Source organism: Elongatibacter sediminis, assembly GCF_037892215.1.
GTDB lineage: Bacteria > Pseudomonadota > Gammaproteobacteria > Xanthomonadales > SZUA-36 > Elongatibacter > Elongatibacter sediminis.
In genome coordinates this window covers 59567-116967 of sequence record NZ_JAZHOG010000013.1, presented here as the reverse complement: position 1 = coordinate 116967, position 57401 = coordinate 59567, and the positions used below count along the sequence as shown (strand labels likewise).

Genomic DNA, 57401 nt, shown 5'->3' with positions numbered 1-57401 from the left:
ATGAAGCCCCAAACGACTCATCCGCCTAACAAGGCGTTGCAGCAGACACTCGACCCGGCCGTTTCTTTTGCTGTCGCAAAAGGCTCGTCCGCCTCAAGTGCGCCTGAACTTAGGCGTTAGGTTGCATGACATGATTTCGATTTCCGATGCTCAGCGCGACATGCGGTTTGCGTACTTCAATGGTGCTACTGGAGCGGTCACCTCGGCTACAGCCTGGCTTATCGCTGCGTTTGTGGCGACTTTCATAAGCGCAACGGCGGGGATCGTGACGCTGATACTCGGTGGCATGTTGATTTTTCCAGCGTCCATACTACTCTGCAAAATCATCGGACGGCCCGGAAAACATAGCAAGAGCAATCCCTTAGCTCCGCTCGCGATCGAGGGCACGTTTTGGATGATGCTCTCTATACCCGTAGCCATTGCTGCCGCTCTCTATAAGGTTGAGTGGTTTTTTCCAGCAATGCTGCTGTTTATAGGTGGCCGATACTTCACATTCGCGACGCTTTACGGAATGAAGATCTACTGGGCCTTTGGCGCGACGCTGGCAGCGTCAGCCGTACCGTTGGTCGTATTTGAGGCGCCAGTAGTTTCTGGCGCATACACTGGGGCGTTTATTGAATACGTCTACGGCATCGCGATTTTTTCGGCTAAACCGAATGCAACCTGATAAGGCACTGCAACGGTCGCTTGACCCGGCCACATTTTTTGCTGCCGAGAAAACGCGTCCGCATCAAACGCCCCTGAGCTCAGGCGTCAGGCGCAGTGAATGGTGAGTCACCAAGCTCGAAACTCGAGTACAGAAAAATGGCAGGTCATTGCTGGCTGGTTCCTCACGCTATCGTATGTCATAGGGGCGCCTGTCTACGCGATCATTGAGGCTAATTCGGGCTTGTTTTCGGAGCGCTTCGATTATTCGCCGGGATTCCTCTATCTGGTTTCTATTGTGCAGTTTGCTTGTGCACTCGTGCTTTTCGTTCGCTCTCTGGCACCCTGGGCCAGCGCGATTTTGACAGCGTTGGCATTGGGAGCTGTGTATTCTCACGTCAGTATCGGATCACCCCTGACATCGTTGCCAGCTATCGCATACGTTTTCATTCAGATTTGGTATGGAATTCGTATATATCGCCAAAATCAGGAAAAGTCGACATGAGCGACTACAGATCATTCGTTGATTCTGGTGTTTCGGTTTTGAGTGATCATAGGTGCACGCAGCGCCTGGCAAATCACAAAAGGTGGGCACCGTAAACGGCACGGGCGACGGCGCATCGCTGGCGCTTCTTTCGATAAAGCCGAAAGCCGCACCAGCGCTGAAAGCCTGCCCTGCTTGATTCCAACGGCAGGCAGCGCCAAACCCGTCTGTCAGCTTACGTCCCTGGGCGCCACGATGACGCAAAACGCACCACCGATGAACCCGGCCAATCTTCTACTTCGTTTTCTGCTTGAAATCGCAGCACTCACGGGTTTGGCCATGGGCGGCTGGCACGTCGCTTTTGGCTGGCCGCGGCCGTTGATGGCAGTCGGATTGCCCGTGGTAGCTCTGGCAATTTGGGGCATCTTTCGTGTTCCCAACGACCCAAGCTCGAATGGACGCGCCTTGATTTCGATTGGTGGAGTCGGTCGGTTGATCATTGAAGCCGTCGTCTTTGCAAGTGGGGTGGCCGGTTTTTTCATGGCCGGCCAGAGCGCTATCGGGATTTCGGTAGGAGGGGCTGTTGCAATCCATTACTGTTTTTCTTACCGTCGCATTGGCTGGCTCTTGGCCGCCTCGAAATAGAGCATGGGTGCCCTGCCAAACAAGTCGCTCAAGCCGACTCGTCTTTGGCTCGTGGCTTAGCTTAGAGCCGTTATATGGCACCACACTTCGAAACATCATTCGGGAGGCAAGCGTGATGTGGAAAACCATTATCGTTTTTTTTGCGCTAGCAGCATCAAGCGATTTTGCGATTTCCGCAGAAGAGCTCGTGCCGGAGGGGGAACGCGAAGCTGTACTGGGAACTCTCGAGTCCTGGAATAAAGGTTGGAGGACGAAGGATGCTGCTTTAGCGGTTGCCGATTATGCAGAAGACACGGACTGGACAAATGCTTTTGGGGACCGATTCCAAAGCCGCGGAGAATTGCAAAAAGGCTTGGAAGTTATTTTTGGCCTTGACTTCGTAATGGCCGGGGAATCTGCGGGTAATAGCTATCAGGATGTAACCTTTATCACGCCTGAGGTTGCAACGGTCAGGAGCCAACTGGTTCGCTCAGGACAGCAGACGGATTCCGGTCAAACAATGCGCGACAGGCACATCAATCACCTGCGAGTACTTGAAAAACGCAATGGGCGCTGGGTAATCACCAGCCATCTCATCTCGCAGGCCAAGGAAAAAGGAAGTTTGTAGCCTGATGAACGTTGACCCAGCAAGAAATCTTGCCCTTGCTATGCCGTATAACAAACCATTCAAGATGGACGTCGTAAACGGCGCCGCTTGCTTCGTACATTAGGTGGACGAATGGATGCATTAACGATTGCCGAAGCCCTTGAGCTTATTCGAGTTAATGAAGAAGCTATGGTCACCCAGTTTGAAACTTGGCTCACAATTACATTTGCCACAATTGTCGCTGTGTTCGTCGGTAGAAACCTTTTATCCAGATTGATGCGATGGCTGGTTACCATTTTATATTTGCTCGCGTCCCTTTCAGTGATCGCGATGAGCATCTATTTCGCAGAGAGCAATGCGCAACTGACATTACTGCTTGAATCTCGCGGGGTAACGGTAGTAGCCCCGGTATTTGCGGCTTTGGTGTTCTTCTTGTTATTCGTGGCAGGTGTTTCAACGACCGTATACTTCATACATATGAAGCCTGACAGAGAGACAACCTGACATGAATTTGAAGGCGGACGTAGCTACCTGCCATCAAAATTGCCACGCAATATTGCCACCGCAACGACTACGCGACTTAACTTGGTGTTGGGTACCAGAGACAGGAAATCATCGAACGTGAAGCCTATTGCGAAGAAATCATATGCGTTGGCGCTTGCTTGCTGGGTGGTTGCATCAGCACTTATGCCGGCTCCCGCATTTGCTGCGGCAAAAGGCAAGGTGCTTTTTGTCGCATCGAATGTGCTCGATATGGGCGATCCTGAGAAGCACGATGCCCGCAACAACCTCTGGGAGTATGCACCGCCCTACCATATCTTCGTAATGCACGGTTACGAGGTTGATTTCTTGTCACCTCAAGGTGGCCGCGTCGAGTTCATGATGGACCCTTTGGGCATAAGCAGCTATGCCATCAAGTATGAGAACTTTTCAGGCAAGACCGAAAATACGCTGAAACCCGGTCAAATCGATGTCTCCCAATATCTTGCCGTGTATGTCGGTGGTGGCTACGGCACACTGTTCGACGTTGCATCAAACGAAGAGCTGATGAGCCTGATCGGGGAGGTTTACGAGCAAGGTGGTGTCGTGGGCGGCAGCGGGCATGGCCCGGGCGGCTTTGCCAATGCGAAGCTGAAGAAAGGGGGCTATATGGTGAAAGGCAAGCGTGTGGCCGGCTTCCCAAATTCGACGGAACATTCCAAATCCTGGGCCAAGCAAGGCAGCCTGCTGCCCTTTCTGGTTGAAGATCAACTCCGTAAGAACGGGGCACAGGTCGAAAATAAGGAAACATTGGCCGACAAGCACGCGGTCGTCGTCGACAAACGCATTGTTTCAACGATGTTTTTGCCGTCGGCAGCGTTAGTTGCTGAGGAAATGGTGCGGTTGCTTGAGCGGCGAGATCCATGATTCCGGGCCTGGGGCCGGAATTGCCACTGGAGGCCCGGCAGAGGACTATGCCGGCGAGTATCACGTTCGTCATTTCTACGATAGCGGCAAGTTTTCCGATGAATAATCCATGAACCGACCAACCGCCCCGGAATCCGCACTATTCTTCCCCGAACCGGCCGACTTCCGTGCCTGGCTGGACAAGCACCATGCCACCGCCGTCCACGTCTGGGTGGGCTACTTCAAGAAACACACAGGTAGGCCATCAGTGACCTGGGAAGACACCGTCAGCGAAGCGCTTTGCTACGGATGGATCGACGGTATTCGAAAGTCGCTGGACGACGAGAGCTATGTCATCCGCTTCACGCCCCGTAAACCCAAAAGTGTGTGGAGCCAGCGAAACATCGACCTCGTCGAACAATTGACGATGGAAGGCCGGATGAAGCCCGAAGGACTGGCAGCCTTTGAGCACAGGAACGCTCATCCGGACAGCGGATACCGCACGGCAAATCTGGCCGCAGACCTCACACCCGAGATGATTGGGCAGTTCAAGGCCAGGTCCGTTGCCTGGGCGTTCTACGAACAACAGCCACCTGGCTACAGGCGCCAGGCGGCGAGGTGGGTCATGGGCGCAAAGCGCGAGGACACCAGGAAACGCCGGTTGGCAACCCTCATTGACGACTCGGCCCAGAGCCTTCGAATCAAGCAGCTCCGCAAGTCGTAAGCCCAGGGGCAGCGCCATGAAAAGGGAAAGGACCTTGTACGTATCCCGGTTCCAGTTCAATTTCATCGCCGTGGTCAGTACGCTTTTGCTGGCTTCATGCACACTGGAAAATACCGACCAGCGGGCCAACGTTGCGACCGCCGAGACGGCGGAGCAGTTGTTCGCGGTAGAGATCAGGACCGACCCTGAATGGGACCCCTCGATGACGGCGAGGACATTCACGTATGAAGTACACGTGCTTAACGTCTTTTACCCCGGGTTGGTGCAGCCTTGACCAGGCGACGGGAGCACCGCCCGACAAACGGTGGCTGCGGATGGCCGACCCGCCACCTGACCTTCTGGCTGGAATATGAAACTTTCTGAAGCTTACCGTACCCGGGCCATTCGATTCCTTGAGTTGTGGGATATCGACGAATGGAAACTCAAGGTTTATGGGATCACCTATACCGATGACCCACTGGCACCATCCCTGGTGCATGCGGCACGTGAAGTTGCCTCAGCCCGAATCCGGGAAAACGCATCTCAGACCCATCATTATGGCGTTGGATTCGTCGGAATACACCAGGGCAAAACCGGAAACTTTGTTTTTGTAGATTGGTGGGCTGACGAAAATGAACTGCACCACCATGTGTATGTGTCTCCGTCTGCCCAGCCTTCTGAACTGGAGTACAAGACTCCGTCAGGATTGACCGCTTGTGCCTGGGACCTGTTTCTGATCGGACACGAACGAGATGCCTGGGTCGGTCACGTGCTCAGGCAACATGAATCGCCTGATTTGGAAGCTTACCTGGGCGCAAGATTGAATGGTGATGTGTAACCCAACCAGAATTTCTGGAGCCTTCTGCAGCATAATGGATCAGTCGATACCGGCGCCCCGTCCGCAGGTTCCGGTCAATTCAAACTTCCGGCGAGGAATTCCGGGGAGGACATGTCATGAGCACAAAGAGCAGATGGTTTCTGGGAGCGGCATGCGCAGCGATGTTCCTGGCGCTGGCTCCAACCCTTACGGGGATTGCCGTCGGAAAGAACATTACCGACTTTGCATTGGGCTTCGGAGTCGCTCTGATGTTCGGTGCGCTGGTGACCTGGAAAAATCATCGGATTGGATAGTACGCGCCGTCGCAAACGTCGCAGAGGTCATGCCGCAATCTGAGCTGCATGATGAGTTGTTCGCGGCGGCCACCAGAACATACGGCCCTTGATTCAATTTTGGCAGGAACTCAATGGATCAAGGGAAGCCCAGCTACGGCCCGAAACGGGCGATTGGCGTGTGCTACGCTGCGTGGAAGGTCCAGAGCCATTGGCGAGTTGATTTCTCGCCTCACGACAGGAGAGCACGTATGAATTTTGGCCTTTCCAACAGTCTTGCCATCGCGCTACTCTTGATTTTGGGCCAGGTGGGGGACGCGGTCGCCCAAATCACGGTCGGCGATCGCAGCGTTGGCTGCGCCGAGGATCCGGCGTGCATCAACCGCCTTCATCCCGAAATCCCGATGGTGGCCACGGCCAAACCCGGTGAGCGCATTGTGTTCATCGGCCGCGATGCTTTCGATCTGACCCTCGACCCGGACAAGAGCTCCAGCGTCAATGCCATGCCGCGCGAGGGAGCAGGCATCGTCCACGCGCTCACCGGGCCGGTATTCATCCAGGGCGCCGAAGCGGGAGATGTGTTGGCAGTCACCATCGAAGCGCTCGAACCGGACGACGTGGGCTGGACCGAAGCTGGTCCCTTCGGCTTCGCCGGCGATCAGTATGGCAGGGATGAGCGTTTTATCGTCTGGCGAATCAATGCCGAGTATGCGGTCAGTGATGCACTGCCGGGGGTGCGAATTCCGAATGCGAGTTTCCCCGGCGTGGTGACGACACTGCCTGGAGAACAATTGCTCCAAGACGTGCTGGCGCGAGAGACGCAACTGCTGGAATCAGGCGGCGCCGTGATGAACCCCGACCCGGTCGAGGCGGAGCCGGCGGAATTGTGCGGAGTGGAGGGTACAAAACCGTCGGAGTGCCTGCGAACCATCCCGCCACGGGAACACGGCGGCAATATGGACATCCGTTACATCACCACGGGCACCACCGTGTATCTACCGTGTTACATCGACGGCTGCGGGCTCGCCGTGGGCGACTTCCACTACGCGCAGGGCGACGGCGAGGTGGCGGGCACGGCCATCGAAATGGGCGGAAAAATGACGGTCACCGCCCGCGTTGTGGAGGATCCTCCGGATCTGTCGCGCGGCCCGCACTATTCGGGCCCGGCATCGGTGTTGAGGATCCCCTCGGAGCGATTCTATGCCGTGACCGGTTTTCCGCTCAAAGAAAAAGACAGCGTGCCAGCCGACCTCGCCTACCTGGACTCCCCGAAGATCGCGGGCTTGAGCAACCTGTCAGCCGACATCAATCTCGCCGCACGAAATGCGCTGGCAGCAATGATCGACTACATCGTCTCGGAATACGGATACGACCGGACGCAGGCATATATGATCGCGAGCATTGCGGTGGATTTCCGGATCGGTCAACTGGTCGATGTTCCGAACGTCGGTGTGACCGCGGTGCTTCCACTGGATATTTTTGTCGGGCGGAAGTAAAGACAAGACCAAATTGAAAGGACCATAACCATGACAAGAACCCCCAGCCTGTCCCATATCGCGTTCATGACACGTCGCTTCGAGGCCATGAAAGCCTGGTACATCGACGTATTCGATGCGCACGTCGTGCATGGGGATCCCGCCCTCGCCTTCCTGGCCTTCGATGATGAAAGCCACCGGTTCGCCATCGCCAACCTCGATGTGCTGAAGCCCGGTGAGCCTGCGGATTCCGGCGCCGGCGAGATTGGCGTCAACCACATCGCCTTCACCTACGCTTCAGCGGGTGACCTGCTCGAGACCTACGCCCGGCTCAGGGACAAGGGGTTCAGCCCCTACTGGCCCGTTCACCACGGCTTCACACTGTCGTTTTACTACCAGGATCCCGATGGCAACCGCATCGAGCTACAGGTTGAAACCTGTAATTCCCAGGCCGCCTTCGACTTCATGCGCAGCGATGTGTTCGCAGACAATCCGGTCGGGGTCGAAGTAGATCCCGAAGCGCTCCTGGCGAGCTACCGCGCCGGAGCCAGCGAAGCCGAGTTGAAGGCCCGCCCGGAAGGGCAGACATCCCCCATTCCCGCGGCCCATGGCATGGTCTGAATTCCACCGCGCATGACCGGTCTTCTGAACCGGAGAAACTGGCGATTAATTGATAGGAGTTCGTATTTCGTATCCGGGGCCGGTATATACAGAAAGTCTCTCTGAAACCGAGGAAAACACACCATGGCCAGAATAATGCTTGCAACACTGGTGGCGGTTGCCTGCCTGACCACGAGTTTCGTGCACATCGACGCGGCCGAGCCCGATGTCCCGAACCAGGACATCGCGCTGTCGCCGGAGGTATCGGATCTGCTCAGGGCCGAAATGCGCGAACTGTCCGCCGGTATGCAGGGTATTCCCGTGTCTCTGGCGAACGCGGATTGGGCTTCCATTCAAGCAACCAGCAGCAAAATGCACGCCAGTTACATCATGGCGCAGAAGCTGACTGCCGCCCAGGCACAAGAACTGGAACAGGTGCTGCCGGATGGTTTCAAGCAACTCGACGCGGATTTTCACCGCCGGGCGGAAAAGCTGGGGCGGGCCGCGGCGGCCCATGATGCCGAAGGGGTGGCTTTCCAATACGCACGCTTGATGGAAAGCTGCGCGCGGTGCCACTCCACCTATGCCAAATCGAGGTTTCCGGGGTTTGCTCCCGCAGCGCCGGAAGACCACGCTCACTAGCGCCACGTCGGTTCGGTTTATCGTGTGCATTCGCACACATGGCCCCTGTCCACCCCGCCGCGACGATTGAAGCACCAGTTCGGCCGCGCGGCGGTTCCCTGGCAGTGGGATGAAAAAGCATGCACCTGCAGACTGAAAAAACGTCGGTGTTTTTTTACGGTCTCTTCATGGATGAGGCCGTTCTGGCGTCCAGGGGTATCCGCCCATCCAGTGCGGTTGTCGGCTACCTCGAGAACTATGGCTTGCGCATCGGGGAGCGGGCGACCCTGGTGCCGGATGAGGGAAATCGGGCTTACGGTGTCTTGATGCAGGTTCCAGCCGATGATTTGGCGGACCTGTACTCGCAGGACAGTGTTGCCGACTACGCTCCGGAATCGATTTTCGTCACTTTGCCCGATGGCAGGCGCGAGCCGGCGGTGTGCTACAACCTCCCCGCGAGCAGGCTGACGGGGACGAATGCACGGTATGCGACAGATCTGATGGTCCTGGCGAACCGGTTGGGCTTGCCGGAATCGTACCTCCGCCAGATTGAAAAGTACCTGCGCTGAAATTCAGGAATTTGTCCGCACCAGGTATCCGAAAAGCCACCCACTCCGGAAGACCACAGCGAAACCGGAAGGAGAAACTGATGATTGGATACGTCATTCCCGGCACCAATGACCTTCCCCTCGTCGCGGCAATTTACGATGCCCTGTTGGCGGAAATGGGCGGCACCGACGAAGGCTTTTACGCCGCCTGCTTTCGGGATCCCGATGGCAACAAACTCGACGCGTTCAGCTATGGCTGATCGCCGGGGCGAGGAAATCCAGGCGCTGGCTTGAACTCAAGAGACAAAGGCCACGTTCTGACCATGGGTGAGTACGTGAAGAGACGCAACGGCGTGCCTGCCGGAGCGCCCGGAGGGCTCCGCAACATGCTCGAGCGTTCCCTCGGCGCAAAGTCGTTTGCCGTGTTCTGGCAGTACTGGAATCCGATCTTCGGCTATGCTCTTGGTCGCTACGTTTTCGCTCCTCTCAAACGTGCCCTGCCCCCGGCGGTCGCTCTCGTCATCACCTTCGTGGTGTGCGGGGCCGTACACGATCTGGTCACGGCTCTGGTTCGTGGTTCTCCGGCCTTTCTCTTCACGCCCTGGTTTTTTTTCCTCGGTCTCGGCGTGGTACTGGCGCGTCTCACGCGCATGGACCTGAGCCGCTTGCCGTGGGGCATACGGGCGAGCGTTAATCTCGCCTATGTCGCAAGCTGTCTCGGTCTGGCGCTCCTGGCCCTGCTGAACTGGGGAATCTGGATACCCTGACGGGTCGGGTTTACCGGGTACGACGCGGTGTGCCGCGTCAGACTGTTGCGCCATGCCCGGAACGCAAGCTGGAGTAGAGATTGAACACCGAATCGAATTTTCAGAGCATCTGGACCTACGAAATCGACGGCCGATACCGTACGGAATTTCTCGTCGCCTACGGCTCGACCGGTTCGTGGGTGGAGCTGTTTCGTCAATGCGCGGGTTACATCGGGACCGAATTGAAACAGGATACCGCCAATCCCGATCGATTCCTCACCATCGACCGTTGGCAGTCGCAGTCCACGTTTGCGGCGATGAAACAAACCATCGGCGATGCGTACCGTGAGTTGGATGCTCGGTGTGAGGCGTATACTTTGTCCGAGCACCATGTCGGCTTCTTCGCCGACTGCTGAAGGTTTGCGCCACCGGGCTTCCGTGCCGTTGCATTCGAAGCCGGACCATCCAGGCGGCGCACAGCACCGCATGGGAACGTGCCATGAGACATGCAGTCACAAAAGAGGACCAGGCCTTCAAGCACCAGGTTGAAGCCTGCGAATACCCGGTGGCGGAGTTTGACCACCGGGCGCACTTGCGACTGGCCTATGTATATCTCTGTGCCCACGGCACGGACAGGGCGATCCGGCGGATGCGGGATACGATACTCGGCCTGCTCAGACAGGCCGGCGTCGATCCGGAAGGAAAGTACCACCAGACGATGACCGAAGCTTGGATACTCGCGGTCCACCACTTCATGAACAAGACGAAGTGCTCCGAATCGGCCGACGATTTCATATCGCAGAACCCCATGATGCTGGACTCGAAAATCATGTTGACCCACTACTCCGCGGAATTGCTGTTTTCCGAAGAGGCCCGGCGGTCTTTCGTCGAGCCCAACCTGGACCCGATTCCCAGGCACCCATCGTGAGTTATCCAGCAGCCAGCGACCGCGCCGCAGGTGAACAGCGTTGACGGTTACCGTGCGCCATGAGCGCTCCGCTGATCACGCGGCCATCGCGCAGGTCATCGAGCGCGCGTTCGCTGCTGCACCGCATGCTTCCGGCGCCGAGGCCCGCATCGTCAATGATTTGCGCCAGGCGCAGGCACTGACGCTATCGCTGGTCGCAGAACGCGATGGCGCTGTCGTGGGATATGTCGCCCTCTCGCCAGTGAAGGTTTCCGACGGCACAACGCGGTGGTACGGGCTGGGACCGATCGCTGTCGATCCGGATTGCCAGCGCACGGGTATCGCATCGCGGTTGATGACGGCCGCGATCGAAGAACTGCGGATACTCGGCGCCGCCGGCTGCGTGCTGTTGGGCGACCCCGGGTTTTATGTCCGGTTCGGCTTCCGTTCCCTGCCCGGATTGACCCTGCCCGGCGTGCCGCCGGAGTACTTTCAGGCGCTGGCTTTCGGTACCTGTTGTCCTCAGGGTACGGTCAGCTACCACCCGGCGTTCGGCAGCGGGCGTTCGAACGGAGACCCTGCATCGGCATCGGAACCGGAACCTGCGCCGGCCTGAATCGGCCGATCACACGGACTTCCCGCAATTCATCAGGACGATTGAAATGAAGCTCCCCGAATCCCTGTTCGCCGTCATCAATCCGTGCATCATCTGGCTGTTGCGTTCGCCCGCACACGGCTTGCTGAGTTCGGGCGTGATGCTGATCACCTTCACCGGCCGCAACAGTGGTCGTACGTTTACCACTCCGGTGCGCTACATCCGTGACGGCGGGGTCATTCGCAGCTTTACGGCACGCAACAATCAGTGGTGGCGCAATATGCGCGAACCGGTCGAAGTCACCTTGCGCATCGCCGGCAAGGACGGCCGTTACTTGATGCAGGCCGTCACCGACGACCCGACTCGCATCCGGGCCAAGTTGCTTCGCCTGCTCGCGCTGTACCCGCAGGACGCGCCCTATTACGACATCGAACTAGGGCCGGACAAGTTACCGAAGCCCGGTCACCTCGATCGCGCGGTGGAAGCGACGGCCATGGTTGAAGCACGGGCGGTATGATAAGTGGCCGTTTGCGTGACTGAGGAGGCTGTAGATGAACATTCAGGCATCAGCGAAAGACATCGCCGCCGCCAGGGCCTACGAAGACCTGCATGTTCCGGCGCTGTTTCGCCAGTTCGCGCCCGAGGTGCTGACTGCAGCCGGGGTCGGATCGGGCCAGCGGGTTCTGGATGTGGCCTGCGGGACAGGTATCCTGGCCCGGGAAGCCGAGGAGCGCGTCGGAGATACGGGAGTCGTCGCCGGTCTTGATGCCACTCCGGGCATGCTCGCCGTGGCGCAACAACTGGCGCCCTCGATCGACTGGCGTCTGGCCAGCGCCGAGTCGCTGCCCTGGGCGGACGAGTCCTTCAATACGGTCGTCAGTCAGTTCGGCCTGATGTTTTTCCAGGATCGGGTGAATGCCATCGCGGAAATGTTGCGCGTTCTGGTTCCCGGTGGGCGCCTGGCCGTCGCGGTCTGGGATTCACTGGAAAACTCGGCCGCTTACCCCGAAGCCGTGGCCCTTCTCGAGGATATGGCCGGGCCCGCGGCGGCGGATGCATTGAGGGCGCCTTTCGTGCTGGGCGACCAAAGCCAATTGGCCGCGTTGTTCACCGAGGCGGGGGTGGCTGACATTAAGGTCACCACCTGTCAGGGAACCGCGCGTTTCCCCTCCATCCGTGTCATGGTCGAGGCCGATTTGCGCGGGTGGCTGCCGATCATGGGTGTGCATCTCGAAGACTCGCGAATCGAGGCGATACTGCAGGCGGCCGAGGATGTGCTGGCCCGGTATGTAAACAACGACGGTGAGGTTGAATTCAATGCCCCGGCACACATCGTGGCGGGCGCCCGTCCTTGAAACGGTCCTCGTAACGGTCGAGCGGTTCAGAGTCGGAATGATTCCGGGTTGACTTGCATTTGTGTTTGCGTAATACTTGCGCCCGCAATTACACCACATACATATTACAAGGAATAATCATGCCGACAAAAACCAACAGCGCCGACCTGCTGATCCAGATCAACCTGCTGGCTGCACGGCTTTCACGGCGGGCGGGTAACCGCCTCAGCATGCACGGGCTCAGCCTGACCGAATACCTCGCCATGCACTACCTGGGCAACGCGCCGCAGGCGGCCGTCCCGCGTATTGTGCTCGCCGATCACCTGGGCATGAGCGCCTCCGGCGTCACCCGGTTGCTCGCGCCCATGATCAAGACCGGCCTGGTCGAGAAAACCGCCAATCCGCGTGATGCGCGTCAAAGCCTGGTCAGCCTTTCGACAGCTGGCCAGAGGGTGTTGCAGGAAACCGAGACGAGCTTTCGGCATATCGCCGACGACTTGTTGCACGGTCTCGACTCCGGCGATCGACAGACCTTGTCACGTCTTGTGACACGGGCCGGCTGAATCATGTCGGCCCGATATCTGGAACCCACTCAGGCAGCGGCGGCCGGACGGAAACAACAAGGAGGATTCATGAGCCAATTGACTGGCGGTTGCTTTTGCGGCGTCGTCCGATACACCATCGATGGACCCCTGGTGCGGGCCCGTTCGTGCCATTGTTCGCGTTGCCGCAAGGTGTTCAGCGGGGCGGGTTCGGCCTTCGCGGAACTGAGGAAACCAGCTGATTTTCGCTGGGTCTCGGGTACTGAGCACCTGAACCGATACGCCACCGATGGCGAGTTCGGCCTGGCTTTCTGCGCCACCTACGGTTCAACACTGTGTGGTTTGTACCGGGGTGAGGTCATGGGAATCACTCTGGGCAGCGTCGACGGCGATCCCGGTGTGCAGATCGAGGCCCACATATTCGTGGATTCGAAGGCGCCGTGGGATCACATCGGCGGCACGGCTCCCCAATATCCCGAGGGGATGGAGTAGCCCGTGGACGACCACAACCGTGGCGCTTGTATTAAATACGCGATGCCCCCACAACTGCTGACATGAACAACACCGCCCGGTTCTGGGACCGAATCGCCCAGCGTTATGCCCGCCGTCCCGTTGCCGACGAGGACTCCTATCAGCAGAAACTGCGGCTGACCCGGGAATACCTTCGCCCCGACATGCACGTGCTGGAGTTTGGCTGCGGGACCGGTTCGACGGCGCTGGTGCATGCCCCGCACGTGGCTCGCATCCGCGCTACCGACATCTCCTCGAACATGATCGACATCGCCCGCGCCAAGGCGGCCGACGCCGGCATTGGCAACGTGGACTTCGAATGCGTGGCGCTGGCCGACCTCGAGGCGGAACCCGCCAGCTTCAACGTGGTGCTGGGGCTGAGCATCCTGCACCTGCTGCCCGACTGGCGTGATGTCATCGCTCGGGTCCACGGATTGCTAAAACCGGGCGGAATCTTCGTCACCAGCACGGCGTGCCTGAACGACGGGTTCGGATTCATGCGGCCCATCGCCCCGCTCGGCCGCTGGCTGGGTCTGCTCCCCGACCTGGCGTTCTTCGGCAAGGACGACCTGCTCGGAACGATGACGTCTGCCGGCTTCGAAATCAAACACGAGTGGCTGCCGGGTCCGCGCAAGGCCGTGTTCATCATCGCCCGCCGCCGCTGAGCTCACGACCCAGACCCGCGCCTGCCTGAACCCGCGCGTCCGGTGCCGGGCTGCAGCCGCACTTCCTTGCGGCATCCACGACGTACAAGGACCCCGGGAAAATTTGGTATCCTGAACATCGCTGAGTCGGTTCGCTACCGGTCGAGTCACACCCATCTCCTGGCGTTGCAGGAAGCAAACTCCGGCCTTGAAAATTCTTTACGTCACCTACGGTTTGCCGGTGCCACCTTCCAGTGGTGCGCGATTACGTGACTTTCATCTGATTCGGCGGGTGGCTCGCCATCACGAAGTGTACGTGCTCTCGTTGCTGGAACCGCAAGATGATCTGCGCCGGACGGCTGAAGCTGGATCGTTCTGTGCGCAAGTGGACGGTGTCGCGGCAGACCGCGGGCCGGTGGGCTCCTCCCTGATGGCGATCAGGGGTTTGTTGCGGGGGCGGCCCGCGGCGACCGCGACCTACTACTACCCGGCACTTGCCCGGCGCATCCGCGAACTCACCCGCCAACACCGTTTCGACCTGGTGCAGTTCGAACATTCTTTCCTGGCCCCGTACCGGACGGCCCTCGACCCGGATTTCGATGGCGCGACCGTGTTGTCACTGCACAACCTGGGGCAGCATCAATACGACAGCATCTACCGCATGAGCTCGGGCTTTCAGCGCCTGGTGGCGGCGGGCAAGGCGGGCCTGATGCGTGGCTGGGAAAGCCGCCTGGCTGCTGATTTCGATCACGTGATCGTCGTCTCGTCACAGGACCGGGAGCGGCTGCGCCGCGAAGCTGAGGGCATCAACGCGACCGTGATCGGAAACGGGGTCGACTGCGGCGAGTTGCAAGCCCAGGCGCCGGTGGACGACGAATCCGAGGACCTGCTGTTCGTCGGCACTCTGGGCTATCCCCCCAATGAAGATGCGGTGCGCTGGTTCTGCGCCGAGATTCTGCCGCGGATCCGGGACCGGCGGCCCGCCTGCCGCCTGATCGTGGCGGGTGCCGGCGGTCACGAGCGGGTGCGGGATCTGCATGTGCCCGGGCGGATCGAAATCATCGGGCGATTCACGGATCCGCGCCCGCTCTACGCCCGCGCCCGGCTGGCGGTCGTGCCACTGCGCAGCGGTGGCGGCTCCCGCCTCAAAATCCTCGAGGCGATGGCGCTGGGCCGGCCGGTGGTGTCGACCGCACTGGGCCGGGAAGGACTGGATCTCGTCCCCGGCCATGACCTGATCGAAGCCGACCAGCCGGACCACTTCGCCGACGCCGTTTGCGACCTGCTGGAAAACCCCCGACGGGCTCAAGACCTGGCCACCACGGCGCGAAACACGGTGGAGCGGCACCACGACTGGAACCTGCTGGCGCACCGCCTGCTCGAAGTCTACGACCAATGGGTGCCGGAACGGCCACGGTCGAGCGTCCACGACGTGACGCAGACGCAACGGCGGCCTCGGTCGGACGGGCCACCCCGCCTCTCCGTCATCATCCCGGTTTACAACATGCGCGAAGATCTGGAACGGTGCCTCGACGCCCTCGCGCAATCGTCCCTGGCGGACCATGAGTCGATCGTAGTGGACGACGGTTCGGACGACGGCAGCGCCGAGGTAGCCGCTTCGCGCTGTGACCGGCTGATTCGCCTCGATCGCAACCGGGGCCAGTCGGAGGCCCGCAACCGCGGCGCCCGCGAAGCACGGGCACCCCTGCTGTTTTTCCTCGATGCCGATGTCCTGGTCGAGCCCGAAACCCTGGACCGGCTCCTGGAGGTGTTTCAGCAGCACGCAGATTTGGCGGCGATGTTCTGTTCGTATCAACACGACACCCCGGCTGGAAATTTCAGCTCCCAGTACAAGAATCTGCAGCACCACTACACGCACCAGGTGTCGCGGCGGGAGGCCGCGACCTTCTGCGGCGGCTTCGGAGCCATACGCCGGGAGCTATTCATCGACATCGGCGGCTTCGACAGCCGGCAGCGCTTCATGGAAGATGTCGACCTGGGCTATCGGCTGCACCAGGCCGGGCACCGGATTCTGCTGTGCCCGGACATTCAGCTCACCCATACCAAGCGCTACACCCTGAGGGGACTGATTCGCAGCGACGTTCTCCAGCGCGCCATTCCGTGGACCCGGGTGATGTTGGAGCGGCGAGTGTTTCGCAATGATCTGAATACCCGCTCCAACCAGGTTCTCAGCGTCGCGCTCGTGTGCCTGATGATCGTGCTGCCGCTGATTCCCGGCTGGCCGGGAGTGGCGCTGATCGCCGCTGAATCTGGCTTGCTGGCCCTTCTGCTCGTCATCAACAGCCGCTTTCTCGCCTTCCTGTACCGGAAACGCGGAAGTCTATTCGTGCTGCGGGCCGTACCGATGATCGTGTTGCAGTACGCATACAGCGGCGTGGGGCTCGGTCTCGGCGTCCTCGCCCATCTGCGCGACCGCATGCGGATAACGGCGCGCCCGGAACGGGTTTGAGACGGTGAGCACGAGTCACGAGCCATTACTCAGCATTCTGATTCCGACCCTGGATTCGCGCCGGGAGCTACTCGACGGGCTCGTCGGCGAACTGGAGCGCCAGGCCGAGCACCAGGGGGCGAGCACCGACGTCGAAATCCTGCTGCGGCGGGACGACGGTTCCGAGCCGGTGGGCGCAAAACGAAACCGGTTGCTGGCTGCCGCCAGCGGCCGCTTCGTCGTATTCGTGGACGACGATGACCGGGTCGGTGAGCAGTACGTTTCCCGAATCCTCGAGGCGATCCGTTCGCATCCGGCGGCCGACTGCATTTCCCTGCGGGGAGAAATCCGTTTTCGCGGACGGCATCCGCGCCCCTTGATTCATTCGGTCCGCTATCACGACTGGCGCCATTGTGCGGGACGTTACCTGCGCCCGCCCTGTCACATTACGCCGATTCGCCGGGACATCGCCCGTGAGTATGCCTTTGCCGAAGTCGACCGGGCCGAGGACATGGACTGGTCCCTGCGCATCAGCCGTGCGGGCGCGCTGCGCAACGAGGTTTTGCTGGACGATGTGCTGTACTTCTACCAGTGCCGCCAGCGTTTCATCACGCGTTGGTTTCTGGATGTCAGCCAACCGCTGCGGCATCTGCTGGGACTCAAGTCGGTCAACCTGTTGGCGCTGCACAAGCGCGCCAAACCGCGTGTGGATTCAGCGGGGCCCGGATCGTGATCGACGCGGTTTACACCTGGGTCGACGGTGGCGACCCCGAATTCTGCCGGGCGCTGCGGGCGGCTGCCCCTGAGGCCGGCGCATTCGATGCCCGGCAGCACCTTTATGAGTGCAACGATGAATTGCGTTACTCGCTGCGCTCGGTCGAGCGTCACTTGCCCTGGATTCGCCGTATTCATCTCGTCACCAATGGTCAGAAGCCGGACTGGCTGATAATGGGCGACAAGATCCGGCTGGTACCTCACCGGGCTGTTTTTCCCGACCCCCGGGTTCTTCCTACCTTCAATTCTCACGCCATTGAATTGAATCTGCACCGGATTCCGGATCTGTCCGCCAAATTCCTGTATCTGAACGACGATCTTTTTGTCGGCCGGCCAACCTCGGAGGATGTTTTTCTGGACAGTGCCGGCGATCGGTTTTTCCTGGAAGGGATTCATTTGGATCGCGACCTGGATGACGCCAACCTCACCGACCGGGCCTGCCGCCGAACACTGGCGATTGCCAGCGCCCGGTTGGACGCCCCTCCACCAGAATGGATGCCGACACACACGCCGCAGCTGTACGACACGGAAATCATCCGCGAGTTGGAACGCCTGTTCGCAGACGAGTTCGAGCGCACCCGGAAGAGTCCTTTTCGTTCGTCCAGAGACTTCCTGCTGCGCATCGCTTATGCGACCCACGTGATGGCGAATGGCGGGCGCCCTGTGCGACTGGCCTCGGGCGGACCCGACTATTCGCTGGTGCGACTGAATACCGGCTTCGCCGCCAGGCTGCGTGACCTGCAAACGGTTCGAAGCCAGCGGCCGCGGTTCTTCTGCCTGAACAACGAGCCCGCCGCCGGCTGGTCCGGCCGATTCGCAGACCGGCTTACTCCGGGATTTCTGCGGCTCTACTTTCCCGGCCGGTCCCGGTTCGAGAAACCGTCCCGCTTCCACCGGGCCGCGAGAGCCGAATCGTGAATCCCGGGCAAACCCGGGCCGAGCGCTTCTGGAATCAGCGCATCGGCAATGACCCGGACGAATCGAGCATTGGTTGTGCGGGCTTCGGCCGCAACTACAACCGCTGGCTGTACCGCGTACGTGCCAGGCGATTCCGGGCCGTCGTGAGAGAGCTGGCCGTGGATATCCGGCAGTGCACGATACTGGACGCCGGCTCAGGGACGGGGTTCTATCTCGATCAGTGGCAGCAACTCGGCGCAAGGCGGATTCACGGGCTGGATTTCAGCGAAGCGGCCCTGGATTATCTGCAACCGCGGTTTCCCACGATCACCCTCCATCATCAGGACCTGTCTGGCGTTACCAATCTGCCGCAAGCCGGGTTCGATCTCGTTTCGGCCTTCGACGTTCTTTTTCACATCGTCGACGACCCATGTTATGACCGTGCGATCGCGAACATCGCGCAAGCACTCAAGCCCGGAGGTTACCTGCTCTTGTCGGAAAACTTCACACACCACGTGCGTGCGCGAGGCGGGACTTATCACTACAGCCGAACCCTGACGGATATCCATGAGCGCCTGGCCCGCCAGGGGCTGGAATTGCTGTTTCGTCGGCCGATGTTCGTCCTGATGAACGCCCCGGACGATTCCACCAGCGCCCTGCTTCGGGCCTGGTGGCGGCTGGTCGGCCGCGTCGCGCGGCATAGCGAGATCACGGGTTGGCTGACCGGCGCCCTGCTTTATCCGTACGAGCGAGTACTGACCCGGCTTCTCAGGGAGAGCCCGAGTACCGAGATCGCGGTGTGCCGCCGGATGGCGGCAGAAGTGACTGCACCATGACCGAGACGTCGTCTGAAGCCAGCGTCAAGCGACGCCCCCTGCTTTTTCTGACACAGGCCATGGCGGCCTACGGAGGGGGGAGCTGCGTTACGGCATGGGCATTGCAAGCCCTGGAATCGAACTGGGATGTCACCATCCTGTGTGCTTCCCGTCCCGATTTCGCCGGGATCGACCGGCACTTCGGCACCGCTCTCGAGGGCAAGGCATTCACCATCTGGCAATTGCCGTTTCCATTGCGTCACCTGCACCGGCTCGATCCGGACCCGTTCAGCGTGCAGCGTCTGGCCTGGATGATGCGCTTCTGCCGGGCCCGTTCGGATCGCTACGATGTCGTCGTTTCATGTGATGACGAACTCGACTTCGGACGGCCCGGAGTGTCATACACGCATTTTCCGTACTTGACGCCACATTTGGCTACGCTGCGCAGAAACGATGAAGCGGCAACCCTGCGTAGATTCGGGCGCATGCTGACCGGGTCGTGCCCGCCGTGGATGTTCATTTCGGGCATACGATTATCCAGCTTGCGCAGCAATCAGATGATCTGTAATTCCCAGTGGACGGCCGACCACACGGGCCATATCTACGATGTGGAGCCGAAGGTGCTGTATCCGCCCGTGGTGTGGAGGCGCCCGGTCACAGACTGGCGGCAACGACGCTTCGCATTTGTGGCCATCGGCCGTCTGTCACCATCCAAGCGCTACCTTGAGATGATCGATATTCTGGAGCGGGTTCGTGCACGCGGCTTCGGTCTTGAGTTCGAGATCATCGGTGACCCCGACCGGTTGGCACGCGATGCCTACGTGAACCACCTCCGATCACGCATCGAAAGGGCCGGTGACTGGTGCCGGCTGCATGTGTCGGTCAGCCGCGATCGGCTTGAAGAACTCGTGTCCGGCTGTCGTTTCGGCCTGCACGGCTTGCACGACGAGCATTTCGGCATCGCTCCGGCGGAAATGCTGCGCGCCGGCTGTGTCGTATTCGTGCCCAACAGCGGCGGCCAAACCGAAATCGTCAACGCCGATCCGGCCCTGGTCTACGACTCGGACGACCAGGCCGTGGACAAGATCTGCCGCCTGCTGGCCGACGAAGCGGAACAGGAGCGGGTTCGCCGGCGCTTGCAGACTGCAGCGGAGCGGTTCAGCGAAGAACGTTTCATGGCGGGTTTTCGCGACATCGTCAAAGAATTCGCAGACGGCCGATAATCATCGACCGAGCCGTTTTGTCATTCGGGTTCCGGAACCCCGCCGGCAGCCAGGATCGGGCGCGGGACCGCCTGCCCCAAACCGTCGAAGGCATGCTACGCTTTGGAGGAAGGGCCGCGGGTACTGATCGTCTGTCCGATGAAATCCACGGCCATCCCGTTGACAAAACCATGAGGATTACCCCTTGAACATCGTGCCCGAATCGCTACGCGATCTGCTGGAAGGTCCTGTGACCATTTCCCTGGCCACCCTGATGGCCGACGGCACCCCGCAGGTGCAGCCGGTATGGTGCGGCTACGACGGCACTCATATCTGGATCAATACGGAAAAAGGCCGGCAGAAGTACCGCAATCTGTCGCGCAGGCGCAAGGCCACGGTTCTCGCAGTCGATCCGAACAACGACAACCGCTGGGTGGAAGTTCGCGGCGCGGTCGTCGAGGAGACCGAGGCCGGCGCCTTCGAGCACATCGACGAACTGGCCCGGCTCTACCTGGGACTGGATGATTATCCGTGGAATCGGGACGGCGACATCCGGGTGATCTTCAAGATCGCTCCGGAGCGCGTGAATTCCATGGAAACCACGATGCCGGAACGGGAATCCGACGATTGAATCGGGCCGGTCGCTGGTTCAGGACGCGGGCCATTTTCCGGTAAGGTAGGCGCCCATGAACATCAGTGAACAATTCGCCGTACTCACGCCGGAACTGGCGGTAAAGTCCGTGCCGGTCGGCCCCAGCTTATACGACGATCTCGATCGGGACTTCGGCGGATTCGGCGGGCATGTGCTGATTTCATCGCATGCATTCGAATCCGACTTGTTCATCACACCGGGCGAAGGAACTCTAAACCGTGAGCAACCCGATTAAGACCGACGCGCCAGGTTCGGCTCCCCTCTCCCGCCGCCAGGTCATCGGCGGAATAACGGGTGCGGCGGGCGCCGGCATTGCCGCCGGCCTGGGATGGCCCGTGGCCGCTGCGGCGCAGGGTGCTGTTACGGATTTTCGCATTCGCACCATCACGGCGGGGATCTCCCTGGGCAGTGCAGCGGATTTTCATGCCGTGGATGGCGCGCTTGATTTTCTCGCGCAGGCAAGGCGCGCATTCACCGACACGGGATACACGGTGCAAACCGTTCGTATCGCCACCCAGCCAGTGGGCGAGTATCTGCCCGCCTGGGATTCCGCCGCCGGCATCGCCGCCTTGCGTCAGCTCGACCGGCACCTGGAACCGCACGGCCTGCCTGTCAGTATCGGTCAGATTCTGCGTGGGCCCGACGCGCATCCGGGCTTTGCCGACTGGATGGCGGAGCTGGTGACCGAAACCCGGCAGCTGAACGGAACGGCTGTGGTCGGTTCCATCGAGCACGGCGTGCATACCGGCGCATGTGACAGTGCGGCCCGGGCCATTCATGCGCTGGCCCAAACCGGGACCGGGGGCGAGGACAATTTTCGCTTTGCCGCCACGGCTTTCTGCCCGCCGGGCACACCGTTTTTTCCCGCCGCCTGGCATCAGGGCCAACCGGCTTTCGCTCTCGGGCTGGAGTCGCCACCCCTGTTGACCGCGGCCTTCACCGGGGCGGCCAGCATCAGCGAAGGCGCGGCGCGGCTGCGCGAGCGACTCGAAACCCAACTCGCTCCGGTGGAAGCGCAGGCCCGCGAATTGTCGCAGGCGACCGGTTGGCGCTATCTCGGAATTGACGCGTCACCCGCGCCGGGGATCGATGCCAGCATCGGCCAGGCCATCGAAACGCTGACCGGGGCACCGTTCGGATCCGCTTCCACACTGGCGGCCTGCGCCGCGATTACAGGAGTGCTGCAAAGCCTGAGCATTGAAACCTGTGGTTACTCGGGCCTGATGCTGCCGGTACTGGAAGACCCGGTACTGGCGGCCCGCGCCACCGAAGGGCGATACGGAATTCAGGAATTACTTCTCTATTCAAGCGTCTGTGGCACCGGTCTGGACGTGGTGCCCCTGCCGGGCGACACGCCGCCAGAGAAGCTGGCGGCGGCCATCACTGACGTCGCCGCCCTGGCGGCCCGTTATCGCAAGGCGCTGTCGGCCCGCCTGTTTCCGGTCCCCGGCAGACAGGCCGGAGAAATCGTAACGTTCGACAACCCATATCTCACCGACGCGACCGTCCTGCCGCTGGGCTGACTGGCGTCGTATCCTCTTACCCCTTTTCCCAAACCTGGAGCATTGACCATGAATCGGAAATCCACCCGGCTGGCCCGGACCACGCTGTTCTGCGGCATCGCCGCCTGTACCGTCTCCCTGACCACCGTCGCCGGGGAAATCGAGCAGATCGACCCGGTCGCCCTGTCACCGGACATGTATTCGCTGCTGCTGGAAAACGAACACGTGCGCATCGTCGAGTACCAGATCGCCCCGGGCGAGAAGGAGCCGTGGCACACCCATCCGGCCAAGGCGATGTACGTGGTCGACGGCGGGACCTTGCAGATCACCCTGCCCGACGGCACTTCCTTCGTCACCGAAGAGGAGGCCGGCGAAGCGCACTGGATGGGCGCCGTGGGACGGCATTACGGCACCAATGTGGGCGATACCACCGTGCGACTCGTGATGGTCGAGGTCAAGGGCGCCGATGCGGTGGCCGAGGACGCGGAATCGTTGAAGGAATTCGCCGAGCCCGGTTCCTGAACCCGGCTCCCTCCCGGCGGGTGGCCACTGCTCCCGCCGTTCCGGCCACCACCATCAGTCGACCGATTCGAAACCGTCCAGGAACAGCGGCAGGGTCGGTTCGTCGTCTTCATTGACCACCGGAACGTCGCTGCCGTCGAGGCCGTCGTAGACCGGATCGCCGCTGGTGGCCGGCGCGGTGACGATGAGGTAGGCGACGTCGCCATCGTCCACGGCGTCGTCCTCCCCGGTAACGGTGGCCTGCTGCGGTTGATCCCAGTCGCCGGTACCGAATTGCAGGCTGGCCGGCGCCACCGTGCCTTCCCCGGGATCGTCGCTGGAAAGAGCGATGGAAACCGAAGCGGTGGGTTCGGAGGCGAGCACCACGGTGAACGTCGCGGTGCCGCCGGCCTCGGTGGTCGGTCCGGAAATGGCCGATACCGTAATCCCGGCGGTATCGTCGTCTTCGTTGGTCACCGCCACGTCCGCGACCGGCAGCCCGTGATAACCGCCATCCGCACTGCTGACCGGACCGGTCAGAATCGCATACCCGACATCGCCGTCATCCACTGCGTCGTCTTCGCCGGTCACGGTCACGTCCTGCGGGACCAACCAGTTCTGATCGTCGAACACCAGTTGGCCCGGTTGCACGCTGCCTTCCGATGCATCACCGGTCGCCAGCGCGATGGTGACGTCCGCCAATGGCTGGCTGTCGAGCATCACGGCGAAGCTGGCCTGCCCGCCGGCTTCCGTGGTGTTGCCGGAAATCGGCCCGACCGAGATGCCGGCCGTGTCGTCGTCCTGATTCAGCAATACAACGTCGGGCGCATCCAGGCCGTCATAGTCAGTGTCGTCACTGATGGCCGCGGCGATGATCGCCGTCCAGCCCACGTCGCCGTCATCGACAGCATCATCGACCCCGGTCAGCGTAACGGTTCGCGGTGTGTTCCAGTCCGCATCGGTGAACAGCAGGGACGTGGGTGATACCTGGCCCTCAGTCGAGTCGGAAGTCGACAAGGCGATGCCGACATCGTGTGACGGCTGGCTGTCCAGCACTACGGTAAATTCCGCTTTCGCGCCGTCCTCGCTGGTGTCACCGCTTACCGGTGAGACCGTGATCCCGGCCGTGGAGCCCGGCGGCAGCACGGTGGTCTCGTCGGTGGCGTCGGAACTCGCGGTGTTCTGGATGCCGGCCGGCATGCCCACCGTGACCGTATTCGACAAGGTGCCGGTGAAGCCGGCGTCGACGGTCGCGTCGACCGTGTAGGTGACCGTCCCGCCCAGTGGCAGATCGACGGTGGTGTTCAGATCGCCGTTGCCGGCGGCGTCATCGCAGGCCGCACCACCGCTGGCGTTGCATACCCAGGTAACGCCGGTCAGCGCGGCCGCGAACGTGTCGCTCACACTGGCGCCGATCACGGACACGTCGGCGGGGCCATTGTGGCTCAGGGTGATCGTGTACTGGGTGGCCGAGCCCGCCGTGATGGATGCCCGTCCATCGGTTTTGCCGACCGCCAGTTCGACCATCGCGTTCCAGCCCACGTCCAGCATCAGGTGATTGGTCAGGCGGGTCGAGAAGATTTCCTGCAGAAACGGCTCCATCAGCTCGTTGGGGTCCACCGCCGTGTCCCAATGGCTGACCGATGAGCCGGGTGCCAGGGTAGTGGGCGCATACAGGCGCACCCGGCCGCTGGCGTGGCGGCCGGTGCTGAGCAGTCCGGCGACCTCGCCCACCCGCGCTCCGGCCCAGGTGAGGTTGCCGTCGTCCTTCGCGGAGTTCATACGACCGGTATCGTTCATTGCCGTCCACAGGGTCGGGCTGGGTGTCTCGTCAAGCAGGAAGCGGCTGTAGTGATCGGGTTGCTCGGTGCCCTGGCAGCAGAAAGCCCCCGACTGCTTGTCCACGAAGGTCAGGAAACCGAGTCCGTGGGCGATCTCGTGCAGGACGGTCGTGGTGAAGGCGATGGTGCCGGCCGGAGCCGGAGCGCCAATGACATAGGACCAGCCGAGGGCTTCGAGACAGCGGGGCTGTCCGATATCCTGGTTGAAGTTGGCACTGATGTCGGACCGGGCGGGATCGATATCCTCGCCGGACAGGGCATTGGCCAGGGCCTGGGGATACCAGGTATTGGCTTGCGGCGCGCCATCGAAGTCGCTGGCGATAAAGCCGCTGGGCCCGGCCGAGCCCAGTACCGCGCTGTCCTGGTCACATTCCAGCGAAGTCATTTGCGCGTCGATGACGATGGTGATGGGACTGACCAGGGTCGCGGCCCACTGCTGCGCGGCCGCTTCGAAAGCGTTCAGGCGCTGCTGACCGACGGTCGTGCCCGGGTTGCCCGTCACCGGGCTGACCGCAGTGCTGTCGTTGAATCCTTCGCCGGTACCGTTGACGTTGTTGACGATGACCGTGGCGGCGCCGGCCGGATTCGCTGCGAGCACCCACGCGAACGCGAGCACCCACGCGCCGGTCATGCTTCCAATTCGAGCCACGATGCCAGCTCGTGTCCGGCCGTCGGGTTGGATTTCAGTCATGGCTGGCGGGGCCGGCGTGGTCGTGATCCGCCGCCCGGGCCGGTGGATCGGCCGGCGTCACGGCGCGGTGGCAGGTGATGATTTCACCATCCACGATTTCGACCCGGGTCTCGGACATGAAACGATTACCAATGTCCGCGACGACCACACCATCGGGACGCCGGGTGACCACAATGGGTGCTGTCACACTCTGATCGGCAGACACCGAAGGAGGACCGGGCAGCGGCCGGTCAATCAATTCACCTGTCCGGGGATCGACTTGAACGCGGAGTGCGGGTGCCGAATCCTGCGCGTCCGTGGCGCCATTCGCCGCAGCCGCGCCACCACAGCCGGAGTCCGCCGACGCCGAATTCGCTGCGGCCAGAAGCAGGCCCAGGAGCAGACCGATCCATGCGCCCGGCCTGGCGTGCGCGCCGGGCCACGGCCGGGAGCCGGCTGCCAGCGAACAACAAGAGGGGCTGAAATCCATTCGATCCGCGAACACCGGCTTTCCTGTTCGGCGACTTCGCGGCGTGTCCGGTTTTACCCGAAAAAAACGATAACACACGCTCATATCCCACAAATTCCCTGTGAAATCGCATGGTAACCCGTTCGAACGTTCAAATCACGGAGTTCGTGCGCCCGGATACGACCCGTCTCAGGTGCCGGCAGCCGACAGCAGTTCCCGCAACGCGCCGGCGTCGGTCACGGGCGTCTGGCAGGTGAATCGCTCGCACAGGTAAGCGGCGGGCTGGCCTCCGACCAGCGATCGGTCGCGCAGCAGGGGCACCTGGTGCGCGGCGTCCGGTGAACCCGCGGCCACCACCAGGTTCGGCCGAAACAGCTCGTCGGCAGCCGCGAGAAAAGCGTCGATATCCGGTCGATCCCCGATGACCGCGAGTTCGCGCGGCCGGCCCTGCGTGAAACTGGCCACCTTGAGCCATTCGCCGAACCCGCCCGGATGACGCGTGGCGATTTCGCTCACCCGGGCCAGCGCTGCTTCCGCCATGGCGAGCCAACGCGACTCGCCCGACAGCAAGCCCAGGCGAAACAGCACCATTGCCGCCTTGGCATTGCCGCTGGGCATGGCGTTGTCCTGCAAATCCCGCGGACGCACGATCAGACGCTCGTGGTCGTCCGAGGTGTCATAGAACCCCGCGCCTTCCGGATCGGCGAAATGGGTCTGAATGTGCCCGGCCAACTCACGAGCCCACAGATACCAGGACTCGTCGAAGGTCGCCTCGTACAGCGCCAGCAGGCCTTCGCACAGACAGGCGTAGTCTTCCAGATAGGCATTGTGGCGGGGACCGACGCCATCCTTCCACGCACGCCACAGCCGGCCGTCGTCGCGCCGCAGGTGGGTGCGCAGAAAAGTCGCGTTCCGAATCGCCGTTTCCAGCAGATCCGGGCGACCGAGGAAACGCCCGGCCTCGGCGTAGGCGGTCAGCATCAATCCGTTCCAGGCCGTCAGAACCTTGTCATCCAGCCCCGGGCGGACCCGTTGCTCACGGGCATCGAACAGGATGCCGCGGCATTGATTCATCCGCGCGTCGAAGGCTTCCGGCGACAGGCCGGCCTGTGCAGCCAGCTCGGACGAATCACCAGCCCGGTGCAGGATATTGCTGCCTTCCCAGTTACCCTCTTCGCTCACTCCGTACAGGCGCATGAAGGCATCGGCATCATCGCCCAGCAACCGCCGGATCTCATCCGCCTGCCAGACATAGAATCGCCCTTCCTCACCCTCGCTGTCGGCGTCCTCACTGCTGTAGAAACCACCCGCTTCGTGACACAGGTCGCGGGCCACGTAAGCCAGCGTGGATTCAGCGACGGCGCGAAATCCGGCCTCTCCGGTCACCTGCCAGAGGTGCAGGTAGCTGCGAGCCAGTTGCGCATTGTCGTACAGCATTTTCTCGAAATGCGGCACCAGCCACCCGGCATCGGTCGCATAACGCGCGAAGCCGCCCCCAAGGTGGTCATGAATACCGCCGTCGGCCATTCGCTCCAGGGTGAATCGCGCCATGTGCAGGGCTTCGTTGCTCCCCGTGCGCACCTGCTCGCGCAACAGGAAATCCAGCACCATGGGTTGCGGGAATTTCGGGGCTCCGCCGAAGCCACCCTGTTTGGGGTCGAAGCTCTGCTTCAGGCCCTCCACTGCCAGGTCCAGGTCGGCGGAATCGATGCGGCCAGCGGCGGCGGTCTCGCCAGCCTGCGCCAGATGCCGGGTCACCTGCTCCGCGGTCGAGTCGACGTCCTCGCGCCGGTTGGCCCACGCATCCGCCACACCATTGAGCAATTGCCGAAAAGATGGCATCCCGTAGCGCGGCTCTTTCGGATAATACGTTCCGCAGTAGAACGGCCTGCCATCCGGGGTCAGAAACACGGTCATCGGCCAGCCGCCCTGCCCGGTCATGGCGGTGGTGGCGGACATGTAGATGCCGTCGAGGTCCGGCCGCTCTTCCCGGTCAACCTTGATGTTGATGAAGTGCCGGTTCATCAAGGCCGCGGTCTCTGCGTCCTCGAAGGACTCGTGCGCCATCACGTGGCACCAGTGGCAGGCGGCATACCCGATGCTCAGCAAAATGGGCCGGTTTTCGTCACGCGCCCGTTGCAGCGCCTCTTCGCACCACGGATACCAGTCGACGGGATTGTCCGCGTGCTGCTGCAAGTAAGGGCTGGATTCCTGGATCAGACGGTTGGTCATGAGGATCTCGTTGATTGTAAGCGCCGCGGGCTGGCCACGGGCGGGTCAATTCGCCTGCCCGGGCGGCCGGGCATCCGGCGCGGTCAGGAGCACCACACGCTCGCTGTAAAAGCCGTTGAAGCGGGTGCGACCCGCCAGGCTGTAGGCACCGAGACTGCCAAACTCGAGGTGGTCGCCCGGTCGGATATCGGCCGGCAGGGGAACCCTGCCGGGCAGAACGTCGGTCGAATCGCAGGTCGGCCCGTAGAGGCTGAATTGCCGGGTATCGCCGGAGTGGCTCGAACCGTCACGAAAAACCCGAACCGGGTAGCGGTCGTGACCCTTGAATCGCAATTCCCAGAATATGCCGAACATGCCGTCGTTCAGGTACAGCCGGTCGTCTTTTCGCAACAGCACTTCCACCACCGCCGACAGGCCGGGCGCCGCGAGGGCCCGCCCCGGCTCGGCCAGGATGGCGCCATCGTCCGCCAACGGCAGCCGCGCCGACATGTTGCGGATGCTGTCGAAGTAGTCCTCCAGTGGCGGTACCCGGAAACCGGGATAACTGCGCGGAAATCCACCGCCGACATCGACCAGGCGAACCCGAAACGGCAACCGGTTCAGGACCGTCTGCGCGACCTCCATCGCGTATTCGTACGCTTCCGGCCGGGTCACTGACGAACCCACATTGAACGCCAGCGCAGCTTCGGCGCCGCGGTCCGCCACCGCCTCCATCAGGCCGGGCACGCTCTCCGGCGGCGCGCCGAACTTGGTGGACAGGTTCTGCAGGGCCGCCTCGTGGCTGACCGCCATGCGCGTGAATACCACGACCTCTTCGAGCGGTACTTGGTCGGCCAGCAGATCGAGACCCGCGGTATGGTCAATCACGAAATGCCGCACGCCGAAGTTTTCGAACGCGGACCGCGCCGCGCCGCGCGGGCGAACCGGGATCATGAAGTAACAGTGGGCGTCGGGGCACAACCCGCGCACCTGTTCGATTTCCGCCAGGGACGCACAGTCAAAATGGGTGACTCCGCCCTGATTCAGCAGCCGGATCACCGCCGGGTGATCGTTGGCTTTCACCGCGTAGAGCACGTGGCCGGGAAACCCGGCGACGAAGGCGGCGGCCTGCTCGCGATAAATTTCCGGATACACGCAGTAGACCGGCTCGGCCGGCCGTTCGCGGGCCAGCAGCGATGCGGTATCGGCACAGGTCTCCAGGCCAAAGGCGGAGTCTTCGGGGAAGCCGAAATCCGGGCCGCGAGCGGAAGTGACGGACATGGCGGGATGATAACAGGCGGTGCCGGCGGGAACATCCACCCGCTTCGGCGTTGACGCGCACCGGCGGGACCGCTAAGTTGCGCCGAAGGGCCCTGCGCCGCCTGCGACCGGAACACCTCACTCCCGATGTCCCCAGCCCGCTATGACCTGCCCATTCACAGCGAGTCCCTGCGCCGTACGGCGTCCGCCTGGCTGATGCTTGGGCTCGCGGCCCTGGTAGGGGCGGGACTGTTTTCGTTGATGCTGGTCCTGGCTCGAACGCCGGCCATCCAGGACCTCCTTCCCGTCGCCGATTTTTTCCGTGTCGCGCTCGTCATCCACGTCAACCTGTCCGTACTGATCTGGCTGCTCTCGATCGCCGGCGTGTTCTGGGCGCTGGCCTGCCGCGACGACCGGCCGGTCTGGGACCGTTTCTCGTTCTGGATGGCCGCGGCCGGAACCGCCACCGTCGCGCTGTCGCCCCTCGCCGGTGCCGCCGAACCGTTGATGAACAACTACATACCCATTCTGAGGCATCCGGTGTTTCACACCGGCATGGCCTTGTTCGCGGCCGGAATCTTCATTCATCTGGCGCGCACCAGCCTGCCTTGGCGTGACTGCCCGGCGGAACCGCGTGGCCGGCTGACCGGAGCGGACGCCTTGCGCACCGGAAGCCGATTGGCCGCGGCCATCACCGGCATCGCCATCTTCGCCCTGCTCGCTTCCCTGACCAGCCTGCCCGCCGGCATGGGTGGCCTGGCATATTACGAATTTCTGTTCTGGGGCAGCGGTCACGTGCTTCAGTTCACCCATACCCTGCTGATGATGCTGAGCTGGGTCCTGCTGGCCAGCGCCAGCGGCTGCCGTTTTCCGTTATCCCCCCGCGTGACGATCAGTTTTCTGCTGATTCTCGCGATGCCGGTGATCACCGTCCCGTTCCTGTACCTCGCGCACGACGTAATGTCACCAGGGCACCGTCTGGCTTTTACCGAGCTGATGAAATTCGGCGGCCTTTCCTGCCTGCCGCTGGGTCTCGCCGTCGTCGTCAGTCTGTGGGGAGCGGCTCCGGCACAGGGTGAGGCGCGCTTTCTTCGCGCCGCGCTGGTGACTTCCATCGTGCTTTTCGCGACCGGCGGCGTCCTCGGCTTCATGATTTCGGGCCTGGACATCGTCATTCCCGCTCACTACCACGGCTCCACGGTGGGCGTGACCATCGCATTCATGGGTCTGACCTACTACCTCCTGCCGCGATTGGGGTTTGGCGCGGTACCGCAACGCATGGCTTTCTGGCAACCGATTGTTTACGGATCGGGTCAGCTGATGCACATCGCCGGGCTGGCATGGACGGGGGGATACGGGGTGCAGCGTAAAACCGCCGGGGCGGAACAGGGTCTCGACCGGATCGGTGAAATCGCCGGCATGGGGCTGATGGGCCTGGGCGGCCTGGTTTCGGTGATCGGCGGACTGCTGTTCCTGATCGTCGCCTGGCGCGCTCTGCGCAACCGGCACGCGGTGCCGGCCAGCCAAACTCAGGCAGAGGATGAAACAGAATGTCGGAACTGATCCTTTTCACGTTCAACGCCATCGTCATCTACCTGCTCGCCGATGCCGTGCTGCGCTGGATCGAACGCCGCCGCGGAGCCGTGCTGGAGCACCGCCAGATCGTTTTCTTCGTGATCTTCCTGGGCCTGGCTCTTGTGACGTTTTCGGCGCTCCGGCACTACCTGGGGCCAGGCTGACAGCTCAGCGGTATTTCCGCTCAGTGGTGGTGTGAATCGGGAAAGGCCGCGTGTAAACGGGCATCGAAACTGGCGAAGTGCACGGTGAACCAGTCCGCCAGCCGCCGTTGCAGTTCCTCACGCCCCTGCTCCGGATTCGCGGCATGGACATCCATCAGATCACGCATGTCGTCCAGTAGTTCTTCGTGATTCGCCTTGTGTTCCTCGTACTCGCGCCAGCCGACACGCCGCATCATCTGCTCTTCGAGCGCGAAATGCGCCGCGATGCCGGAATGGATTTCGCCCAGTGCATGCTCGATGGTATCGGGGTCCGGTGTTCCTTCCAGTTCCCGGTAAACGTCGTTGATCATTTCGATCATGGCTCGATGTTCCGCATCGACGGCGGGAACGCCGACTTCGTATTCGGGTTTCCAGTCGATCAGGGCCATGGGCTTCACTCCTCCCGAATCCGGAACCGGTCGTTGGCCGGGTCGAAGTCGATAACGACATGCTGACCGGGGCGCAGCGTGACAGCACGCTCATGCCGGTAGTCGAAACCGGTTTCCCGTCCCGAGTCCGCCATGCCGACGAACATCCGGTGCGTTCCGGCCGGCAACGTGAATCGGGCGTACACGGTGGATTCTCCGTCACTCCACAAACCACTCGCCTCCAGGGTTCTCTGGTACAGAACTTCACCGTCGGCGCGAAGTTCCACGCGCAGCGGCCGGCGTTCGCGCGGGCAGTCCATGGGTTTGCGCATGTTCGGTGGCAAGTCGTTCAGTTCGTCCTGGGTCAGGCGACGGCATTCGCTCACGCGCTGACCGGCATGCGAAAAACTCAGCGACAGGACGGATTCTTCGGGTCCCAACAGCTCGAATACCGGCCAGGAGGAAAAGGCGCCCGCCGCCACGGCGAACAGCGCAGCGCCCAGTCCGCGGGCGGTAATCCGAACCCAGCCGCGCGCCGGCGGCCGGGGTGCGGGCGCCTGGTCCGCTTGCAGTGCGGACAACCGGCCGCGCAATTCGGCCAGTGCCTGTGCCGGCGTCCGGGCTGGAGCGGACGCGACTTCCCAGGCCATACCCACCCGCCGCGAATCCACTCGCGCACGCAGGTGAGGATCCCGTTCCCGCCCGATACGTGCTTCGGTCCATTGCTGGCCCAGGCGGTAACGGCAGGTCCCGTCCGCGCAACCGGCGAACAGCACGCCGTCGGCCAGGTCACGGCTGAGTATGTAGTCCACGTAGGCGGGCGGGATATGTCCCGCGCAGCGGGGCATCAGCACCGCCGTCGCGGAGTCGGCCAGGTCCTTGAGCTGGCCGCTGCCGTCACAGCCGATCACGATCACGCGGCCGGTCCCTTCGAGGCCGCTGGCCAGTTGCTCGAGTTCCTCCCGCAGCATCAGTGCCGAGATGTCCGGCAGGTCGATTCCGGGCGACAGGGCACTGGCCTTGCGGAACGGCATGGCCGTTGGGCAGGCCCCCACGCAGATTCCGCAACTCACACACAGTGCGGGATCCACCACCGCTTCGACCTCATAGCGCGAACCGTCGGTACGCGGCTGCATGGTCACGGCGCCGTACGGGCAATCGTCGGCACAGCGGCGGCAGCCATTGCAGTTGTCCAGATCCACCCGGGCTACCGGCGGGGTTCGCCTCGGCGGCAGCCAGGGGGCGATGAACAGCAACAGGCTGCAGCCTGCCAGCAGGGCCCACACCGCGCCCGGCGACCAGGCCTGGGTGAGTGGATAGGCGGCCAGGTAATACCAGTCGAGCCCCAGCGACTGGGGCACCTCGGAGAGGTCGGCGCGGCCCTGGCTCAAGGCCGGGAAGGCGATCGACAGGGCCAGCAGGCCCAGCAGGCTCACCGCCATCAGGGTGCGTGGCGGATTGATGGACGGCTGGCTGATGCGAAATACGTGCAACCAGATGGCGAACACCAGGAACAGCGGCAAACCGATCACGTGCAGGAAGGCCATCAGGGTAAAGAAACGGTTGCTGACCGATTCGGCCAGCAGAAAATTGCGCGCCATCGAATCGGTGAAGATGGGCAACCAATCCAGCAGTTCGGCCGACGTCAAGGCCACGTACTGCGCCAGGCTGTCCCACACCAGCCAGTAGCCCGTAATGCCCAGAGGAATCACGATCCACAGCAGAGGCAGTCCCGTGATCCAGCTGAACCACTGCTTGCCGCGATACCGGTCACCGGCCCACTCGTGCACGATATGCAGCACCAGGGTCACCACAGCCGCGTCCGACGCATAGCGATGCAGGCTGCGCATCACCCCGCCGAAGTACCACTGCCCGTGGGTCAGGTACTCGACTGAATCGTAAGCGCCGTCGATACTGGTGCGGAAAAACAGGAACAGCCACACACCGCTGACCAGCACGATCCAGAACAGGAAAATCGTCAGCGCGCCCAGGTAAGCCAGCGGATTCCCCTCACCGCCGAGGACCCTTTCGAGCAGTAGGCCGATACGTTCGAAACCGCTTTGCACCAGGCGTTTGACCGGACCCGCCATCAGCCTTGTCCTTGCCGCCGCGCACGCCAGGTCTCGCGCACGAACCAGCCACCGAAGACCAGCAACACCAGCGCTCCGACGGCCATTCCGACGAACAGCGAATAATCGAAGCGGTACAGGCCGGTCGTGGGATCGTAGACGGTGCAGAAGAGCCGGACCCGGTCGGCCAGCCCGGAAAATACGTGGCGGTCAGCAGCCGGTGTATCGAAAACCAGTTCCTTGAGCGGCTCCACCAGCCAGGGCAGATCGAAATCCGCGCCGTAAACCTGGCGATAAATCACCCCGTCCCGATCGACCACGGTGACCTGATTGATGTGGTCGAATCCCCGCGGCGACGGGAAGTAAACGAAACCCAGGTTCCCGGTCAGCTGTTTCATGCTGGCGGCGTCACCGCTCAGGAACAGCCAGTCCGGATCGCGAATCTTCAACCTTCGCGCGAATGCGGCCATCGCCTGGGGGCTGTCATTGGGCGTGTCGAAGCCGACTGTGACAATGCGGAAGCTGCCCTCACCCAGCGCGTCCCGCGCCGCTTCCACGGCGTTGGCCAGGTGCCGGGTGATGGCCGGGCACACGTGATAGCAGGATGTGAAGATCATACTGATCAAAACCGGCTTGTCTCCAAGCTCGGAAAGCCGCACACTGCGCCCGGCGCTGTCTGTCAGACTCACATCGGCCAGCGGATTTCCCACCGCGGCCTGCGATATCGCGAGCGCTGCCTCGGCATCATAGCCAGCTTCGGAATCGACCTGCGCCAGGGCCGATACGGGAAGCAACACCGCCATCATGAACGCGGCACCCAACCGGACAACTGTCATCAGCACATCAATACCGAAGACGTCAGTTCTCAACGAACTTGTGGTTCAGGGCGGAACCCATCAGGACATCGGCCATACGGATGCCAGGTACTTCCAGTTGATCGCGTAATATATGACGAAGATCGCCAGGAAAAAGAGCGCGAACAGGAAGGTTCCCGGTGCCGCGAAGCCGAATTTTCCAGCGGCCGCGTGACCGCCTTCGGACAGCACATCCGGTTCGGCACGCTTGAGCATCGTCATGGCCGTGCCATAGGTCGACTCGGATTCAACACGTTTGCCGAAGAACACCGACAGCACAGTAATCATAACGAATATGGCGCCGCCGACAATGGCGGCCATTCCGCTGACGCCAACGATCCCCATCAGGGTGTAGGCGCTGGCCGGATAATCAAAGCTCAGCAGTGAATCGGTGAACGTCATGTCCCAATGGCGGCGCTGTACGCCCAGGGTGCCCGCCCCCATCATCGTCAGTGTGAACACCGCCATGCCGAAACCGAACAGGTAGGGTTGCCACCTGGCCAGAGCCGGAAACATGACCTGGCGCCGAAACAGCGTCGGAATCAGGAAATAGGTCAACGACATGAAGGCCAGTGTCGTACCCAGCACCACGGTCGCGTGGAAATGACCCGGAACGTAAATCGTGTTGTGGATGATGATGTTGATCTGTTCCGTTCCCATCACGACACCGGAGATGCCACCGATGAAGCCGAACCCGACCAGCGAGATGAACATGCCGGAAAACACGGGATTCCCCCACGGGGCCTTGCGCAACCACTCATACAGGCCCTTGCTGAAACCCTTGCCGCGCTGCGCGACTTCGATCGCACCGGGCACGGTGAGTCCGTGGATCATGCTCGCCAGCACCGCCAGGTACATCGCGTAACTGGTATTGAAGATTTTCCAGGAGGCACTGAGCCCGGGGTCCACCAGCAGGTGATGCGCCGATGCGAGTTGGAGAAAGGCGATGTACAGCAGGAAGGCGCCACGACTGACCTTCTCGGACATGGGGCGGGCGCCGAACACGATGGCCGCGATGGCATACCAGACAGACACGTGCGCGGCGACGTTGATTTGCTGCGAGGAATGCCCGAAGCCCCACCAGATCAGCCGATACATGGCCGCATCGATGTTCCCGATCAGACCGACCGACCACAACCAGGTGGGCACCAGGATGATGGCGCCGGCGGCAATCGTGAACACCGCGATGATGCAGGCTGTCAATGCGCCGAACGTCACCAGCGGAATGGATCCCTCATAGGTTTTTTCTTCGCGTGCAACCACCAGGGTGCCCAGGAAAATGAAGCAACCGATCAGCGCCCCCACCGCGAACAGAATCAGGCCGAGGTAGAAATTGGAATCGGCCGGCATGGGAACGTAGGACGTCATCATTACCGACGAGTTGCCACCCAGCACCGACAGGTTGTTGATGATGGCACCCACAACCATCAGCCCGAAGGCCGCCCACGCCATCCTCGGCATGGCGATCCGGCAGCGCAACAAGGTCGAACTGCAGAAGTACAGCACGGCGATCTCGAAAAAGATGATCCAGTAGATCAGCATGTTGATGCCGTGGATGGTCAGCAGCTGATAAAACTTGTCCGCGGGCAGGAGATGAACCGCCGGCCAGCGGGTCAGCGTCACCATCAGTGCGGTGGCCCCGCCGATCAGCAGGCAGACAACCGCGGCGACCGCGTTGGCACGCATCAGCCATTCGGCCGACTTGTGAAACTGCAGCCCCGACTCGGGGCAGGTCCGGTACAGTGCGTTGCTCATGTCCCGCTCTCCTTGACCAGGATTCGGCCAACCATGTTGTGGTGACCGATGCCGCAGAATTCGTTGCAGATGATGGTTTGATCACCCGATGTGTCCGGCGTGATGGTCAGTACCATTTCGTATCCCGGCAGGATCTGGGTATTGATGTTCACCGGTTGCAGCGAAAATCCGTGCTGCCAGTCCATCGAGGCGATGTGCAAGCGATAGGTCTGACCTTTTTCCAGTTCCAGGATGGGCCACCACTGCCACAGGCGGGCGATCAGGTAGACATCACTGCCCGGCGGCGGGCTGACGACCGGTATCTGCTGGTTGGTTTCGGTGCGAACGGTATGTTCGTTCACCATCGCCATGGTCTTGGCCATGAACGCTTCGGGCGTTGTGCGGTAGGCCTCGTTGCTCAGGTTCTGTTTACCGTACACATGCCACAGCGGCATCATCGCGAACATGATCAGGGACCAGACCAGCGCTATCGCGATCCACGTGCCCTCGACCCGGTCCAACGGCTGCTTCCACCAAATGGTTTGCGCAGGCGGTTGAATGCTGGTCATCGTTATTCTCCCGGACTGAAGTTCAGCGAGCGACGGGGATCGTCACCAGTTCCATGATTCCCCAGATGATGTAGAAAACTGCCGGAAAAACCACACCGATGAACAAGAGAAGAAAGGGGTTGTCCAGAATGCGCTGCATGACGGGAATGCGTTCGGTCTGCGGGTTGGGAGTCGGTTCGCTGGCCATGGTGGTTCGATCCCTCCTGGTTTGGTTTTATACGTGTTTGAATAAAAACACCGTGCCATATTAGCAGCCCGCAGGCGCGCGGGGTTGATGCAGGTCAAATACCTTTATTCGAAATCTGTTGTATTCTGCCCCGCGTCGAGATCAACCCGTCCCTGCCACCTGCCCACGATGCGAATTTCATTTAATCCATTTGAGGGCAATCGCCCCGAGCACGTGCGAAACACCCTGACGCAGCCTGGCTTTTGGGCCCCTTGCGCCCTGGCTTTGAGTCTCTGCGCCGTGCTCACCGGCTGCGGTGAAAGCGGGCCGGGACCGGAAATCCATGACACCAAGTATCGAGCTGTCACCGCAACGGGAACCGTGCTGGATGCCGCACAGGCGCCAGGTGTATGTGCACGCGACGAATTCACCGGACTCACCTGGGAAGTCAAAACCGACGATGGCGGACTGCGCGACGCACGGCATACCTATTCATGGTTCGATCCGGACGAAGCACATGGCGGCGAACTGGATTATCGCGGCCTCCCGGATGGCGGAACCTGCGATGGCAGCGCCTGTGACACCTCTTCCTACGTGGCGGCCGTGAACGAAACGGCGCTGTGCGGTCATGCGGACTGGCGCATGCCGAGCCGGGACGAACTGGGTTCGATCAGCGACCCGCGCCGCACCACCGCGCCGCCGACCATCAACACCCGCCATTTCCCGCTCACCCGCAACGCCGAATACTGGTCCGGCAACGACTATCAGTTCCAGTACGATGCCGCCTGGGTGTGGAGCTTCCACAATGGCATGGACCGGGTAGAATGGAAAAAAACGCCCCGCCATGTGCGGCTGGTGCGTGGTGAACCGCAACGGGTGGTACGGGTCAAGGATTGAGCGGCCCGCGAGCGCGCCGCATCCCTGATGGGTGTGACCTGGCACCAACGCTGCGGCCGGTTTGCCGATGGCTGCTACCGGGCTGCTGGCCGCGAGGAATCCGACCGTGAAAACACTTGCCGGTTTTTCCCTGATACTGGTCATCGTTCTCGTTTCACTGAGCGCATACCTGCGCCTGGCGCATTCCGGCATCGGCTGCGCCGACTGGCCGGCCTGTTACGGCCTCATCGGCACCCCGGCGGCCGGCGCGGATCCGGCCGGGTTACCGTCTGCCGCGCAAGCCGGTAGCGCCTACAGGAACCTGTTGGAACGCTCCGGCGAGTCCATGGCCTGGGCCACTCCGCTGCACCGCCTGGTCGCCAGCGTCCTGGGTCTGGCCATCGTGTTTTTGAACATGCTGGCGTGGCGCCAGGGCCGGCATCGCGTGATCGCTTTGATCCTGTTGGGTCTGACCGTCTGGCTCGCGCTGCTGGGTATACGTTCGGGAAGCCTGCACGACCCGGCCGTCGTCATGGGTAACCTGGCCGGCGGATTCGCCATGCTGGCATTGATCGGTTGGCTGCGGTTTCGTCTGGCCGGGCCCCACCCGGTCGTCCGATCCACCCCACCCTGGCTGACCGCCAGCGCCATCGCACTGTTATCGGTTCAGATCATTCTGGGTGGCCTGACCAGCGCGAATTTCGCCGCCACCGCGTGCTCCACCCTGCCGGATTGTCACGGGGGATGGTGGCCGGGCCCGGAATTGGGCGAAGCGATGGATCTGTCACGCCACCATGAAGTCACTCCGTCCGGGCGTGCCGTCGGCGGGCCGGAGCGAATCGCGATTCACCGGGCCCACCGCATCGGAGCCTTGTTGGCCGGCTTCGCCGCCCTGCTGGCCGGGCTGCTGGCGTGCCGCCATCGCCGGGCCCGGGTGACCGGCGGCTTGATCACGCTTCTCGCCGTGGCCGAGTTCGGCGTCGGCGTGGCATCGGTACGGCTGGACCTGCCCATCGGTCTGGCGGTGGCTCACAACTGGCTGGCCGGCCTGCTTCTGCTGGGCCTGCTCTGGTTGCTGGTGATCACGACCCGCGCCGACTCGACCCGCTCCGCTCCCGCCTGAACCGGTCAGTCCGCTCGCCCCGCGCCGAGTCGTCCGGCCGACTGCCCTACTTCACCCGGCGCACGAACCAGGCTGCGAACAACACGAACAGAACGAAACCCACCGTTGTCTCCAGCCAGTCCGGGCCCAGCCAGTCGGTACCGATACCCGCCGGCCGGGCACCCTGCACGAACGCCACGCCGGCAATCGCGACACCGAGCAATCCCTCGCCGCCGACGAAACCGGAACCGAGCAACACACCCTTGTCGCGGCGCTCGATCGCCTGGGCCTCGTCCCGGGCCCGGCGTTCCAGCCACAGCTTGAGCATGCCGCCGAAAAAAATCGGGGTCATGGTCGACACCGGCAGGTAGACCCCCACGGCGAATGGCAGGGACGGTACACGAAACAGTTCGGCCACCACGGCCAGGGCGACCCCGATGCCGACCAGCGCCCAGGGCAGGTTCTGCTCCAGCACCCCGTCGATGACCAGTTTCATCAGGGTGGCCTGCGGCGCCGGCAATTCGGCGCTGCCAAAGCCGAAGGTTTCGGCCAGCAGCAATACGGACAGACACACGAAGGTCGCCGAGGTCAGCACTCCGATCAGCTCCCCGGTCTGCTGCCTGCGTGGAGTGGCCCCCAGCAGGTAGCCGGTCTTCAGGTCCTGGGAGGTGTCGCCGGCGATACTGGCCGCGATGGCTACCACGCAGCCGACCGTCAGCGCCGCCGCCTTGCCGGTCATGTCGGTCCAGCCCATGACCAGGAATACACCGGCCGTGCCAAGCAGCGCGGCGATGGTCATGCCGCTGGTCGGGTTGCTGGTGACACCGACCAGACCGACGATGCGAGAGGCCACGGTGACGAAGAAAAAGGCAAAAATCACCACGCATACGGCCGCAACGAGCCGGTGGGCCACGTCCGGCAGGGCCCCGAAAGGTGCTTCGACGAAAGCCAGTACCGCGCCGATGATCAGGATTCCGATACCGACGACCTTGAGCGGCAGGTCCCGCGCGGTACGGGGAACGGTGGCCGCGGTGGCCACCGTGTCCGGGCCGTCGCCGTCCTCACCTTCGACCCGCTCGCGAAGTTCCCGCGCACCGATGCGGAAAGACTCGATCATTACCGGCAGACTGCGGATCAGGGTCATGATTCCGGCAGCGGCCACCGCGCCGGCCCCGATGTAGCGCACGTAGCGGCTCCAGATCTGCCCGGCCGACATTTCATTGATACTCAGGACCAGTTCCGGGTACAACGGCGGGCGCCCCTCGCCCCACCAGGCGATGCCCGGAATGATCACCAGCGATGCGAGCACGCCGCCGCTGACCATCACCGTCGCGATTTTCGGGCCCAGGATGTAACCGACACCGAACAGGGCGGGCGACAGGTCCATGCCCAACTCACCTTTTTTGAGAAACGGCAGGCGCAGATGCGCTTCGGCCGGAATCGCCTGCACCCAGCCAGTCAGGGCCTTGAACGCCGCGCCGGCACCCAGGCCGATGAACACGTTGCGTGCATGTCCGCCCCCGCTTTCGTTTGCCACCAGCACGTGGGCGCAAGCCGTCCCCTCGGGATACGGCAGCTTGCCGTGTTCGCGCTCGATCAGAAAACGGCGCAGCGGAATCATGAACAACACGCCGAGCATGCCGCCGGACATGGCCAACAGGGTCATCTGCAGCAACGAAGGGTAAAGCCCCCACAAAAACAGCGCCGGGAGGGTGAAAATCACGCCGCTGGCGACCGAACTGGACGCCGAGCCCACGGTCTGGGCGAGGTTCGCCTCCAGGATGCTGGCCGAAGCCCCGGCGCGGCGCAGCGCGTGAAAGGCTGCCACCGTCATCACGGCGACCGGGATCGACGTGCTGATGGTCAGGCCCGCGCGCAGGCCGAGGTAGGCATTGGCGGCGCCGAACAGAATACCGAACAGGATGCCGAAGAAAATGGCCTTGAACGTGAATTCGCCCGGTTGCTCGGTGGCAGGAACGTATGGCTGGTAAACCTCGCCCGGTTTCAAAGCTCGATGGGCGCTGTCCGGAAGGGCGCGGCCGGCTGCCGCGGGACCTGAACCCGAATGCTCGGTGGAGTCCATGCTGGAATCGCCTGTGTGAGGGCCAGCGCCCTATTCTGTCGGCAACTCGTTACCGCGGCAAATTCGCCCGATTCTGATCCATGTCTTGCCGGAACCCGGAGCACCATGGCAGGCTCTAACGGGACCTGGAACGAAAACACTGAATCGTCAGGGGAAACGATGGAATACAAGGACTATTACTCGATCATGGGCGTGGAACGGGACGCGACCCAGGACGAGATCAAGCGGGCTTATCGCAAACTGGCCCGCAAATATCATCCGGACGTGAGTTCGGAACCCGAAGCGGAGGCGAAATTCAAGGACGTGGGCGAAGCCTACGAAGTCCTGCGCGACCCGGAAAAACGGGCCGCCTACGACGAACTGGGCCGCAACTGGCAGGCCGGACAGGACTTCCATCCGCCGCCGGGCTGGGATGCCGGCTTCGAGTTCACCGGCGCGCCGGGTGGTCGTCCGCGCGGTGGTCCGGGCGAATACGGTTACAGCGATTTTTTCGAGGAATTGTTTGGCCGCGCACAGGCAGCCGGTTCCGGTCCCCGCCGTTCGGCCAACCTGCAGGGCGAGGACCACCATGCCCGCGTTCAGATCGAACTCGAAGACAGCTTTCACGGCGCTACCCGCACCATCACCCTGCGTGTGCCGGAACTGACCCCGGACGGCCACGTGCAGGCGCGTACGCGCAACCTCAAGGTGCGGATTCCGCGTGGCGTCCGGCCGGGACAGCAGATTCGTCTCGCCGGACAGGGCGGGCCTGGCCTGGGTTCTGCACCGTCCGGCGACCTGTACCTCGAGGTGGAATTCCGGCCGCACAAGCGCTATCGCCTGGACGGCGCCGATTTGTACCTGGACCTGCCCATCGCACCGTGGGAGGCCGTACTCGGCGCGACCGTGCGGGTACCCACACCGGGCGGAACCGTCGACCTGACGATCCCGCCCGGATCGCAAACCGGCAAACGCCTGCGTCTCAAGGGCCGCGGTTTGCCCACCAAGCCGGCTGGCGATCTCTACGTTGAGTTGAAGATTGTCGTGCCCCAGGCCGGTACCGCCGAAGCAAAAGAAGCTTGGGAAACCCTGTCCCGGCAGGCCGACTTCAATCCCCGCGCCCGCCTGGAGGAAGATAACGCATGAATACCGACCGCACCCTGGAGGGCGACGTGCTCACCGACGACGTCCGATTCTCGATCGATGATGTCTGTCGCGGCTGCCGCCTGGAAATCGAAGAACTGGAGGTTCTGGTGGAGGAAGGCATTGCCGAACCGCGCGGAGCACGCCGCGCCGAATGGCGGTTCAGCCTGCGCAGCGTACGCCGCGTTCGCACCGCCGTGCGCCTGCAGCGTGACCTCGGCGTGAATGCCGCGGGAGCGGCGCTCGCTGTGGAACTGCTGGAGCGGATCGCCGAGCTCGAACGACGCCAGCGCTGAATATCGAAACAATGGGCGCGGATTGCCCCCAAACGAAAACGGCCCGCCGGGAGGCGGGCCGATCGTGCAGCGGAATCAGAATGGGTCAGAGACACAGTTCCGCGGGGAACAACACCTGGTCGATGACATGTACCACACCGTTGCTCGCGCTGATATCGAACAGTCCGGTCACGATGTTCGCATCAGGTGTATCCGTGTTCTCGTCAATAATCATCAGGCCCGGCGTAGCCAGCACGTAGCTCCCGTTGAGCATTTCGATGGGCTTGCTGTTATTGCGATTGATGACACTGTTCGAAAAGCGCCTTCCGTCGGTGACGTGATACAGCAGCACGTTGGTCAGCGCTGCCAGTGCCGCCTCCTCGCTGCCGCACACGCCCGTTACAACACCGATCAGAGTGGTAGCGTCCACGCCGAAAGCGTCATCGGTTGGTGCAAATACGGTGAATTGCCCCGCGGAAGAGAGTGTGTCTGCGAGCCCGGCCGCGACCACGAGATCAACCAGGGTCGTGAATCGACCGTCGCTGACCGCGATATCCACGATGGAATCGCCGCCCGGGCGCTTGCCGGGTGCCGCCGTCGCAGTCGCGGAAAGAACAAGCGCCAGGCCTGCAAGCAAACATGTAGTAAATCTGTTCATCGGTAGCGTCCTCGTCGTTGGTTTCGATGCGTTATCCGACCTGGTTACGCCGGAATTCGCGGGTGCCAGTCAAGTCATGGCATGCACACTCTACGGGCAGGTTCGTGAAGGCGGCGTTCAGGGGGTCTGCACGCAATTTTCACGCTCGATCCACCCCGAAATACGGCCCTGACCGGTTTTGTTCACTTGCATCTGGCTGATGCAGATTCCGTTTGGAGTCGCTGCGCTGCGCTAAACTGGAAGCGTTGCCATGCATTGGAATCGGCCGCGAAATGACCCGACTTTCAACCATCGACGCCGGATTTCTGCTGACGGAGTCGCAGAACAGCCCCAAGCACATCGCCGGGCTGCAAATTCTGCGACTGCCGCCACGTAAGCGGTCGGCCTGGCTGCGTGATCTGGTTGCCGGCATGCGGGAAGCGAAACCGGGTTATCCGTTCAATCAGCGGGTGGACATGAGCAACCCGGTGCAACCGGAGCTGACGACGGACGCCGATCTGGACATCGACTATCACGTGCGGCACACCGTGTTGCCCGCGCCGGGCAACGACCGGCAATTGCTGGACCTGGTCGCCCGTCTGCACGCCAACCTGCTCGACCGTGATCGGCCACTGTGGGAATTCCACCTGATCGAAGGCCTGTCCGATCGACGTTTCGCGTTTTATACCAAGGTGCACCATGCGCTGTGCGATGGCATCACTTTCGGACGCTGGTTCATGCAGTCGGGCACGGCCGATCCGGCGGAACTCGATTCACCACCGATCTGGCAGCGGGACCGCACCCCGCCGGAAACTGAAGACGGACCGGGCTACACGCGGCTGGTGCGCGAGGGAATCAAAGTGCTGGGTGGTGGCGTGCAGACAGCGGTCGGCCTGTCGCGGCTGTCCGCGCGCCTCCTGGCCCGGCGACTGTGGGAGGGTGACACCCGCGTGGCCCTCCCGCTGTCGGCACCCCGAACGTCGCTGAATATCGTTCCCGGCGCGGCCCGATCCGTCGGCATTCTCGAGTTTCCGCTGCAGCACATCCGGGCGATTGCCAAAGCCCAGGATTGCACCGTCAACGACGTGGTGATGACCCTGTGCGACCTGGCCGTGAGCCGGTATTTCACTGAACACGGTGACGACACGCGCGATCCGCTCGTCGCCTACATGCCGGTCAACCTGCGTGCCGCCGGCGAAGCCACTGACGGCAACCTCATCTCGCTGCTGCAGGTCCGGTTGGCCAGGGACCACGTGAATCCACTCGACACGCTGCACCAGATCAGTGAATCGGTGCATTCGGCCCGGGAAGTGTTCGGGGGTGTGTCCCGCCCGGCCATCCAGATGTACTCTCTGCTGGTCGCGCTGATCGCGCAGATCGAGGAGACCTTCAAGCTCGATGCCGTATTACCGCCGGTCACCAACCTCGTCATTTCCAATGTTCCGGGCCCGAAGGAGCGGATGTATTACCGGGGCGCCGAATCGCTGGCCATCTATCCGATCAGCGCCCTGCCCCCGCTGACGGCCCTGAATGTCACGGCCTGCAGCTATGCCGGCACCCTGTTCTTCGGCCTCATCGCAGCCCGTTCGTCCATCCCCGACATCTCGACCCTGACCCGGTACATGAGCGAGGCCTGTGATCAGCTCGCCGAACTTGCGGGCGTCTCCCGCGACTGAGCCTCAGACGTGCCGCCGAGGCGGCACCACGGTGTTGCCGATGAGCAGCCCGCCAACCAGTGAAACCAGCAGAATCGCGACCGTCAGCGCGGTTTCCTGCGGATTTGCCGTTCCGTGCAGCAGCAGGTTGGTGACCGCCCGGTAGCCGAGCGCGCCCGGAACCAGCAGGATAATGCCCGGAACGCGCACCAGCGATGCCGGCAGGCGCAGCAGCCGGCCCAGTGAGTTGCCCAGCACCGCTACGGCAAAGGCCGCCACCAGAACGCCGAATTCAACGCCCCCCATGGCGGATGCAAAACGGCTGACGACATAGCTGGTCACGGCCGCCAGCACCGCCAGCGGAAAATCCACCGGCCGAACGCTGAACAACACCCCGAAGCCGAGTGCGGCCACCAGCAGCGAAGGCCATTGCACCCAGGCCGGCGGCGCCATGACCGAAGACAACCGGTCACCGGGCGCATCCCAGCCCAGCCAGTGCGCCACCACGGTGCCGATCACGACACCGAGCACCAGCTTGAGCAGGGTCACCCCGGCCCCGGCCAGCCGCGCCGACCCCGATGACAGGTGGTCGGTGGACAATTCGGTGACGGCGATGGTCAGCGACAGCCCGGGGACCAGGTAGATCAGCCCCGACAGAATGACGGCCGTCGGGTCGATGCCCGCCAGGTGGTGGTTCAAACCATAGACCAGCAAAGTCACGAGAACCGCGGCCACCGCATCGAGATTACCTTCCCTCAGAGCACGCGACTCACTGGTCGACAGCAGCCCGACCAGCATCCCCGCCAGCGCCGCGGTGGCGGCACCGAGCCAGCCGGTGGCGAGCATCAGCGCGAAAGCGCCGCTGACCAGCCCACTGCTCATGACACGCACACTCGCCGGATACAGCGGTGTGACATCGCGTGAGCGCAGCGCTTCGTAAGCCGACTCCAGATCGATGCGCTGCTCCTGCAGGTCTTCGGCCAGAGCGTAAAGCTCGGTGGTGTTCGCCAGGTTGACCGGGCCGGGCCGCAGCCGGATCAGCTGCATCGGCAGCGGCTGCTGATCCTCGTCGTCGTCGGGCTGGCGCACGGCCATCAGAACGGCCGTGGGGCTGGACCAGATTTCACAGCGGTAGCCCACCGCGACGGCGACCGATTCCACCAGTCCTTCGAGCTGATGCGCGGGAACTCCGCCTTCATGCAGGCGTCGCGCGTAGCGCTTGAGAAACCGCACTTCGAGCGGCAAAGAATGGCTCATGGGAAACTTCTCCCGATTGGCGAATACGCGGTGGACGTGTAGTTTGAGTACAACCGTTCGCACCGGCAAGCACGCTTTATCATCCGGACCCCGGAACTCCGGCCCGCCATAGTAATCTAAGCCGATTGTCCATCGGTCACGAACGTCCTACGGAGTCTGCACCATGTTGCGAATCATGCTGTTTCTGGCGACCAACGCCGCTGTTCTGGTGCTGGTCGCCATCGTTTTTCAGATCTTCGGTATCGAGGGCATTCTGCAGGAAAACAATGTCGACCTGAACCTGCAGGCCCTGCTGATTCTGTCCGCCGTGATCGGCTTCGGGGGCTCGTTCATCTCGCTGGCCCTGTCCAAGTTCATGGCCAAGCGCGGCATGGGTGTGCAGGTGATCGAACAGCCACGTAACGAGACCGAGCGCTGGCTGGTGGACACGGTCCGCCGCCAGGCCGAGGCTGCCGGAATCGGCATGCCGGAAGTGGGTATTTTCAACAGCGGCCAGCCCAATGCCTTTGCCACCGGATGGAACCGCAACGCCGCCCTCGTGGCGGTCAGCACCGGCTTGCTGCGCAACATGAACGCGGATGAAGTCGAGGCCGTCCTGGGGCACGAAGTGTCACACGTGGCCAATGGCGACATGGTCACCATGGGTCTGCTGCAGGGCGTGGTGAACACCTTCGTGATCTTCCTGTCGCGCGTCATTGGTCATGTCGTTGACCGGGTGGTGTTCAAGACCGAGCGCGGCTACGGGCCGGCCTACTTCATCACCTCCATCGTCGCGCAGATTTTTCTGTCCATTCTGGCGTCGATGATCGTGATGTGGTTTTCACGCCGGCGTGAATTCCGCGCCGATTCGGGGGGCGCGAGCCTGGCCGGCCGCTCCCGGATGATCGGCGCCTTGCGGGCGCTGCAGCGGGGAAGCGAGCCTGAGGATCTGCCGGGCGAATTCGCGGCATTCGGGATATCCGGCAGCATGGGGCGCGGTTTCCGCCGGCTGTTTCTCAGCCACCCGCCACTGGAAGAACGCATCCAGGCGTTGCAGGCGGAGGACTGATTTTTGATGGAATCCGTCGCGTGCGCCGTAATGCATCGCGCACGATTGCGGATCTAGGGCTTGATGACTTTGAGCAGGCGCTGTTGCGGGTGCTTGGCCTTGACGTCGCCACTCGACGGATTCGGGCGGTAGGTTCCGTCGGCCCCCAGACACCACCCGATCATGTTGTCCCGCCACGGGATGTTGAAAATTTCCTCGTCGATTCGCTCACGCAATGCCGGATCGTCGATCGGAAACGCCACCTCGACCCGCTGGACCAGGTTGCGTTCCATCCAGTCGGCGCTGGACCCCCAGTACTCTGCATCGCCCGCGTTCTCGAAGCGGTAGATGCGGGCGTGCTCCAGGAAACGCCCGATGACCGAACGCACCTCAATGGTTTCCGAAACACCGGGCACGCCCGGACGCAGGCAGCACATGCCCCGCACCAGCAGACGAATGGGAACACCCGCCCGTGACGCGGAATACAGGGCCTTGATGATTTTCGGTTCGGTCAGGGCATTCAACTTGACATCGATGCCTGCCGGCAGACCCTCGCGGGCGTTTTTTTCTTCCCTTTTGATTTTCTCGATCAGCTGCTTGTGCAGCGTGAACGGCGAGTGCATCAGGCGCTTGAGCCCGTAAAGCCTTCCCCGACCGGAGAGCTGCCTGAACACGAGACTGACGTCTTCGGTGATTTCCGGATCGGAGGTCAGCAGCCCGATATCGGTGTACAGCGTGGCCGTGCCCGAATGGTAGTTACCAGTTCCCAGGTGAACGTACTTGCGAATCTGCCGCGTTTCCCGCCGCACGATCATCAGCATCTTGGCATGGGTCTTGCGCCCGACCACGCCGTACACCACCTGCACACCGGCACGTTGCAGCCGTGTGGCCAGGCTGATGTTGGCCTCCTCGTCGAAGCGGGCCCGGATTTCAACCACGACGGTCACATCCTTGCCGTTGCGGGCGGCGTCGACCAGCAGATTCACGATCTGCGAGTCGATGCCGGTCCGGTACAGGGTTTGGCTGATGGCCAGCACCTGCGGGTCCCGGCTCGCCTGGCGCAGCAGGTCGATGACCGGCTGAAAGCTTTCGTACGGATGGTGCAGCATGATGTCGCGCCGCCGCAGAACATCGAACCAGTCCGGCTCTCCTGCCAGGTAGCTCCGGATCACCGGTTCGAATACCGGGTACTTCAGGTCCGGCCGGTCGATCAGGGTGATGGCTTCGGACAGGCGATTGAGGTTGACCGGCCCGCTGTAGTGGTAGATGTCATCCGGCTGGAGACCGAACTGCGACGCCAGGAATTTCTCGATGGGCGGCGGGCAGGTGGTCGTGGTTTCCAGGCGCACGGCCGCCGCAAAACCGCGTTCGGCCAGTTCCCCTTCCAGAGCGCTGGCGAGGTTTTCGATCTCGTCCTCATCGACCAGCAGTTCCGAGTTGCGGGTCACCCGGAACTGGTGACTGCCCAGCACTTCCATGCCCGGAAACAGGTCGGCCGCGAACGCCTGCAGCACGGCGCCCAGCAACACGAAATCGTGCGCGCCCCGGGTGTGCGAAGCCGGAATATGGATCACGCGCGGCAGTGAACGCGGCGCCCGCACCAGCGCCATGCTGGCATCACGGCCAAAAGCATCTTTGCCGCGCAGCTCAACCGCGCAGTTGAGACTCTTGCTGAGAATACGCGGAAACGGATGCACCGGGTCGAGGCCCAGCGGGCTCAATACCGGCATCAGTTCGTCGCGAAAATGCTTGTGCAGCCAGTCCCGCTGCCGGCCGGTCCAGTCCCCCGGTGCCAGAAAACGGATTTCTTCCGCGGCCAACGCCGGAACCAGCACCTCGTCCAGCACCCGGTATTGCTCGGCGACCAGGTGCAGTACGGCATCACGGATGGCCTGCAGCGTCCCGGACGGCGTCATGCCGTCCGCCTCGGGTCGCGCCGCGCCGTGCTGGATGCGCTGCTTCAGCGAAGCGACCCGCACCTCGAAAAACTCGTCGACCAGCAGGCAGGTGATGCACAGAAAGCGCAGTCGCTCCAGCAACGGCACCTGTTCATCCACCGCCTGGCGCAGCACCCGCCCGATGAATTCAAGCTGACTGAGTTCCCGGTTGATATACAGGCGCGGGTCGCGCAGGCCCACCGTGCCCGGGATATCGGGTCCTTGGCGGGCACCATCGCGGCGCGAAATGGAGGCGACTTCTCCCATCAGACCAGTATACGGCCAATCGATGACACTTTTACGACACCGCCGGCACGTGGCGGTTCGGTCGAACCGGCCCGGATCCTCGCTACGGCCCGGCAATCAACTCAACTCATGTGCTACGCCGGACCGCGGGAAGTTCTTCGCCCTGCAGCCGCGCGACGATCACCGCGCAGCAGGCATCACCGAACACGTTGGTGGTGGTGCGCAGCATGTCGAGAATTCGATCGAATACCAGCAGGACGCCCAAGGCCTCGATCGGCAGCCCGATCGCGGTGAGAATGATGGCGATGGCCACCAGCGATGCTGACGGCACGGCGGCCACCCCGATCGAGGTCATCAGCGCGATGGCGCAAATCAGAAACTGGGTCGTGAATGTGAGATCCAGTCCGTAGGCCTGGGCGATGAACATGGCCGCCATGCATTCATACAGCGCGGTGCCGTTCATGTTCACCGTAGCGCCGAGGGGGAGCACGAAACTGGTGTACTTGTTGGGGACACCCGCGCGGTGTTCCAGACTGTCCATGTTGACAGGCAGCGTGGCCGACGAGGAGGCCGTCGAAAAAGCCGTCAACAGCGCGGGGACAACCGCATTGAAGACCCGGATCGGGCTGACTCCGCCGACAAAGCGCAAAAACAGGGGCAAGGTCACCAGGGTGTGGAACAGCAGGGCCGCCACAACCGACAGGCTGAAGGTCACCAGCGGGCCTGCCGCACTGAACCCGGTTTTCGCCACGACCGCGGCGACCAGGGCGAATACACCATATGGTGCGAAACGCATCACCCAGTGGGTAATGGCGATCATGGTTTCGAACACGCCGCTGGTCACCCGGTACAGGGTGTCGGCCAGTTCGTGGTCGATCTGGGACATGAAGTAGCCGAACACCGCACTGAAGAAAATCAGCGCCAGCATTTCATTGGCCGCCGCTGCGGCCACGATGTTCTGCGGCACCGCGTTGAGCAGGATTTTCGGAATTTCGGCCAGGCCGCGGCCGGCGATGCGTTCCTCGACGTTTTCGGTGGACTGAGTCAGTGCCAGCAGATCTCCCGCCGGCTGTCCGTCGACGATTCCGGGCTGCACCAGGTTTACAATGAGCAACCCGACGAAAATCGCCGCCGAAATGGTCAGTATGTAGAAGGCGCCTGTCTTCAGTCCCATGGTGCCCAGGGAGTCGGTATTACCCAGGCCGGCGACGCCCAGTGCAATGCTGGACGCGATCAGCGGAATAATCAGCATCTTGAGTGCGTTGAGAAACAACTGGCCGATAAACTCGTACACCGATACCGCGCTAACGCTGCCGAGGCTCAGGTCGGCCGTGAAGTAACCGGCGATCACTCCGGCGCAGAGCGCGATGAGAATCTTCCAGTGAAGGGCGAGTCCGGCTTCGTTATTCATGGGTTGTCCCGTGACGCTTGGCTGTCGTTGATCCACTGCTTGTGGGTGCCCTGGGCAGGCCGCTGCTGTGGGCGGCGGGCGCTTACGCCGCGGAAGTTTAGCATGCAATCCAGACGCCCACAGGCAGGCAACGAGCCAACTTGCAGACGCAAAAAAGGGGCGAAATGACCTGATTCGGTGTATCCTGTTGCCCCATACTTCCCTCGCGGACGGGTTTCGGCTGCCGCGAAATAAGAATTCGGATACTCTCCATGGGAAGGAAAGGGAGTATTGAAGGGCCAGCAGACCTGAAGGGAGCCTGACCATGAACCTGATTCGCAGTACCAAGCCCATCCGTCTTAGCCGCAGTGTCGGTTTCAGCCTCGCCCTCATGGGCGTGATGGCCGTGACGCCCCAGTTCGCGGAATCACAGGTGCTTCAATGCGAGCCGGAAATTACGGTGCAAGCCCTGGGCGGACCCGTCTTCCTGCTCGGCGAAACCGTACGCATTTCCGCCGACATCGGGGCCGGAGCCGTGAGCGGCAGCCAGACACCACCCGATTACCTCGATATCGACAAATTCACCTACCTGCTCGACTGCAGTCTTGGCGACACGTTTCCGACCTGTACCGACGCCGGCAACACCGTCATGTACGCCAATAACATCGTCAGCGACTGTGTCGACTCTGCAGGCGCCCCCGCCAACCTGCAGACGAGTATCGTTGGGAATTCCGTGGAATTCACCACCCAGAGCGGGTTGCCGATTCGCAACAACGCCAACACCACCTGCAACGTGGAGTTCGACGTGGTCGTCAACGGCATCGCCGACGACAACCCGAGCGCCACGATTGTCGAGATTCTCGGTTTCCTCGATACCGACGGACAATGCAGCAACGGCCTGGCCGCCGGCGAGTCCGCCAGCCTGTCCTTCGATATCACTGCCCGCCGCGCGCAGTTCCGCGTGACCAAGGACTTCAGCGACGACAATCCGGCTGGCGTGGATGTCCACATCAGTTGCAACACCGGTCTGCCGCTGGACCAGAGCCAGACCATTTCCGAATTCGGTGACAACGGTTTCGACAGCGTGACCTTCGTGGTCGATGCCTTCGACGCCGGTGAACTCGACTGCCACATCACCGAAGACCCGGTACCCGATGGATACTCGGAAAGCTACTCCGCCGGTACGGAAACCGGAGTCGCAGCGACCGTTGAAGACGATGCCGAAGGCTGCCATTTCCTGGAAGTCCAGGAAGGCCTGTTCACCTGCGAAATCACCGACACACTGGATCCAGTGGTTATCGATGTCACCAAGGAATGGTACGGCGATCTCGAGTCCGCCGGCGTGTATCCGTCAGCCGACGCGGACTGGAGTTGTCAGAATGTCCGTTCATCGCCCACCGATACCACCCTGGGCAACGAAAACGGCTCTCTATACTTCAAGGGCAACCCGGATACCGACAGCACCGGTCCGATCTACCCGGATTACGATGGCAGCTCGGTATGCACGGTGGTCGAGGATGTTTCCTTTGGCCCGGTTGAAACCGACGACAGCGATTGCGCCAGCCTGCCCATCTCCCTGGGCATGGGCAACAGCTGCACGATCACCAACACGGTGTTCTTCGAGGGCATACCCACACTGAGCCAGTACGGCCTGGCCGTCCTCGCGCTGCTGATGCTGGGTGTCGGCATGGTCGGGTTCCGACGCTACACCTGAGGATTATTCCTCACTGAATAAAAAAGGCCCGCGATTGCGGGCCTTTTTTATTGTGCTGGCGGTGCCGGGCATCGACACGCTAGTGGTTACCGTCGCTATTTCAGCATGACTTCGCCGGAACAGTGTCCGGAGCCCGGTTCACACAGCTGGTAACGCAGACTCTTGGCGCGCTTCAGCAGCATCTTGTCCACATGCAGGCCTTTGTTGGCCGTCCGCGCCAGCAGTTTGCCGTCGCGGTAGATATCCACCTGGGATGATTCGGCGCCGGACCATTTGAGCACGGCCAGGGTCTTGCCCTGAATACCGCCGCCGCCGACCTTCAGGGTAATCGGCCGATCCGCCTGTGCGACCACGGTGCGCCGGGCCGTACCCACGTAACCGGCGTCATCGGTGACGGTCAGCGTCACAGTGTACGTGCCTTCCTGCGGGTAGACGTAGTCGGCCAGCATGCTGGTGCCGCCCTCGCCATCACCGAACTCCCATTCGTATTTCTCGATGTGGCCGTCCGGATCATGGCTGGCGCCGGCGTCGAACGCGCAGATGGTGTCTTCACACAGGAACTCGAAGCTGGCCTGGGGCCGTTCATTCGGCGAGGTCTGTGGCAGTTCTATGTCAACCTTTTGTTGTGTTTCGTTTTCGGCACCCGCCTCATCGCGCACCGTCAGGCGCACGTTGTAGGAGCCCGATTCCGCGTAGGTGTACTCGACCACGGCGCCGCTGGCTTCGGCTCCGGTTCCCAGGCTCCAGGTATAGGCGACCACTTCGCCATCCGGATCGAAACTGTCGGCCGCATCGAAGCGGCAGGAACCTTCACTGCATTCAACGCTGAAACGGGCCTGCGGCGAGCGGTTGCCCGGATCGGCCGACACGACCGCGGTACGGGCGGTGGACGACGACACGCCATCGTCATCGGTAACCGTCAGCACCACTTCGTAGCTGCCGCCGGTCTCGAAGGTGTGGTTGACGACCATCCCGTCAGCTCCGGCGCCGTCTCCCGTGGACCAGACCCAGGCTGAAACTTCACCATCGGCATCCTGGCTGGCGGACGCATCGAACTCGCAATTCAGCCCCTCGCAACTGATGGCAAAGTCCGCTTCGGGAGGCTGATTGGGCAGGCTCACCGTCACCGTATGGGTCCGGTCCGCGGACAACCCGTCGTCGTCACTGACGGTCAGGCTCACCGAATACGTTCCTTCATCCGCGTACGTGTGTTCGATGGCCTGGCCCTCCCCGACCGTTCCGTCTCCCAGGGACCACTGGTAGTCCACGATCACGCCGTCGGCATCCGAACTGCCGCCGGCATCGAAGCTGCAGTCATTGTTGACGCAACTGATCGAGAAACTGGCGGACGGCGGCTGGGCGGGTGCGGTCACGTCGACACGGCGCGTGTAGACATCCTCCCCGCCTGCATCATCAGTGACCGTCAGGCTGACCGAGTAACTGCCACCGGCCGAGAAATCATGTACGGGAGACGAGCCCGAAGCGGAATCCCCGTCACCGAAGGACCAGGACCAGTCCACCACGGACCCGTCCGGGTCATAGCTGGCAGCACCGTCGAAACTGCACGCCAGTCCTTCACAGGCAAATTCGAAGTCCGCCACCGGCGATTCATTGGCCGGAGGCCCCGAATCCCAGCCGCCACCGGACCAGGCAACATCCCCATCGGGAATTTCGCCACCGAAGTGTTCTGCGACCTGGGGCCAGATCAGCTTCATCTTGGAACCGGAGTTCATGCAACCGCCCAGGTGATGAAGCGCAATGACCTTGCCACTGAAAGCGGTGATAACGGGTGAACCGGAACTGCTGGTGGTGGTATCGCAGTAATAACCGATGTCCGTATCGGTGCCGTAGCCATTGCGGCTGACATCGTCAATCGCACAATAGCCACTGTCGTTCATGTCGCTTTCCAGGGCGAGTTGGGCCGGACGGCCCAGTCCGTGCTGGGGGATGAAGACGCCCTCACCCAGCGACCCTTCCCGAACATCGAGCCCAAGGTAACCGAAGCCGGAAATGTCCTGGAAATTATTCACCGTGAACAGGCCGTAATCGAGCTCGGCGTCCGCCGCCAGGAATGTCGCCCCGGTGACCTTGACGACGTTCTCAGTCGATGAACTGCCACAGCTCCTGGCCTTGTAGTTGAACCAGATTTCAGCGCCGGTCACGTCTGCCTGGCTGCCCACGCAATGCTGGGCCGTGAACAGGCGGTTGTCGGGTCCGACCCGCCAGGCCGTGCATTCTTCGCCGGACGACGTGACCAGTACGGCCACCGCATGCGCGGTTTCGTACTCGGCACGATGGCTGTCCTTGAAACAGACCGCGTCATAGCGTTCATTGATGCCGCAGGTGGTTTGCGGCTTCGAGATGCCGGGTCCGTCGGACATCAACACACTGCCCTGCGGCGCGGGCGAGGCCAGCACGCCAGCCGGTGGGAACGGTGACTCGTCCTGCGCATAACCCGACAGATAATGATCCAGGTGCACCCGGTGTACGCCGGCACGCATGCGGTCCAGACGTCCAATGATGCGCACCACCGCGGTATCACCGCTGATCGACATCGCGGAGAAACGTGTAACGCCATCGTCGCCCTGGCTGGCATCCCAGGTATGGGCGTCCAGACGGTTGCGCCAATAGGTGTAACGCTCGCTGCCATCCGGGCTCATGACCATAACGGCCACACCGTCGGGAATGACGAAGGAACTGAAATGGAGTTTGATGAAGCGGGCGCCGGGCTGTTGAACCGTGCGAACCTCGCTCGACAACCCCGTCGACGGGCCGAACAGTTCGATATCCGTACTGATCCGATGCGCGATGCGGCGATCGGAATCCGCCTGTGCAGCCGACGATTGTGAAGCCGAAGCCGGTCCGGTAATAAGAAATGATAGCGCCAACAGGCCAATGACGGCCAGCCAGCGGGCCCAATGGGCACGATGCTGCAATCCCTGCATGCCTGCAACTTCCCTGTTTGCGCATCACATCCGGTGATGCTGAGTCCATCTTCGGCGCCCCGTCCTGGGTGATTCGCCGTAAAATCATCTGCTTGCAGATGATTTATGATGTCAGTTTGCACTTTCACCTTATTCGGTGTCAATGCCCCCTGGGGTCCGCCCCCGAATTGACCGGCCCCCTGACCTCGCCGTAACGATCTTGAGGTGGGCCAGGAGACAGCGGAACACCGCAAAAGCACCATACCGCGATGCCGGGCGAAAAGGAAAGCCGTTGGGCGGTGAAATGTTACCGACTGTCAACTTTTACGTCGCAAGACTGGTAATTCTGTCCGAATCCGCTATCCTTACGGCCAAGGGGTTAACGCAAGATTCCACAAGTTCTTAAGTTTCCCTGAGCCCGCATGGACCTGAATTCCAGGACCATCCGGGTCCGGTTTCAAGGAAGAATCACCAGCAATCCATGGATGGCGAGTCGCCAGACTCGGCTGTGTCTGTTTGGCGCAGTCCCATGGTGACGTTCAGGTAAGGCGCGATAAGCGCAAGAAAAAAGGGGAGACGATTCGTGTCGTAACAAAAACAGATTAATGACCGGGAGCCGTTCGGACAGGGGAGTCTGACCGTTCCCGGGTACCAGACCGACATTACAGGGGATTTTCATAAGCAGGGACGCTTCGCTTCGATGTGGAGCGTCCCTTTTTGCGTTCTGGGTGATTGAAAACGCCGGCGCCCGCGCGCTGGCACTCTGCATAGGTAATGGGAGCGCAGAAATGCCGTTTGAAAATTGGGGTGGGATAAATCAAATCATGCAACACACGCGCAACGGCCTGATATCAGCCTTATTGATATTACTGGGAAGCCTGTCGATATCAGGGTCCGCACTGGCACAGGAACGGTCCTGCGCTTCAGACATCGACATGACCATTTTGAACCCCGGTCCGTTTTTCCTCGACGAGACACTCCGGGTTTCGGCCAATATCGGCGCAGGACAGATTCGGTCCGGCTCCTATCTCGACATTCACGGCTTCGGTTTCGCGTTGAACTGTCACCCGGGTGAAGGGTTCTCGAATTGCATCAGCGAGGGCAACACCGTCGAGTTTCTCGGAAATATGTCCACCGACTGCGTGGACAGCGCCGGCAATCCGGTCGATTTGCTCGTTCCAGAGTCGAATGTCATTCCGATGACGACGACCAGCGGCCTGCCGATTCGCACCCCTGCCAATACGCAATGCAACGTGCAATTCGACATGGCCGTACGCGAACTGGCCGAAGGTGGCGACCGTCTGATCGTGCAGGCCATGGGCTGGCCGCTTGAGGGCATGTCGGCCAGCACCTGCGACAACGGCCTGACTTCTTCGGCTTCGGCCACGATCGGCTTCTTCATCAACGAATGCGGTATTGAGCTGGACAAGCAGGTCAGTGTTGACGGCGGCCAGACCTGGAGCGATGCGGACACCGAAGCTGGTGCACCGCAATTGGCACTTGGCGGCGATGCCCATTACCGCCTGGTCATTCGCAATACGGGTTCGATTGCTTACAACTCCCCCATTTCCGTGGTCGATGCCGCACTCGGCATCAATACCACCGTACCCGCGCTCGGCGCGGGCCAGTCAACCACCGTGACCTCGGCGCAGATTCCCGCCCTGTTGAAGACGGGACGTTGCGAAGTGGTCGGCAGCCTTGAAAACCAATCCTCGGTCACCGGCATGTGCAGCAGTGGCGCCGACGCGGTCAGCGCCAACGCCTCGGACGTCGCCTGGATCGAATGCACCGGCGCGCCTTCCATTGACATTGAGAAGGCGACCAACGGCCACGACGCGGATACCCCGACGGGCCCGCAGATTCCGGCCGGCGATCCGGTAACCTGGACCTACGTCGTGACCAATGACGGCACGCTGCCACTGACTTCGGTGGCGGTTTCAGACGATAAACTGGGTGCCGTCAGCTGCCCGAAGAGCACGCTGGCGGTGGGCGAGTCCATGACCTGTACCGCCAACGGCACCGCCGTGGCCGGTCAGTATTCGAATCTCGGCACGGCAACCGCCACATCCACCGGCGGCGACGTCAATGATTCCGATCCCAGCCACTACTTCGGTGTGCAGGGCGGCATCGACATCGAGAAGGCCACCAACGGCCACGACGCGGATACCCCGACGGGCCCGCAGATCCTGGTCGGCGACCCGGTGACCTGGACCTACGTGGTCACCAACAACTCCAATGTGGAACTGACGGGTGTCGCGGTCAGCGATGACCAGCTCGGCGCCATCTCCTGCCCG

Annotated in this window: 59 protein-coding genes; 43 read left to right on the top strand and 16 right to left on the bottom strand. The window is 62.1% G+C overall.

Features of this window, described 5'->3' with window-relative positions:
- Window positions 1-130 precede the first annotated feature (130 nt).
- The 33 genes from V3330_RS17385 (at window position 131) to V3330_RS17225 (ending at window position 22894) form a co-directional block, all read left to right on the top strand.
- The gene (locus tag V3330_RS17385) at window positions 131-667 is read left to right on the top strand and encodes a DUF7010 family protein (protein WP_354696718.1); all 537 of its coding nucleotides are present in this window, start codon (window positions 131-133) and stop codon (window positions 665-667) included.
- Window positions 668-766: 99 nt separating this feature from the next.
- Window positions 767-1150 carry a DoxX family protein gene (locus V3330_RS17380; RefSeq protein WP_354696717.1) on the top strand — a complete coding sequence of 128 codons (384 nt, stop codon included), beginning with the start codon at window positions 767-769 and terminating at the stop codon, window positions 1148-1150.
- 42 nt (window positions 1151-1192) lie between these two features.
- Window positions 1193-1774: a YrdB family protein gene (locus V3330_RS17375; RefSeq protein ID WP_354696716.1), complete on the top strand. Its 582-nt coding sequence runs from the start codon at window positions 1193-1195 to the stop codon at window positions 1772-1774.
- A 115-nt stretch (window positions 1775-1889) separates the two neighbouring features.
- The gene (locus V3330_RS17370) at window positions 1890-2381 is read left to right on the top strand and encodes an SgcJ/EcaC family oxidoreductase (protein ID WP_354696731.1); all 492 of its coding nucleotides are present in this window, start codon (window positions 1890-1892) and stop codon (window positions 2379-2381) included.
- A 111-nt stretch (window positions 2382-2492) separates the two neighbouring features.
- Complete coding sequence (locus V3330_RS17365) at window positions 2493-2864, top strand: hypothetical protein (RefSeq protein WP_354696715.1); 372 nt, start codon at window positions 2493-2495, stop codon at window positions 2862-2864.
- 117 nt (window positions 2865-2981) lie between these two features.
- Window positions 2982-3767 carry a type 1 glutamine amidotransferase domain-containing protein gene (locus tag V3330_RS17360; RefSeq protein WP_354696714.1) on the top strand — a complete coding sequence of 262 codons (786 nt, stop codon included), beginning with the start codon at window positions 2982-2984 and terminating at the stop codon, window positions 3765-3767.
- Between the two features lie 109 nt (window positions 3768-3876).
- Complete coding sequence (locus V3330_RS17355; protein ID WP_354696713.1) at window positions 3877-4470, top strand: YdeI/OmpD-associated family protein; 594 nt, start codon at window positions 3877-3879, stop codon at window positions 4468-4470.
- Window positions 4471-4486: 16 nt separating this feature from the next.
- Window positions 4487-4744 carry a hypothetical protein gene (locus V3330_RS17350; protein WP_354696712.1) on the top strand — a complete coding sequence of 86 codons (258 nt, stop codon included), beginning with the start codon at window positions 4487-4489 and terminating at the stop codon, window positions 4742-4744.
- A 75-nt stretch (window positions 4745-4819) separates the two neighbouring features.
- Entirely contained in the window at window positions 4820-5287 is a 468-nt protein-coding gene (locus V3330_RS17345; RefSeq protein ID WP_354696711.1) for an isochorismatase, read from the top strand.
- Window positions 5288-5403: 116 nt separating this feature from the next.
- Window positions 5404-5580 carry a hypothetical protein gene (locus V3330_RS17340; protein ID WP_354696710.1) on the top strand — a complete coding sequence of 59 codons (177 nt, stop codon included), beginning with the start codon at window positions 5404-5406 and terminating at the stop codon, window positions 5578-5580.
- A 230-nt stretch (window positions 5581-5810) separates the two neighbouring features.
- Window positions 5811-7055 carry an acetamidase/formamidase family protein gene (locus V3330_RS17335; protein ID WP_354696709.1) on the top strand — a complete coding sequence of 415 codons (1245 nt, stop codon included), beginning with the start codon at window positions 5811-5813 and terminating at the stop codon, window positions 7053-7055.
- Window positions 7056-7085: 30 nt separating this feature from the next.
- Window positions 7086-7655, top strand: coding sequence for a VOC family protein (locus V3330_RS17330; RefSeq protein WP_354696708.1), 570 nt, complete (start codon window positions 7086-7088; stop codon window positions 7653-7655).
- Window positions 7656-7778: 123 nt separating this feature from the next.
- Complete coding sequence (locus tag V3330_RS17325) at window positions 7779-8276, top strand: cytochrome c (RefSeq protein WP_354696707.1); 498 nt, start codon at window positions 7779-7781, stop codon at window positions 8274-8276.
- A 119-nt stretch (window positions 8277-8395) separates the two neighbouring features.
- Window positions 8396-8824 (top strand): gamma-glutamylcyclotransferase family protein, encoded by a 429-nt coding sequence (locus V3330_RS17320; protein WP_354696706.1) that lies wholly within the window; start codon window positions 8396-8398, stop codon window positions 8822-8824.
- An 80-nt stretch (window positions 8825-8904) separates the two neighbouring features.
- Window positions 8905-9063 carry a VOC family protein gene (locus tag V3330_RS17315; RefSeq protein WP_354696705.1) on the top strand — a complete coding sequence of 53 codons (159 nt, stop codon included), beginning with the start codon at window positions 8905-8907 and terminating at the stop codon, window positions 9061-9063.
- A 30-nt stretch (window positions 9064-9093) separates the two neighbouring features.
- The gene (locus V3330_RS17310) at window positions 9094-9570 is read left to right on the top strand and encodes a hypothetical protein (protein ID WP_354696704.1); all 477 of its coding nucleotides are present in this window, start codon (window positions 9094-9096) and stop codon (window positions 9568-9570) included.
- An 80-nt stretch (window positions 9571-9650) separates the two neighbouring features.
- Window positions 9651-9965, top strand: coding sequence for an antibiotic biosynthesis monooxygenase family protein (locus V3330_RS17305; protein WP_354696703.1), 315 nt, complete (start codon window positions 9651-9653; stop codon window positions 9963-9965).
- 83 nt (window positions 9966-10048) lie between these two features.
- On the top strand, window positions 10049-10477 hold the full coding sequence (locus V3330_RS17300; RefSeq protein WP_354696702.1) for a hypothetical protein: 429 nt from the start codon (window positions 10049-10051) through the stop codon (window positions 10475-10477).
- 40 nt (window positions 10478-10517) lie between these two features.
- Window positions 10518-11072, top strand: a complete 555-nt coding sequence (locus V3330_RS17295) for a GNAT family N-acetyltransferase (protein WP_354696701.1) — start codon at window positions 10518-10520, stop codon at window positions 11070-11072.
- A 46-nt stretch (window positions 11073-11118) separates the two neighbouring features.
- Window positions 11119-11568, top strand: a complete 450-nt coding sequence (locus V3330_RS17290) for a nitroreductase/quinone reductase family protein (RefSeq protein ID WP_354696700.1) — start codon at window positions 11119-11121, stop codon at window positions 11566-11568.
- A gap of 34 nt (window positions 11569-11602) precedes the next feature.
- Window positions 11603-12406 carry a class I SAM-dependent methyltransferase gene (locus V3330_RS17285; protein WP_354696699.1) on the top strand — a complete coding sequence of 268 codons (804 nt, stop codon included), beginning with the start codon at window positions 11603-11605 and terminating at the stop codon, window positions 12404-12406.
- Window positions 12407-12525: 119 nt separating this feature from the next.
- Window positions 12526-12948, top strand: a complete 423-nt coding sequence (locus tag V3330_RS17280; RefSeq protein WP_354696698.1) for a MarR family winged helix-turn-helix transcriptional regulator — start codon at window positions 12526-12528, stop codon at window positions 12946-12948.
- A 69-nt stretch (window positions 12949-13017) separates the two neighbouring features.
- Window positions 13018-13419, top strand: coding sequence for a GFA family protein (locus V3330_RS17275; protein ID WP_354696697.1), 402 nt, complete (start codon window positions 13018-13020; stop codon window positions 13417-13419).
- A 62-nt stretch (window positions 13420-13481) separates the two neighbouring features.
- The gene (locus V3330_RS17270) at window positions 13482-14102 is read left to right on the top strand and encodes a class I SAM-dependent methyltransferase (RefSeq protein WP_354696696.1); all 621 of its coding nucleotides are present in this window, start codon (window positions 13482-13484) and stop codon (window positions 14100-14102) included.
- A 187-nt stretch (window positions 14103-14289) separates the two neighbouring features.
- Entirely contained in the window at window positions 14290-16551 is a 2262-nt protein-coding gene (locus V3330_RS17265) for a glycosyltransferase (protein WP_354696695.1), read from the top strand.
- A gap of 4 nt (window positions 16552-16555) precedes the next feature.
- On the top strand, window positions 16556-17263 hold the full coding sequence (locus V3330_RS17260; RefSeq protein WP_354696694.1) for a glycosyltransferase: 708 nt from the start codon (window positions 16556-16558) through the stop codon (window positions 17261-17263).
- Complete coding sequence (locus V3330_RS17255) at window positions 17260-18222, top strand: stealth conserved region 3 domain-containing protein (RefSeq protein WP_354696693.1); 963 nt, start codon at window positions 17260-17262, stop codon at window positions 18220-18222. Before V3330_RS17260 ends, V3330_RS17255 begins: the two co-directional genes overlap by 4 nt.
- Window positions 18219-19037 carry a class I SAM-dependent DNA methyltransferase gene (locus V3330_RS17250; RefSeq protein WP_354696692.1) on the top strand — a complete coding sequence of 273 codons (819 nt, stop codon included), beginning with the start codon at window positions 18219-18221 and terminating at the stop codon, window positions 19035-19037. Before V3330_RS17255 ends, V3330_RS17250 begins: the two co-directional genes overlap by 4 nt.
- A complete protein-coding gene (locus V3330_RS17245; RefSeq protein WP_354696691.1) occupies window positions 19034-20239 on the top strand; it encodes a glycosyltransferase family 4 protein in 1206 nt (401 codons plus the stop codon). Before V3330_RS17250 ends, V3330_RS17245 begins: the two co-directional genes overlap by 4 nt.
- Window positions 20240-20432: 193 nt before the next feature.
- Window positions 20433-20849 carry a PPOX class F420-dependent oxidoreductase gene (locus tag V3330_RS17240; RefSeq protein ID WP_354696730.1) on the top strand — a complete coding sequence of 139 codons (417 nt, stop codon included), beginning with the start codon at window positions 20433-20435 and terminating at the stop codon, window positions 20847-20849.
- A 55-nt stretch (window positions 20850-20904) separates the two neighbouring features.
- The gene (locus V3330_RS17235; protein ID WP_354696690.1) at window positions 20905-21105 is read left to right on the top strand and encodes a hypothetical protein; all 201 of its coding nucleotides are present in this window, start codon (window positions 20905-20907) and stop codon (window positions 21103-21105) included.
- Window positions 21089-22393 (top strand): DUF711 family protein, encoded by a 1305-nt coding sequence (locus V3330_RS17230; RefSeq protein WP_354696689.1) that lies wholly within the window; start codon window positions 21089-21091, stop codon window positions 22391-22393. The genes V3330_RS17235 and V3330_RS17230 overlap by 17 nt, the downstream gene beginning before the upstream one ends.
- Window positions 22394-22441: 48 nt before the next feature.
- The gene (locus tag V3330_RS17225; protein WP_354696688.1) at window positions 22442-22894 is read left to right on the top strand and encodes a cupin domain-containing protein; all 453 of its coding nucleotides are present in this window, start codon (window positions 22442-22444) and stop codon (window positions 22892-22894) included.
- Window positions 22895-22948: 54 nt separating this feature from the next.
- On the opposite strand, the gene V3330_RS17220 is transcribed toward V3330_RS17225, so the two are convergent.
- From V3330_RS17220 to V3330_RS17205, 4 genes are all read right to left on the bottom strand, one after another.
- The gene (locus V3330_RS17220; RefSeq protein ID WP_354696687.1) at window positions 22949-25363 is read right to left on the bottom strand and encodes a hypothetical protein; all 2415 of its coding nucleotides are present in this window, start codon (window positions 25361-25363) and stop codon (window positions 22949-22951) included.
- Between the two features lie 34 nt (window positions 25364-25397).
- Window positions 25398-25592: a hypothetical protein gene (locus tag V3330_RS17215; protein WP_354696686.1), complete on the bottom strand. Its 195-nt coding sequence runs from the start codon at window positions 25590-25592 to the stop codon at window positions 25398-25400.
- A 450-nt stretch (window positions 25593-26042) separates the two neighbouring features.
- On the bottom strand, window positions 26043-28085 hold the full coding sequence (locus tag V3330_RS17210; RefSeq protein WP_354696685.1) for a thioredoxin domain-containing protein: 2043 nt from the start codon (window positions 28083-28085) through the stop codon (window positions 26043-26045).
- A 45-nt stretch (window positions 28086-28130) separates the two neighbouring features.
- Complete coding sequence (locus V3330_RS17205; protein WP_354696684.1) at window positions 28131-29345, bottom strand: type III PLP-dependent enzyme domain-containing protein; 1215 nt, start codon at window positions 29343-29345, stop codon at window positions 28131-28133.
- A gap of 126 nt (window positions 29346-29471) precedes the next feature.
- Here V3330_RS17205 and V3330_RS17200 point away from each other — a divergent pair, with 126 nt between their 5' ends.
- The gene (locus V3330_RS17200; RefSeq protein WP_354696683.1) at window positions 29472-30887 is read left to right on the top strand and encodes a cbb3-type cytochrome c oxidase subunit I; all 1416 of its coding nucleotides are present in this window, start codon (window positions 29472-29474) and stop codon (window positions 30885-30887) included.
- Window positions 30875-31063 carry a hypothetical protein gene (locus V3330_RS17195; protein ID WP_354696682.1) on the top strand — a complete coding sequence of 63 codons (189 nt, stop codon included), beginning with the start codon at window positions 30875-30877 and terminating at the stop codon, window positions 31061-31063. Before V3330_RS17200 ends, V3330_RS17195 begins: the two co-directional genes overlap by 13 nt.
- 20 nt (window positions 31064-31083) lie before the next feature.
- Here the strand turns inward: V3330_RS17195 and V3330_RS17190 are convergent, their stop codons facing one another.
- Genes V3330_RS17190 through V3330_RS17165 form a run of 6 tightly spaced genes read right to left on the bottom strand, consistent with a single transcriptional unit; the run spans window position 31084 to window position 36883 of the window.
- The gene (locus tag V3330_RS17190; RefSeq protein WP_354696681.1) at window positions 31084-31491 is read right to left on the bottom strand and encodes a bacteriohemerythrin; all 408 of its coding nucleotides are present in this window, start codon (window positions 31489-31491) and stop codon (window positions 31084-31086) included.
- A gap of 5 nt (window positions 31492-31496) precedes the next feature.
- Entirely contained in the window at window positions 31497-33560 is a 2064-nt protein-coding gene (locus V3330_RS17185) for a 4Fe-4S binding protein (protein ID WP_354696680.1), read from the bottom strand.
- Window positions 33560-34375, bottom strand: a complete 816-nt coding sequence (locus tag V3330_RS17180; protein ID WP_354696679.1) for an SCO family protein — start codon at window positions 34373-34375, stop codon at window positions 33560-33562. Before V3330_RS17180 ends, V3330_RS17185 begins: the two co-directional genes overlap by 1 nt.
- 60 nt (window positions 34376-34435) lie before the next feature.
- Window positions 34436-36148: a cbb3-type cytochrome c oxidase subunit I gene (locus V3330_RS17175; protein WP_354696678.1), complete on the bottom strand. Its 1713-nt coding sequence runs from the start codon at window positions 36146-36148 to the stop codon at window positions 34436-34438.
- Window positions 36145-36696, bottom strand: a complete 552-nt coding sequence (locus V3330_RS17170) for a cupredoxin domain-containing protein (RefSeq protein ID WP_354696677.1) — start codon at window positions 36694-36696, stop codon at window positions 36145-36147. Before V3330_RS17170 ends, V3330_RS17175 begins: the two co-directional genes overlap by 4 nt.
- A 22-nt stretch (window positions 36697-36718) precedes the next feature.
- Window positions 36719-36883, bottom strand: a complete 165-nt coding sequence (locus tag V3330_RS17165; protein ID WP_354696676.1) for a hypothetical protein — start codon at window positions 36881-36883, stop codon at window positions 36719-36721.
- A gap of 279 nt (window positions 36884-37162) precedes the next feature.
- On the opposite strand from V3330_RS17165, the gene V3330_RS17160 reads away from it, so the two are divergent.
- Both V3330_RS17160 and V3330_RS17155 read left to right on the top strand, forming a co-directional pair.
- Entirely contained in the window at window positions 37163-37759 is a 597-nt protein-coding gene (locus V3330_RS17160) for an Lcl C-terminal domain-containing protein (RefSeq protein WP_354696675.1), read from the top strand.
- A 106-nt stretch (window positions 37760-37865) separates the two neighbouring features.
- Window positions 37866-38861 carry a COX15/CtaA family protein gene (locus tag V3330_RS17155; protein WP_354696674.1) on the top strand — a complete coding sequence of 332 codons (996 nt, stop codon included), beginning with the start codon at window positions 37866-37868 and terminating at the stop codon, window positions 38859-38861.
- Between the two features lie 46 nt (window positions 38862-38907).
- On the opposite strand, the gene V3330_RS17150 is transcribed toward V3330_RS17155, so the two are convergent.
- A complete protein-coding gene (locus V3330_RS17150) occupies window positions 38908-40923 on the bottom strand; it encodes an OPT family oligopeptide transporter (protein WP_354696673.1) in 2016 nt (671 codons plus the stop codon).
- Window positions 40924-41082: 159 nt separating this feature from the next.
- Between V3330_RS17150 and V3330_RS17145 the strand changes: the two genes are divergently transcribed.
- Together V3330_RS17145 and V3330_RS17140 are read left to right on the top strand one after the other, a co-directional pair.
- On the top strand, window positions 41083-42048 hold the full coding sequence (locus V3330_RS17145; RefSeq protein WP_354696672.1) for a DnaJ C-terminal domain-containing protein: 966 nt from the start codon (window positions 41083-41085) through the stop codon (window positions 42046-42048).
- Window positions 42045-42341, top strand: coding sequence for a chaperone modulator CbpM (locus tag V3330_RS17140; protein ID WP_354696671.1), 297 nt, complete (start codon window positions 42045-42047; stop codon window positions 42339-42341). Before V3330_RS17145 ends, V3330_RS17140 begins: the two co-directional genes overlap by 4 nt.
- Window positions 42342-42426: 85 nt before the next feature.
- On the opposite strand, the gene V3330_RS17135 is transcribed toward V3330_RS17140, so the two are convergent.
- Window positions 42427-42978, bottom strand: a complete 552-nt coding sequence (locus V3330_RS17135) for a fasciclin domain-containing protein (protein ID WP_354696670.1) — start codon at window positions 42976-42978, stop codon at window positions 42427-42429.
- A 272-nt stretch (window positions 42979-43250) separates the two neighbouring features.
- Between V3330_RS17135 and V3330_RS17130 the strand changes: the two genes are divergently transcribed.
- On the top strand, window positions 43251-44633 hold the full coding sequence (locus V3330_RS17130) for a wax ester/triacylglycerol synthase family O-acyltransferase (RefSeq protein ID WP_354696669.1): 1383 nt from the start codon (window positions 43251-43253) through the stop codon (window positions 44631-44633).
- 3 nt (window positions 44634-44636) lie between these two features.
- Here V3330_RS17130 and V3330_RS17125 read toward each other — a convergent pair whose 3' ends face one another.
- Window positions 44637-45869, bottom strand: a complete 1233-nt coding sequence (locus tag V3330_RS17125) for a threonine/serine exporter family protein (RefSeq protein ID WP_354696668.1) — start codon at window positions 45867-45869, stop codon at window positions 44637-44639.
- Between the two features lie 163 nt (window positions 45870-46032).
- On the opposite strand from V3330_RS17125, the gene htpX reads away from it, so the two are divergent.
- Entirely contained in the window at window positions 46033-46917 is an 885-nt protein-coding gene (gene htpX / locus V3330_RS17120) for a protease HtpX (RefSeq protein ID WP_354696667.1), read from the top strand.
- A gap of 53 nt (window positions 46918-46970) precedes the next feature.
- Here htpX and ppk1 read toward each other — a convergent pair whose 3' ends face one another.
- Together ppk1 and V3330_RS17110 are read right to left on the bottom strand one after the other, a co-directional pair.
- Complete coding sequence (ppk1, locus tag V3330_RS17115) at window positions 46971-49100, bottom strand: polyphosphate kinase 1 (RefSeq protein ID WP_354696666.1); 2130 nt, start codon at window positions 49098-49100, stop codon at window positions 46971-46973.
- Between the two features lie 106 nt (window positions 49101-49206).
- Window positions 49207-50490 (bottom strand): dicarboxylate/amino acid:cation symporter, encoded by a 1284-nt coding sequence (locus V3330_RS17110; protein ID WP_354696665.1) that lies wholly within the window; start codon window positions 50488-50490, stop codon window positions 49207-49209.
- 304 nt (window positions 50491-50794) lie between these two features.
- Between V3330_RS17110 and V3330_RS17105 the strand changes: the two genes are divergently transcribed.
- Window positions 50795-52183: an IPTL-CTERM sorting domain-containing protein gene (locus V3330_RS17105; RefSeq protein ID WP_354696664.1), complete on the top strand. Its 1389-nt coding sequence runs from the start codon at window positions 50795-50797 to the stop codon at window positions 52181-52183.
- Window positions 52184-52278: 95 nt separating this feature from the next.
- Here the strand turns inward: V3330_RS17105 and V3330_RS17100 are convergent, their stop codons facing one another.
- Complete coding sequence (locus V3330_RS17100; RefSeq protein ID WP_354696663.1) at window positions 52279-55128, bottom strand: PKD domain-containing protein; 2850 nt, start codon at window positions 55126-55128, stop codon at window positions 52279-52281.
- A 914-nt stretch (window positions 55129-56042) separates the two neighbouring features.
- Between V3330_RS17100 and V3330_RS17095 the strand changes: the two genes are divergently transcribed.
- A partial coding sequence (locus V3330_RS17095; RefSeq protein ID WP_354696662.1) for a COG1470 family protein occupies window positions 56043-57401 on the top strand: 1359 nt, incomplete at its 3' end.

What these genes read in the sequence shown, in the direction of transcription:
- V3330_RS17150 (WP_354696673.1), bottom strand. Translation starts at nt 40,923, where the DNA reads ATGGACTCCACCGAGCATTCGGGTTCAGGTCCCGCGGCAGCCGGCCGC.
- V3330_RS17175 (WP_354696678.1), bottom strand. Translation starts at nt 36,148, where the DNA reads ATGAGCAACGCACTGTACCGGACCTGCCCCGAGTCGGGGCTGCAGTTT.
- V3330_RS17170 (WP_354696677.1), bottom strand. Translation starts at nt 36,696, where the DNA reads ATGACCAGCATTCAACCGCCTGCGCAAACCATTTGGTGGAAGCAGCCG.
- V3330_RS17270 (WP_354696696.1), top strand. Translation starts at nt 13,482, where the DNA reads ATGAACAACACCGCCCGGTTCTGGGACCGAATCGCCCAGCGTTATGCC.
- ppk1 (WP_354696666.1), bottom strand. Translation starts at nt 49,100, where the DNA reads ATGGGAGAAGTCGCCTCCATTTCGCGCCGCGATGGTGCCCGCCAAGGA.
- V3330_RS17355 (WP_354696713.1), top strand. Translation starts at nt 3,877, where the DNA reads ATGAACCGACCAACCGCCCCGGAATCCGCACTATTCTTCCCCGAACCG.
- V3330_RS17145 (WP_354696672.1), top strand. Translation starts at nt 41,083, where the DNA reads ATGGAATACAAGGACTATTACTCGATCATGGGCGTGGAACGGGACGCG.
- V3330_RS17335 (WP_354696709.1), top strand. Translation starts at nt 5,811, where the DNA reads ATGAATTTTGGCCTTTCCAACAGTCTTGCCATCGCGCTACTCTTGATT.
- V3330_RS17370 (WP_354696731.1), top strand. Translation starts at nt 1,890, where the DNA reads ATGTGGAAAACCATTATCGTTTTTTTTGCGCTAGCAGCATCAAGCGAT.
- V3330_RS17110 (WP_354696665.1), bottom strand. Translation starts at nt 50,490, where the DNA reads ATGAATAACGAAGCCGGACTCGCCCTTCACTGGAAGATTCTCATCGCG.
- V3330_RS17380 (WP_354696717.1), top strand. Translation starts at nt 767, where the DNA reads ATGGTGAGTCACCAAGCTCGAAACTCGAGTACAGAAAAATGGCAGGTC.
- V3330_RS17165 (WP_354696676.1), bottom strand. Translation starts at nt 36,883, where the DNA reads ATGGCCAGCGAACCGACTCCCAACCCGCAGACCGAACGCATTCCCGTC.
- htpX (WP_354696667.1), top strand. Translation starts at nt 46,033, where the DNA reads ATGTTGCGAATCATGCTGTTTCTGGCGACCAACGCCGCTGTTCTGGTG.
- V3330_RS17135 (WP_354696670.1), bottom strand. Translation starts at nt 42,978, where the DNA reads ATGAACAGATTTACTACATGTTTGCTTGCAGGCCTGGCGCTTGTTCTT.
- V3330_RS17200 (WP_354696683.1), top strand. Translation starts at nt 29,472, where the DNA reads ATGTCCCCAGCCCGCTATGACCTGCCCATTCACAGCGAGTCCCTGCGC.
- V3330_RS17350 (WP_354696712.1), top strand. Translation starts at nt 4,487, where the DNA reads ATGAAAAGGGAAAGGACCTTGTACGTATCCCGGTTCCAGTTCAATTTC.
- V3330_RS17275 (WP_354696697.1), top strand. Translation starts at nt 13,018, where the DNA reads ATGAGCCAATTGACTGGCGGTTGCTTTTGCGGCGTCGTCCGATACACC.
- V3330_RS17205 (WP_354696684.1), bottom strand. Translation starts at nt 29,345, where the DNA reads ATGTCCGTCACTTCCGCTCGCGGCCCGGATTTCGGCTTCCCCGAAGAC.
- V3330_RS17385 (WP_354696718.1), top strand. Translation starts at nt 131, where the DNA reads ATGATTTCGATTTCCGATGCTCAGCGCGACATGCGGTTTGCGTACTTC.
- V3330_RS17325 (WP_354696707.1), top strand. Translation starts at nt 7,779, where the DNA reads ATGGCCAGAATAATGCTTGCAACACTGGTGGCGGTTGCCTGCCTGACC.
- V3330_RS17105 (WP_354696664.1), top strand. Translation starts at nt 50,795, where the DNA reads ATGAACCTGATTCGCAGTACCAAGCCCATCCGTCTTAGCCGCAGTGTC.
- V3330_RS17290 (WP_354696700.1), top strand. Translation starts at nt 11,119, where the DNA reads ATGAAGCTCCCCGAATCCCTGTTCGCCGTCATCAATCCGTGCATCATC.
- V3330_RS17185 (WP_354696680.1), bottom strand. Translation starts at nt 33,560, where the DNA reads ATGGCGGGTCCGGTCAAACGCCTGGTGCAAAGCGGTTTCGAACGTATC.
- V3330_RS17130 (WP_354696669.1), top strand. Translation starts at nt 43,251, where the DNA reads ATGACCCGACTTTCAACCATCGACGCCGGATTTCTGCTGACGGAGTCG.
- V3330_RS17365 (WP_354696715.1), top strand. Translation starts at nt 2,493, where the DNA reads ATGGATGCATTAACGATTGCCGAAGCCCTTGAGCTTATTCGAGTTAAT.
- V3330_RS17300 (WP_354696702.1), top strand. Translation starts at nt 10,049, where the DNA reads ATGAGACATGCAGTCACAAAAGAGGACCAGGCCTTCAAGCACCAGGTT.
- V3330_RS17330 (WP_354696708.1), top strand. Translation starts at nt 7,086, where the DNA reads ATGACAAGAACCCCCAGCCTGTCCCATATCGCGTTCATGACACGTCGC.
- V3330_RS17180 (WP_354696679.1), bottom strand. Translation starts at nt 34,375, where the DNA reads ATGACAGTTGTCCGGTTGGGTGCCGCGTTCATGATGGCGGTGTTGCTT.
- V3330_RS17235 (WP_354696690.1), top strand. Translation starts at nt 20,905, where the DNA reads ATGAACATCAGTGAACAATTCGCCGTACTCACGCCGGAACTGGCGGTA.
- V3330_RS17340 (WP_354696710.1), top strand. Translation starts at nt 5,404, where the DNA reads ATGAGCACAAAGAGCAGATGGTTTCTGGGAGCGGCATGCGCAGCGATG.
- V3330_RS17195 (WP_354696682.1), top strand. Translation starts at nt 30,875, where the DNA reads ATGTCGGAACTGATCCTTTTCACGTTCAACGCCATCGTCATCTACCTG.
- V3330_RS17285 (WP_354696699.1), top strand. Translation starts at nt 11,603, where the DNA reads ATGAACATTCAGGCATCAGCGAAAGACATCGCCGCCGCCAGGGCCTAC.
- V3330_RS17245 (WP_354696691.1), top strand. Translation starts at nt 19,034, where the DNA reads ATGACCGAGACGTCGTCTGAAGCCAGCGTCAAGCGACGCCCCCTGCTT.
- V3330_RS17345 (WP_354696711.1), top strand. Translation starts at nt 4,820, where the DNA reads ATGAAACTTTCTGAAGCTTACCGTACCCGGGCCATTCGATTCCTTGAG.
- V3330_RS17280 (WP_354696698.1), top strand. Translation starts at nt 12,526, where the DNA reads ATGCCGACAAAAACCAACAGCGCCGACCTGCTGATCCAGATCAACCTG.
- V3330_RS17210 (WP_354696685.1), bottom strand. Translation starts at nt 28,085, where the DNA reads ATGACCAACCGTCTGATCCAGGAATCCAGCCCTTACTTGCAGCAGCAC.
- V3330_RS17315 (WP_354696705.1), top strand. Translation starts at nt 8,905, where the DNA reads ATGATTGGATACGTCATTCCCGGCACCAATGACCTTCCCCTCGTCGCG.
- V3330_RS17225 (WP_354696688.1), top strand. Translation starts at nt 22,442, where the DNA reads ATGAATCGGAAATCCACCCGGCTGGCCCGGACCACGCTGTTCTGCGGC.
- V3330_RS17190 (WP_354696681.1), bottom strand. Translation starts at nt 31,491, where the DNA reads ATGGCCCTGATCGACTGGAAACCCGAATACGAAGTCGGCGTTCCCGCC.
- V3330_RS17140 (WP_354696671.1), top strand. Translation starts at nt 42,045, where the DNA reads ATGAATACCGACCGCACCCTGGAGGGCGACGTGCTCACCGACGACGTC.
- V3330_RS17125 (WP_354696668.1), bottom strand. Translation starts at nt 45,869, where the DNA reads ATGAGCCATTCTTTGCCGCTCGAAGTGCGGTTTCTCAAGCGCTACGCG.
- V3330_RS17100 (WP_354696663.1), bottom strand. Translation starts at nt 55,128, where the DNA reads ATGCAGGGATTGCAGCATCGTGCCCATTGGGCCCGCTGGCTGGCCGTC.
- V3330_RS17320 (WP_354696706.1), top strand. Translation starts at nt 8,396, where the DNA reads ATGCACCTGCAGACTGAAAAAACGTCGGTGTTTTTTTACGGTCTCTTC.